Raw genomic sequence first — 57,671 nt, forward strand, 5'->3', positions numbered from 1 at the left:
TGGATGCTTTGAGTTTGTTCAGACTTTCATCGTACTTCCCTTGATAGATGGGTTTCACCTGAATGTCGGGATGGCTAGCGTTAAAATCGGAAGCGAGTTGGTTAATGGCTTTCTCCCCAGCGCCAGACATGGAATGCCACCACGTCAATTGTGTTGTTTCAGCTGCGGCCGCTTCTGCTTGTGCTCCACTTGCCGGGCTACTTGTTTCAGCTTTTGTTCCGCAAGCGGAAATGACCAACATGAGTGCAGCCAGCATTAATGCGAATGTTCCTCTTTTTTTCAAACGAAATCGCTCTCCTTTTATATGGCTCGCGTACAATAAAATCTTGGGGATGACGCGGTGTGGCCGTTACGGTTACGAATCGTTCTTTTGATCGCTCTTATCCACGGATTTTTCTCATTCCCCCTCTCAAAGGGGAAAATCCGGGGATAAAGGCGAACGCTTTGCTTCTTCAGAATCGATTTCGTCCCCTCCACTACTACCGTCGTTCATTTCAACATTTTATTTGAAGCACGAGCCTCATTTTATTCGCTCCTGGTATCCAAACCGTGGACCTTGTAAGAAGATACATGGTTTAATTCAAAACCTCTAAATTAAAATCTTTAGATCAAAACCTTCAGAGTTTCCACTTCAATTCAATTAAATAGTTGTAAAACTTTCTCTCCCTACCCCTTCAGCGCGCCTGCGGCCATTCCGCGGACAAGCTGTTTCAACCCGAAGATCAATAACAGTAAGGATGGTAGAATGACCATGGCTGTTCCGGCAAATACAAGATTCCACGCTGTGGATTCCTGGAACTCCAGCATCGAGATTCCGATCTGTGCGGTTCTCATTTCCGGTGTGTTTGTCACCAGCAGCGGCCAGAGATACGAATTGTACATGCTAAGGAATGAATAGATTGCCAGTGTTCCAAGTGCCGGTCGGGACAAAGGCAAGACATGCGATATGAAATAGCGAATATGACCACAACCGTCGATCCTCGCCGCCTCGAACAATTCCTTGGGTAGCTGCATAAAGAACTGTCTTAGCAGGAATGTACCAAACGCCGTTGCCAGAAACGGCACGGTAAGCCCCTGGTAACTATCTAGCCAGCCCCAACTGCGAACCGTCAGGTAGTTGGGGATCATCGTCACTTCCCATGGAATCATCATCGTTGCGACAAACATGCTGAAGATGACGTTTTTGCCTTTGAACTGCATTTTTGCAAAAGCATAGGCTGCCATACTCGCTGTAATCAATTGACCAAGCGTTGTCAGTCCTGCGACAAGAAAGGTATTGCCGATAAATCGACCGATCGGAACAATATCAAATACTTCGCTAAAGTTGGACAGATCGATTGAATTTGGAATGATATGCGGCGGATAAGCACTCGCATCTTCCGGCGTCATCACGGCCATGAAAAAGGTGTACATCACCGGATACAGCACAAGCGCTGCACAGATCGTCAGTAATACATACAACAGCGTTTTGGTCCATGTCGCACTCATTGGTAATGCACTTTCCTTTCTACCCATTTGAACTGGATCAGGGTCAGCAACATAATCACCACGAACAGGATCAGTGCCTGTGCACTACCTGTACCAAAGCGGAAATTAACGAAGGCTTCCTGATAGATGGAATATACAAAAACATTTGTACTGTCCATCGGACCACCCCGGGTTAGAATGTTGATCTGACCGAACGATTGAAAAGCGCCAATGATCGATACGACCGTAACAAAGAATAACGTTGGTGACAGTAGCGGCATCGAGATTTTGCGAAACGTCAGCAAGGGTCCTGCGCCGTCAATCTTGGCACTCTCGTAGATCTCATCCGGGATGCCTGCCAAACCACTGGATAGAATAATGTAGTTGAATCCAAGGTTCATCCAGATCGTCATGATGGAGATCGAAATCAATGCCCAATCCGGGCTGGTGAGCCAGGGAATTGGATCGATGCCTACTTTGCCAAGCAGATAATTCAGCATGCCCAGGGTCGGGTGGAATAGAAACTTCCAGATCACCGCTGACGAACCGACGGATAACACCACGGGCAGAGAGAATACAAATTGGAACACACGCATTCCCTTGAACCGGTTGTGGGTCAGTGCAGCCAGAATCAGAGCAGCCAGCATGCCCGTAGGCACTGTAAACAGTACAAATAGTAATGTCACTTTCATCCCTTGCATAAACAGTCCTGATTGGAACACAGCCTTGAAGTTATCCAGTCCTACATAAGCCGCAATCTGCCCCGTCGGATCTGTGGAATGCAGACTCAGGTACACGGACTTAAACATCGGGTAAAACAGAAACACTGCAAACAAAAGCAGCGATGGTGCCAGGAAACCATAGGCCAGCAGATTCTCCCGCATTCGCTGCACACGCAGCGAGGCTGTCCGGCGCTCACTCGTACCGGATACGCGCCGTTTGGCGGCGGGCAAGCTGATCCGGTTATCAAGCTCACTCATCGGATTTTCTTCCCCCTTGTTTCACGCATTCAGTGTGTGTGAAATGTTAGATCAACTTCAGCACCACGTTATCTAGTGTAAGAGTCGAATGTCACAGCAAAATTCATTCTGAATCAACGTAACGTTAATCATGGACAAGGGACTTTACGGAAATGTGTATCCACTCGAAAGCGGTATCCAAACCGGATTTCATGACAAAAAACCGCAAGAACTCCACTGTTTGGAGATATCCCTGCGGTTTGATGTGTAAATGGAATATAAACGTTTGCTTATTAATAAAAGCGACTCATTTTACAATAATCTGTAAATCTTCCAAACGAGGTAAAGCGATTAACCGTTCGAGTTAACGATTAAGATGATATGGCACCGTGGTGACAATCACGTCTTTGTAATTGATCAGATAAGCCCGGATCATGAAGCTGGTCTGGTTGTGCAGTACATTTTGCCACCAGTGCTTGGTGATGAATTGTGGAATCAATATGGTGATGTGATCAGTCTCAGCCGTTTTCCACTCTACTGTATCAATAAATTTCTTCAGCGGCCCCATAATGCTACGGTATCTAGATTTAATCACGACCAGACGAACACCTGGATTCCATTCTTCCCACTTCTGCTCCATCTTGCGTATCGCCTCATCATCGAAGCCAATGTACAGCGCGACCACATGATCAGACATCGTCTGGGCGTAACTGATCGTATTCATAACGACCCGGGTAATGCCCGCAACAGGAATGACTATCGTATTGCCTTTTTTGGCTGGCTTATCGACCTGAATATCAATCCGCAGCTCATCTGCAATGTTGCAATAATGACGGTGAATACGCATGAACACATAAACAACGAGCGGCAAAAAGATAAAGATGACCCATGTCTGTGTGAACTTGGTGAAAATAAAGATCAGGGTAATCGATAATGTGGTCAGCATACCGACGGTATTGACCAGCAACTTCATCTGCCAGCCAGACGGCTTGACTTTGATCCAGCGAATCATCATACCGAGCTGTGACAGGGTAAATGGAATGAACACCCCTACCGCATAGAGCGGAATCAGGCTTTCCGTATTCCCTTTGAACCCAACCACCAGCAGCGCAGACATCACACTGAGGAAAATGATCCCGTTTGAGAAACCAAGGCGGTCTCCTCTGACCATAAATGCATGCGGCATGTATTTATCCTTTGCCATCATGAAGGATAACAGCGGAAAAGCCGAATAAGCTGTGTTGGCTGCGAGGAACAGGATCAGTGCCGTTACACCCTGGATGATAAAATACATCGTGCCCCTGCCAAACGTCGCTTCAGCAATCTGGGAAATGACCGTTGCTTTGGGATCAGGCCTCACTCCGTACCCATAAGCCAGTAAGGTGATACCGATGAACATGGCTCCCAATATACAACCCATGAGCAGTAATGTACCCGCGGCATTTTTCTCAGCAGGCTGCTTGAAGTTCGGGATTGCGTTACTTACCGCTTCCACGCCAGTCAAGGCCGAACAACCAGAGCTGAATGCTTTTAATAACAGAAACATACTCACATGGGATAGACTAGTTCCGAATTCTGGTGCAGCTGCTTCCATCCCCCCGGCAAGAAATTTGATTCCGCCCGAGATAATAAGAACCGCAATCGAAAAGATAAACAGATAAATGGGGATCGCCAGCACAGACGCTGACTCCGTCACTCCCCGCAAATTCATAATGGTTAGAAAAACAATCATAATCAGAGCAATCACAACACTGTAGTCATGCAGCATAGGAAAAGCCGACGTAATCGCATCCGTCCCTGCCGACGAACTTACCGCAACGGTCAAAATATAATCGACCAGCAGAGATCCTCCGGCAATCAGACTGGATGTTGTACCCAGGTTATCCTTGGCTACGATATAAGCGCCGCCCCCTGTTGGATAAGCAAATATCGTCTGGCGATAGGAAAAAATTAAAATGACGAGTAATCCCAGCACGGCGATAGAAATCGGAACGGAGTACCACAGGGCGGCGAATCCGGCCGCAACGAGCACCAGCAAAATCTGTTCCGTACCGTAGGCAACGGACGATAGGGCATCCGAGGACAGGATGGCGAGCGCCTTCCATTTCCCCAATTTTTCTCCATCCAGTTCAGCCGATTTCATGGGCTTGCCTATTAAGATTCTCTTCATTTTGCCAAGCATGATCATAACTTCCTTCCGTCTCTCATCTGTGAAGCATTGTTATTATGCAAAATCGCAGAGCCGTTGACAATACGTCATTTCACCCGAATTTCGCCAGCGCGTGATAATGCATTCTACGATTCAATAATCGATAACAAAGCCATTCTTGTTCAGCAATTTGAACTTTTTTGAACCAAAATGACGATTGTTCGTCAAAAAAAAGGAAATGGCCTTTGGTTCAATGAACCCAAGACCACTTCCTTGATCTATGCGTTGACTATAAAACAATACAGCTTTCCTTAACTGCCCAGAATTCCGGGACGAGGAGTAACACCAAACGCTTGTGCCAGTGTGGTCAGCTGCTCATCCGTAATTCTCTGCCGGATCTCGTGACCGGCAACCAGCATAAACACCTGGGCTGCCTTCTCAATCGTCTCAATCAGACCAAATGCCTCGTCAATCGTTGTTCCTGTTCCAAAGATGCCATGTTGCGGCCAGATGACCGCGTGGTATTCTTTCATTTTCTCAGCCGTTTCGCGTCCAATCTCGTTTGATCCAGGAATCATCCATGGAATAATGCCGATCCCATCCGGGAATACAACCACACACTCCGTGCACATCTGCCACAGCGTTTTCGTGAATTTTGCCTCATCCAATTCGTGGATAAACGTCATAGCCAATACATGAGTGGCATGGTTGTGCATGACAACCCGGTGGTTCGGGTCCAATTTCAAACGTTCGATATGGCTCATGAAATGTGTAGGCAACTCACTTGTTGGATTCGCTCCCGACTTCAATCCCCAGAGCACTTCCAGCTCCTGTCCATCCTGCGATACACGCAGCAATCCTAGATTGCTCTCGGGATCAGCGAGTACATTTTTGAAATATTTGCCCGATGCGGTCACGATAAAATACTTGCCTGCCAGCTCATGCACCGAAAATGCCGGTTTGATCTTGCGAATCACATGATGGATATCGATATATTGAGCAACTTCCTCTTCCTCCAGCAGATAGCTGACATTACCGCCATTGCGCTCATCCCAGCCATTTTTCCACATATGTTGTGTAATCTCAGCCATCTCACGGACAAATGGGATATGGAAACCTGCAGCCTGCGTTGTTTCATTGCTAAGGGTCACGTTCATGATCAATCTCTCCTTATATTGAAAATCAAATGGCTTGCCACGTACATAGTAAGTTCTTTATTTCACATTCATTATACCTTTGTTTATCTTTGGTAGTCAATAATAAACACAGATATATTCTTTTATTTATTTTTGTTTAGTTTTGTTTATTTGAAAATAAAACAAAAAAATACCCCACCGGCGCCCGGCGGGGTCAGTCACACATCTATTTAACACGAGAAGGGGTTTACAAGACTTATCTTACCTCTGCTACCTTAATAGAAGCTGAAAGCGAAATAAAAAAAGCATGAAAACATATATCTCCTTGGGACAGAAGATTCAGTTCCTCCTTTTCATTCAGTACATATATCTCTCTGTCCAAACGCTTTTGTGGATTCTAACATATGCTATTCTAGCTTTTCTCAGGAAAAGATATTCATAAAAAAAGGAGATGGACCTATGGCAGTCCTTTCTACAGGCCCGATCGAGAACAACCTCTCCTGTGGTAGCAGGCCTACACAACAGGTCACCATCAAAATGGTCAACACCGATTCCATCAATACGTCCAATGTACTCATTGAAGGTTATTTCCTGAATGGAACGAGAACCTTATATGTGCTGCAATCCGTTAATCTGACCCCCGGGCAAGTCTTCTCTCAAACCTACTATGCCAACCTGGATGGATACGAATATGTATTCACAACGGGTGGAGGCGCAGCTGCATTAACTGAAATTTCAGTGTGGGGAAAAGACAGCACCGGGCAAATCGTCACCGCACATCGTATTGTTTCGAATGAACTAGTTCTATAAAAAAGAGGAAACCAGATGCCCTCAATCCCTGTCCTTCATTGGTCGGGGGTTTCTTATTTTCGCAGCACATACGATGGATGCTTCTTTCCTGTTGGTTCATAACGTTCATCACCTGTATACTCAAATCCCAGCTTGATCAAGATGTGACGTGACACTTCATTATCCGGATGATGCCCGGCAAACAGTGCCTTCGCCTTCATTTCGTCAAAGGCATACGTAATCACCGCACGCGCTGCTTCCTGGGCATACCCTTTGCCCCAGTGATCCCGGGTTAGATGGAATCCCAGTTCATACATATCCTCTTCTGGAGAATACGGACGCAGGCCACAACAACCGACAAACACCTCCGACTCTTTCTCAAAAAGGGGCCAATATTGCACACCCGCTTCCTTCTGCCTTTGAATCTCCTGTGTCAATCGTGCCTCTACCTCATCCTCGCTCAGAAATCCCTTGCTGCTAATCCACTTGGCAACCTCATGATCGCCCCACAATGCAAACGCCAGCGCACGATCTCCTTCGTTCCAAGTCGCACATTCCAACCGTTCCGTTTCAAATAAGATTGTTCTATTCATCATCCACTAACCTCCTGTATGCCAACACCAATCTGCGTGCCGCCTATACCTTAAATTAATCGAATGACCGTCAGGATAAACAACATTTATAATCTGTGTACATGTTCATCCCTTGTAATAACACTTATAATTGCTTAGCCAATTTCTCAAATTGATTGATGTGAGGCTTGATCTCTTTCTCTACACTTTTTATAAAAGAGCTGAATTGCTTGGAAATATACTCTTCTCCAACACCAATATGTTTATATACTTTTCCCTTTTTATATGTAAATGAGAATATATAACCACTCTTCAAATCATTCCAAATGTCTCCGGCATACCCTAAGATTTCAAATCTCAATTTCGAATCTTTGTAAAGAAACGAATATGGCGGATCATATTCCCCATTTCGTACATCATAGCCTGCAATCCACTGATCTTTTGCAAATGTCCCTGTTTGGATTCGCGATTCCAGCATATATCCAGTCAAAGCTATTTCGTTAACATGAAGTTTACCTTTACCATCTTTCTTGTCATTCTTCCAGTTCCCATCATACTTGGACTCTGTAATACTGTCCTCTCCGCGTGTTATAACTTTATATACGCCGTGTCCCGAACGTTTTCCCTGTGCCCAGCTTCCTTTGTAGGTTTTGGTTTTCCCCCAGGTCATGGTTCCATTCCCGTGAGGTTTTCCATTTTTGGTCTCTCCATAATATGTAGCCCCATTGCCATACTCCAGAGTAGTCTTTTCATTCGCCGCCTGAGCAACATGTGGTGACAGGATTGCAGACAATCCTAAGGTTATCCCCAAAATACAGATGAACATCTTTCTAAACATCAAATCTCCCTTTCTCTCGCTGTATAAGAAATTCATTCTTATAACAACCTATTAATCAAATAATAAGACTCTAGTATAATATCACTTTCAATCCAGAAGGTTCCACATAAAAAAAAGAAAAACCCCTGCCGACAAGATGTCCGACAGAGGCCGTTCCAATTCAGTTCACACCAATTACAAATCTGCTACGGCGAATTGAATTGTTCCGGAAGCTGCGCCTCCAAGGTTAGCTAACAAGGCAAACACCAGAACTCCACCTGAAGAAATGGTAAGGCTGCTGTTTACAGGAACAACGTAAGTGACTACTGGTGCATTAACACGTGTGATCACGAGAGATACCGGAAAAGGTCCAAAGTTGTTCACTGTAGCGCTGGCATTTGTGCCTCCAGCCAAATTTTCGTAGTAGGACTTGCCTACTCCGGCAGGAAGGTTGTAATTTTGTATCGGTAAAAGGATGGCCATTGAAATCACCTCCTTTTTGCTTTGATACGGTATTCTATGCTTGAAATCTATTAAAGCAACGGTGAATTACCAGGGTCATAATGTCCAATTTTGATAGACTTCATAGATTGATAGACGAATGTACGCAAAAAAGCCCCACCGGACCATCCGGTGGAGCCAATTAAGCTTACTTTAGTTTAATTACGCATACAGCATGAAAAAGTTCAGTTCATGGCCCTGCTGCTTGAGATAGTTATACAGCTGCGAACGGTGATGGAATACATGCGTTACGGTTTCAATCTGCCATTGAACCTGCAAGTGACCATGTTCCATATAAAAAGCTTTTGTTGAACGATTCAAAAAGTCGTCTTCGCTCAATCCTTTGATATAAGCTTTGTAGGATTCGAAATTGCTCCATAATGTTGCTTCAAGCTTCTCGATATCCTCAATCCCCGACAGGCTATTCTCCACCAGCCCAACCTCAGCTTCACCTTTTTCCTGCATAATGGCAAGATCCGATGCCGTGATTTGGATAAAGTGATGCACTAGCTCCACCAATGAACGCATATTCTCCTGTGGACGATACGACCAATCCTCCGAACGGATCAAGCGAATTAACGAAGCCCCCGTCCGTACGCCTGTTTCCAATTCATTTAACAAGTGATCCCGAATCTGCAATGTTCCATTCATATATGATGTCTCCCTTATCTTTTATTCTCACGACTTCAGTATAACCGAAGGTGCTGCAGATCTATTGTACAAATCGGACAACATTCTGCCATGCTCCCTGGCTGCCGTCAACGGAGTCTCTCCATAAAACTTGCGAAATTGCCGAATTAGATGGGCTTGGTCAAAAAATCCATGATTCTGGGCAAGCATTGCCCAGTCTGCCGTGTCCCCTTGATGAATATCACTCAACACACGATGAAAACGAACCACCTCACTGAATCGTTTGGGACTGATTCCGACCCACTCCGAGAACTTGCGATGCAGCTGCCGCTCACTGATCACTTCACGCATCGCCAGCTCTTGGACACTCATACGTCCCCCATCCATAAAGATGCGGTGCAGCACGTTTTTCATCACATTGTTCTCCGATGTGCTTGCCTGCACGGTAAACGGACTCAAGTACGCATTCATAACCTCTACTCGCTCTGCAAAATGATTCGTTTCGGCCATCCGTTCCTGAAGCCCGTTCAGCTTCTCCGGCCAACATTCCTGAAGTGCAATTCGCTTATCCGTAAACCACTCCAGAGGCATGCCATGGAAGACATGCGCTCCACCCGGGAAGAACCGGACACCAAAGGTGTAGTCTCCAGCAGGGGAGCCATCATCGGCTGGCTCAGGTACAGCGAACGGATGTGTATAATTGCCACAGTAAGCATAGGAGTACTTTGAACAGACCGGGTCGTATGTAATCAGCATGTCCGTGCAACCATCCGGTAATACCCGGGCAGGTACCGTCATCATCGATCGCTCTGGACCTTCTCTCTTAGCAACATCCGCATGTCTGTTCGGAAGAGATCCTGATTCCCAATAACAGGCCACATAAGCCATCAGACCAGCAGCAGGTACTTTCTCAACATAATAACTGTTAGGGTACGTTCCATTCATCTGAATAGGCTTAAACAACGGGTGCAAACTGTGATCCACAATTCCATCCTCCGGTCACTAGAGTTGGTTACACATTATGTATTCATCTATCATACCATCAACCGCAGAAATGAAGAAAAAAAAGTGCCCTACCGGAGGACAATCCGATAGGGCCAGTCACACATCTATTTAACACGAGAAGGGGTTTACAAGACTTATCTTACCTTCCCAACCTTAATGGAAACTGAAATTGGGATGAAAAGAACATCAATTTTTCTTATAGTGCGTGTTCAAAAAGACCGTTTTTGACAACCTCTTAAAGTGTCTTGATCAGTATGGACGCAATTAACACGGATGCTGTTGTGACCGTTGTGAATCCACCTACCAGCATTGGCGTTAAAATCTCATCGAGGATGGCTTTGCGTTCATTTTCATCACGTCCAACTGAACGGCTTACTTCCTCACAGATAATGTAGTCCCCCGGAAAACCGAATAGTGCAGTCAGTGCCACAGGCAGACCTTTGAGCGGGTCCCATTTGAACAGCTTGGAGCCAACAAATCCACCGATCAGCACCCCAATCACACCGATTGCGATAATGAACAACACTGGAATAATGGAACTAACCACCGCATCGAAAGTGATCGACTCCATACTTGTCATAACGACTACGATCAGACCTATCATGGCAATTCCCGATGTACTTGCTTTATCCAGAATACGAGATGGGAACAGTCCGATCAGATGTCCGAGGACCCCCAGCAACAGAGCCCAGATACTGTAGCTAAGTCCGGTTACATTACCTAGATAAATGGAGAGACTACCCATAATGAACAAGAGCAACAGCAGAATAGGTGCGGTCTGGAATCGCTGTGGAAGGAATGTTTTGGCATTCGCTTCTTTAATGTTCACATGGCCTTCCCCTGCAACCTTGTTCTCAAAAGCGCCCTGCTTCTGCAGTTTCAGCGCATATCTGCGCAACATATTGGTTGCAATCGGCATCCCCACGAGGGAATGAATACCCAGAATAACAGCCGGAATTGTAATCAGATGACCCAGATTCATCTCCTGCAACTTCGTGGTTGTGATCAGATATGAGATAATGCCACCGACAACCGGACTTGATCCCGCAACAGCCGTAGGATAACCATAGAACGGTGATACGATTAACAGGATAAGACCTGTCGCCGTGAGTGATGCGAACAATGAGATCAGTATAGCTTTATATTGGGAACGTATTAATTTCAGCGGTATTAATGTCCCCATGTGTACAATCAGCGGAGCCACCATGAGAGCCCCGAACGCCGTCAGAGCAGAGCTGGATACCACTCCTTTAGGAAATAACCCCGCCCAGTTCAGCAGCAAATATCCGATCAGAATAACAAGCAAGGAAGGAATTCGCGCTTTGGACCAGATCGAAACCAGTTCCCCTATAGCTAAAATAACAAGCAATACTGTGGCGATATATATCGGTTGACTAAACATGGTGACTTCTCCCCATTCTCTATGTTGTCAGTGCAGTTCAGTACACGTAGAACCATCGTTCTTATTTCAAGCGTTCACCTGATAAATAGACCTGTTCGATATTCTCTGTGTTTTCGAGCAGTCCAATATCCGTCAACGGATTCACATTCAGTACCAGCAGATCAGCAGCTTTGCCAGGTTCAATCGTACCGATCTCCGCTTCCATCTGCATCGCTCTCGCCGCATCTCTTGTTGCGGCTACAATCGCTTCCATCGGCGTAAATCCAACATCTTCAACAAGCAATCGAAGTTCTAGTGCATTCCCGCCATGCTCAACAGGTGCACATGTGCAGAAGTCTGTCCCTACTGCAATGGTTACGCCTGCCTTACGCGCGATAATCATGTTCTCAATATGCTCCTGATATACACTTTTGGCTTTGCGGATGCCAAATTCGGGAACACCGTATTTATGCCCTTCTTTGATGATCCGATGTACAATGGCCAGCGTTGGAACCAGAACCGCCTTTTGATCCAGCATCATGCCAATGCCTTCTTCATCAATGTAGATCCCGTGTTCAATGGTGCGTACGCCCGCTTCCAACGCATTTTTGATCCCCTGTACACCTTGCGCATGTGCAGCCACATAAGACTGTACCGCTTCCGCTTCATACACGATCGCCTTCAGCTCATCCATGCGGAATTGCGACCAGCGAGGGTCATCTTTCTCCGAAAGTACCCCGCCTGTGGAGCACACTTTAATGAAATCCGCCCCTTCACGGAACTGCGTGCGTGTTGCCTTAATGACTTCCGGAACCCCGTCACACACGGTGAAGATATTCAGTTCCGTTGGAATCATATGGATATCTGCATGTCCACCCGTCTGAGAGAGCATATGACGGGAAGTTTTAATCCGCGGCCCCTTCACCACACCTTCCTTGATCAGATCGCGAATGTATACAGCAACATGGCTACCGACATCCCTGACGGTTGTGAATCCTGCGTTGATCAGCTTCGGCAGATCCTGAAGTGCTCTCCCCATCTGGAGTTCATTGGCCTCCAGCGCCACCGCAGCCATATTTAGATTTTTGGCCCCGTGTACATGGACATGGGCATCGATTAATCCGGGCATCACCGTTTTGCCTGTTACATCAACAAGCTCGGCATGTTCCGGAATTGGAACGGTTGCTTTTGCACCCGCAGCTATGAATTTCCCGTTCTCAACCAGGACCACACTATCGGAAACAGGCTCTCCACCTTGTCCATCAATCAACAATGCACCTACAAAAGCAGTAATTTGACTCATCTGTACTCCACCTCATTTTCAGACTTGGTTGTAAGTTCAACTAAAGAATATTTACACTGACCACTCCGATGACAGAATAACCTTCCGATCGCTGTTATCCCCAGATTTTTTTTAATTCCCTTCTCCAAAGGGAAAATCCGGGGATAAAGGCGAACGCTTTGCTTCTTCACGTTATTTCTGTCCTCTCCGTTCTCGTGTAAAAAGTTAAGTTGAACTTAAATATTACGTATATCTGTTCGATTTACAGCTCTACTGTTGTACTACGATGAAATTGTATCGTGTTAAAGTTAATGACATTATATAAGTTGCAAATGTATAATGTCATTGTTGATAGCAACAGCATTCTAATATTAATTATGGTGATATACACAATACAAAATATAAATCACACAGCATAGTGAAGATCATGTTATATATGTAAGCATTCTGCCATGTGAACACAAAAGGAGTACGTTTGCTATGATTCATGAAGCGGTTCGCTCATTTATGGTTCAAGTCTTTGGGTCTGTTCCGTACGGAATTTGGATCAAGGATGAATATGATTTCCAGTGGAATAACTGGCTACGTGAAGGAGAGTTACCTGAATATACAGATCAAGAACAGATTGAGTCATCCTGGAAGATTCTCAGGTACACGTTTGTTTTTTTGTCTAACATCAACATTCGTGTGGTTATCGATACCCAGAAACAACTTACCCTGCTACAGAGTGAACGTCTGGAGTCTTTGATTCGGGAAGGACTGCTGAAGCAGCAGATTGAGAAGGAACGTGCACACAATGATCGATGGTTGACCGGACTGCGGGAGCTGACCTGTTCCCTGGAGCTGAACGATTTGTTACTCAAAATCATGGAGAATGCGCTCCATGTCATCCCCTCCCTTTCCTGCGGACTGTTCATGATGGTTGATCCGGACTCTGGCAAGATGATTCCTAGAGCCAAAGTCGGTTTTCAGGATAGTGTGTATCAATATCAGGGCGAGCTGGATGAGGGCATTACGGGAAAAGTATACGAGGAAGGCATTGGCCGAATGTATAGCACACCGGATGATGCCTTTAAAGATATGGGCAATGTTAGTCAGGAGAATGCGGATATCATTGTAAGTTCACTGCCTGACGGTATTATGGCAAAAGGACTTATCGCCGTTCCCGTGACAATGAACACCCACAAAATCGGTGTAATGCTGGTATACCAATTTGAACAAAACAGACGATTTGCCCCACATGATCTGAACGTGATGCAGGGATTTGCGGATCAGGCAGCCATTGCCATCTCCAACGCCACCATGTATTCAGAACTGCTGGAAACGAACCGATATCTCGTTAGCCGTAATGAAATTCATAATCAATTCACGGCGCTTTCCATTGAACATGTGAGCCTCGGACATATCATTGAGACGGTTGGGTCAATGCTGAAACTTCCCACCTATTATGTGGACATGGCGAGAAATGACTGGTACCCGCTCATCCCGGAAAGTGTCTTGCTAAGTGAGCTCGATATCTATACCGCTCTGGACAGTCAGTATAACCCCATCACCTTATCCGGTGGAACGGATCATAGCGATTATTACCTCTATCCCATTGTGAACGGATCTCTGGTGCTTGGCTGTTTTGCCATCCAATTAGATCATCCGTTAGGTCAGTTGGATCATGTGATTTTGGAACAAGGCGGAGCTATTGTGATGCTGGAGATGGTGAATACCTACTCACTCACCGAGATGTCCTATCGGAAAAACCATGATTTCTTCAGCGATCTCGTGCAATATAGAGAACCACAGCAGTTGGAGGCACGACTTTCCAGCTTTCAGTTGCCAGCCCATCAGTCCTTGTTCGTCACTCAATTGCAGCTCTATGGGGAACATCCCGACATGAAAACAACTGAAAATTGGGTGCGCAAGTTGATCGGATTTATCGAAAAGGAGCTGGGCACCCGCGAACATCTATTGTTCAGTGCACATCACAAAATTACGATTTTGGCTGCGGCATCCGAGCCCAAGGTCAGACACTGGATCATCAGCAGGCTGGAAACGGCTGTGGAGAAATGGACCACCTCCAAGACTCCTGCCCTATCTATCGGCATCGGTGGACTGTATCAAGGGCTTGAGTATGTGTCCAAAAGCAATGACGAGGCTACACGCTCGTTGTCCTTTCTGCTGAAACAAAACAAAGCGGGCCTGATGCTCTACGAAGAAATCGGGATCAATCGGCTGTTTCTGAACCAGGAACCTTCCGATATCGAGAACTACATTCACGAAATTCTGTCCCCTCTTCAACAGCAAAAATCAGGAGAGCTTGAACTCACACTCAAAACCTACATTGCCGCGAATCGATCTGTGCAAGCCACAGCCGAACGTCTGCATATTCATACCAATACGTTGTACCTGCGCCTGCGCAAAATAGAGGAGATTCTAGGTGTTGATCTGAACGATTCCGAGGGTTGGATGAAGGTGTATCTGGCATGTCATTTAAGTGAAGTGTACTCTGTTGCTCCTACCGTAAGTGGAGCACTAAAATTGTAACTCCATCAATTCAGTCCGTGCAGTTTGCGAAAACGCTCTGGACTCATGCCTGTATGCCTTTTGAACATCGCACAGAAATAACTGGCATTCTCGTAACCCACCCGATCAGCCACTTCATATATTCGAAGCTCTCTCTCACTGAACATGAGTTGTTTGCTCCGATTGATCCGTTCTTGGTTCACGTAAAATACAGGTCTGGTGTGGAGTGCCCTCTGAAACAGCCTGCACAAATATTGGGGAGATACCACAGCCACATCGGCCAGTTCTTTCAGCGAAAGCGAACGATCCAGATGCTCTGTGATATAACGCAGCACAGGCTTCAAGCGCTCCAGTTCATCATTATAATTGGCGGATGCGATGAGCAGTGGCTTCAGATCCAGCAGCAGGGCATATAATTGTTTGGAACACTCCACATCGTAATCTGCGTAATCCGTATCACCGCCATTCTCTCCTCTAACCAGAAGTTGCTCCAGGCCACGTAGCAGCGTTGCTGTCCTGAGTCTGCATACGCGTGAACCGGTTATCCCCGCATAAGATAATAACTGGCTAGCCTCTCTCCCCTGAAACGAGACCCAAGCCAGTTCCCAACGGTCACTGATGGGCATATATCGATGCGGAACATCGGGATACAGAAAGAAAACGTCACCCGGTCCGACGATATACTCGTCCTCTTGTATAATCAGTCTCCCCTGACCATGAATAATCTGGTGGATCTGATAATCCGGGAATCCCTCTGGACGCTCAGTTTCATATTGGTGTTCCCAGTAACCAACCGTGGTCATATAGATCGGCAGGCGAGCAGCTTCTTCTGTTTTACCAAAAAAAATCCGGGTATCCATCCAGTACACCACTTTCTTCATCGTTAGTTTCATATTGTGATATATATGGGCAATATTCTTTATTCTCTAAGTCATCATTCAATTCTATAATGACAATATTATAACATTTCAGAAGGAGTTGCTGTTATGCGAAAGAAACTGGTACACACCCCTCCGGCAAATGGATACCCGGAATGGAACAATAATCCCGAGACTTTTCAAGTAAACCGTCTACCCGCACATGCTTCTATGGTAGCGTTTCCATCTATAACAGAAGCATTGTCCAATGATTCCAGCGCATCGCCATGGTACGAATCACTGAATGGTCAGTGGAAGTTTGCCTTTGCGGAGACACCGGAGCAACGGATTACATCCTTTTATGAGAACAACTATGATGCCAGTGACTGGGACGAGATCGCTGTTCCTTCCAACTGGCAGCTACAAGGGTACGATTATCCCCACTATACAAATATGACGTATCCGTGGGTCGAGCGTGAGCCTGAATTGAAGCCACCATTTGCACCAACAACTTATAACCCGGTGGGTTCGTACATCCGCACGTTTACTGTTCCTGCTGACTGGAAAGACCGTCCTGTCCTGCTGCACTTCGAGGGTGTTGAATCTGCCTTTTATGTATGGGTCAACGGGGAACTCGTCGGTTATAGTGAAGACACGTTCACACCCGCAGAATTTGATATCACTTCGTATCTAACGAAAGGTGAGAACAAGCTCGCTGTGGAGGTATATCGCTGGTGTGATGCGAGCTGGCTGGAGAATCAGGATTTCTGGCGGTTAAGCGGCATCTTCCGTGGTGTATACCTGCATTCACCTTCACCGGTTCAGATCGCCGATTTCTTTGTTCGTACTGAACTGGATGACGCGTATCAGGATGCGGAGCTACTGCTGGATTTGAAATTATTTAATCATAATGACGCGCAGACCCCTGCCGGATTGTCCGTTCAGGCGCAGCTCTATGATGCACAACAGCAGACAGTGCTGAAGCAACCACTTACTGCGGCCGTTACTTTCCAGGGCGAGGATGAACTTTCATTCCAGTTGTCAGCAGAGGTTATGAAGCCGCTACTATGGAGCGCTGAGTCCCCTAACCTGTATACACTTGTGCTGTCCATTCAGGACGAATCAGGCGAAACACTGGAAGCAGTCCGTAGCCGGATCGGATTCCGCAAGTTTGAACTGAAGGACGGCCTGATGCAAATCAATGGCAAACGCATTGTATTTAAAGGCGTCAATCGTCATGAATTTTCCCCGGATAAGGGTCGAGCCATTGGACGGGAAGACATGATCCGTGACATCGAGTTGATGAAGTCCTATAACGTTAACGCGGTGCGTACATCCCATTATCCGAATCAGTCTCTCTGGTACGAACTGTGTGATGAATATGGCCTTTATGTCATTGACGAAACGAATCTGGAAACTCACGGCACCTGGGAATATGGGCAAAAGGAAATGAACGAGAACAATATTCCCGCGGGCAAGCCGGAATGGCGTAATAACGTAATAGATCGCTGTAACTCGATGTTCCAGCGGGACAAAAACCATGCGTCCGTTATTATCTGGTCTCTGGGTAATGAGTCCTTCGGTGGCGATAACTTCATCGCCATGTACGATTATCTGAAACAAGTCGATCCAACTCGTCTCGTTCATTATGAAGGCACCTTCCATTATCGCCCTTCTGATTCGGCAAGTGATATTGAATCGACAATGTATATCAGTCCACAAGATGTGGAGCAATACGCGCGCATGAAGGGTCCGAAGAAACCTTATATTATCTGCGAATACAGCCATGCCATGGGTAACTCCTGTGGAGGTTTGCATCTGTATTGGGATTTGTTCGATAAATATGATGTGTTGCAGGGTGCATTCATCTGGGACTGGGTTGATCAGTCCATTCGTACCACTACGGCAGACGGTGTAGAATATTTTGCTTATGGTGGCGATTTCGGTGAATCTCCTCATGATGGCAATTTCTGCGGGAACGGACTGATTCTGGCCGATAAGACAATTACACCGAAGCTGGAAGAAGTGAAGAAATGTTATCAGAACGTTCGTATGGAAACCGTTGATGTCAAAGACGGCCTGCTGCGCATCAAAAACCAGTTCCTGTTCACGGATCTGAGCGAATATTCGCTCGTATGGACAGTAACTCACGATGGCAAATCTGTAGAGAACGGTACGTTGGATATCGCGGTACCTCCTGGCGAATCGGTTGAAGTCCGAATCCCTTATACGCAATCTTCCGATCTGTTCCAGGAAGCGGTGCTGACTGTATCTCTGGTTACCAAAGTGGCAACCAAATGGGCAGGAGTAGGTCATGAGATTGCCTGGGATCAGTTCGTGGTATCTCCGAGATTGCGTCCAATCCAACCGATACGTCAAGGACAAGACAATGCACCGCAGGTACAGGATCTGCAAGATGAATTGAAAGTGGCTACAGGCCAAGTCACGTTGAGCTTCAATCCAGCCACTGGCGCGTTAACATCCTATCAGATTAACAATCAGGAGCAATTGCTCGCACCTGTTCGGCCCAATTTCTGGAGAGCCATGACAGACAATGATATGGGGAACCGCCTGAATGAGCGTTCTGCCTTCTGGAGAGATGCTCACGCTACCAGCAGATTAATTCGCTTTGAGCACCATGCAGACGAACAAGGTTTTCTTGTAACGACCGATTATACGTGGGATCAACATCCGGGATGTACGCTGTCCATCACATACCGAATTGATGCGGATGGTGTATTAGAAATCAGTCAAACTCTTATTCCAGGCGTAGGCTTACCTGATCTACCGGAATTCGGTATGTTACTGCAACTGAATAACCGCTTGGATACAATCTCTTGGTACGGCAGAGGGCCACACGACAACTACGCAGACCGTCTAACCAGTGCACGTCTCGGTTATTACACAGGTGCGGTTCGAGATCAATTTGTTCCATATCTAAAACCACAAGAGTGTGGTAACAAAACGGATGTACGCTTTGCTGGAATTACGTCAGCGGATGGTCAGCTTGGCCTTCATGTAGAAGCCACCATACCATTTGAAATTAATGCGTTACCGTGGACACCGGAGGAACTGGAAGCAAACGACCATGTGTACAAATTACCTCAGAGCACACAGACTGTCGCTCGCATCAATTACAAACAAATGGGTGTTGGCGGAGATGACAGCTGGAGCGCACGTACCCATGTCGAATACACCTTGCCAGCCAACCGCGCGTATCACTTCACCTTTACGGTAAGACCTGTATAACATCAAGCAAGCACTGCTGGCAGCATGCCGGCAGTGCTTTTTTTGTTGGGGCAGTGAGTAGTGGGAGTTTAAACTTTGTCATGGGAACATTATAATGAATGAGGTGCAAAAAAGATTCGTACCAGCTATTACTCTATTACGAGGTGAGACTTTGCAATATCTGTTTACCACTCTCTTCATTTTTGGCTTGATCGCTTTCTTGGGATTTGTTGTTGGGATGATCTTATCTATTCGGAAAGGCAATAGGTTGCCGATCAGATATATTTTTCTAACGACGGCCTGTTTTGCAATTGCTTTAATAGGTTTGTATGGGATGCTGACTTTATCTTCGAACTCTACTCAGCCCGAAATAGATCATACCCCTTCACCCCAGATTAAACTTTCTGGCCTTCACATGACTACCGATGAATTTAAAAACAAGTTTAATGGCGCCGTGGGCAAATACCGACTGAATGGTTTGAGTATTACCCGCTTGAATATAAAAGACTCTCCCGAGCAGGGCACTGGCACTTTCGAGTATGTATTCAATGACGAGTTGCGTTTGGTTGGTTCAGTGAATACAGATGAGAGCATACAGGAAGTCAGGCTGTCCGCAACTGGTGATACGCGTACACCAACAGGTGGAATTTTTTTGACTGCTATCGCCACACTCATTCTCACAACCAATAGTGATTACACGTATAACCATGCACAAGATGTCATCCAGGATATCGGTCTATTGGATCGTGATGTGAATCAGTCCGATTTTGATGGGGCGACAGTTCGAAATGGATTGGAATATCGCTTCAACATTCAAGATTATGATCACTCCACTTTTGAAATAACTGTTGCGAAATAAGATGCGATTGTGCAAAAAGGCCGCTCCATGAAGGAACGGCCTAACCTGTGGTATGTACTTTTTTTGGATAATTTAGTAGTCACAGTCTCTGATCTAACATTTTCCTATTTATTGATTAGTAAGCCAAAAAATTAAAGTAATCACTATACAAAAAAGCGATACAGGGTACAGTATCCATTTACTGATCTTATCTTTGTAAGTGACAATCCAACAAACAATGCATACCCAGGCGATTAATAGTTGCCATAAGTCCAATGATGAACACCTCCCGCATGCGAGAGTTACTCAAAAGTTACAATCTCGCTTTGATTGTTCCAACTCATTTTAAAGGTAATCGGGTCTTTCGTTTTCTCCGCCTCAGTAACCGTTCCCGACATACTGAATGGTACCCCTTGTTCTTCAAGCGCTTTCCCCTGTTGTTCTATATTATTGCCGGTAAGGTCAAACACAAAATCCTTTATACGCTTTTCATCACCTATATAAGTAATACTATAGTTCCCTGTTGATCTCTGTAGAGAAACATCCCAGTTATCGCTCTTTCCGTGTATTATATCATCCGCACCACAAGCTGAGACAATAGATAAAAGTACTATAACACAAAGAATCAATGGCAGTCTAAATAATTTCATAATATCCCTCCTTTTAGTAATATACCCAAAAATGTGAGTTATGATATTTTCTACTCATCCCGAGCATCTGCCTAATATAATGCGTCTTACCTTTGTATCACATGATTAACGATTTTCTGAGCATCGTATTTAACCCATCCCAACAGTGCTGAACCCCGTGATGTTTGCCAAGGTAGCCCTACAAAGTACAGTCCAGCAACCGGTGATACGCCTCTCTCGTGTATAATTACACCTTGGGCATCAAAAGCAGTATTGATATCGATCCAACTATCATTTCGCTTAAACCCAGTCGCCCAGATAATATTGTCTATTCGTGTCTCACTACCATCCTCATATAGGATGCGGTCATCTATTGCATTAATGGCACGTGGGCGCAGGTTAACTTTTCCCTGGGTCATCAATTCTTTTAACTCATAGCCATATACGTACTCAGGCTGATTTCTCAACCATTTTCCAACCATACGATCTACACTTGCACGTAATATTCCGAGCTTTTCAAAATACCAGAATATACTTCGTCTCATAATATGCAAAGGCTTAAAGGTAATATCTCGAGCTATGGATATGTATACGGTTTGTTTATCATCTGATGTCAACTCTACGGCGATTTGGGCACCTGAATTCCCTCCGCCTACAACTACTGTTGTTCCAAGAAGCAATTGAGAGATATTTTTATATTCTGATGAGTGAAGCTGAATCACATGCTCGGATAATGCTTTCGCAAAATGAGGAACATTTTTGGTCTGGAAAGGCCCCGTGGCAACGATAATATTGCGCGCTTCAATCGTTCCATCATTGGTTTCAGCATAGTACACCTCATCTTGCTTCGAGAGACGGGAGATTTTACAGTTTAACTTTATTGGAAGCTCCATTTGTTTAGCATAGTTTTCAAAATAATCTGCAATTTCATCTTTGCTTGGCAGGCTATTTTCATTTCCACTAAGCGGCATTCCCGGCAACCCATCATACATTCGTGGGGTAAAAAGACGCAAGGAATCGTACCGTTTACGCCAAGATTCCCCGATAGATGAGGCAGCATCAACGATTAAAAAGGTTAACCCCGACTGTTGAAGATAGTAACCTGCTGCCAAGCCTGCTTGCCCAGCTCCGATAACCAATACATCGTACATATGTATCATCCCCAATATCGTCTATATATTAATATATGAGTATTTATTCATGTGTTTATTTTACTTAACAACTATCTGTTTAGCAATAGAAAAACATCACTACTCCCTTTTACAAAATTAGCCATTAAAAAGACTCCCTCACGGGAGCCTTTTAATCATTTCAGGCAAGTTTCTTATACCTTCTCATGTATGCTACGTGCTAAGTATGATAGGTTGGTTGAATTCTACCTGGTGTATCTATCGATGTCATCGATCGCAGACTGATGCTCTCTTCTATGATAATCTTCATGCTGACGAACGTCGTTCTTTAATTTTGCTAAGAATCCCCATCCCATAAAGGCAAGTATAAGCACAGTAATCAGTGCATAAGCAAAGTTATATAGATTCATAAAAAAGTTGATAAATATTGCAGCGAGCATCAAGCCCAGTATCCATAATGTCCACTTTGTACTCTTTCTCAAATCATTTCCTCCTCAAGTCGTTACTTATAAGCTCTCTATGTATCACAGTACATACGAAACCATAGGAACGAGGTTTCAATCTCAGGGCTTCAAATCTACATTTAGAGCGAATTACCGAATCTTTAATTAACATCAGTTCCAAGAGAAAGATCCAATATGCCCGACATCCCTTGCGCAGAAGAGGTACTTACATAATACGAACCCATCGACAATGCTTTGTCACTATAATATGTATGCTCTTTCCCATCTGCTGGAACACTGCCAGACGTTATCGCGGTTCCACTAGTAGATCCTTCATTGATCGTAAATGTAAAGTGTTTCGAACCCGTGTTTTTAAAACTCACTTTCACATAACTAAATCCTGCCCGAATATCAAACCGATGCGTATTTGTAGTACCTGCGAAATTCTCATTATTAATTACTGTGAATGTAGTTAATGGAGTATCACCAGCTTCATTTACTACTTTTACAAATTTTCGTTCGGAATTAAAAGTGAAATTATAAATAAAGATGATAACAGCAGCAGACACCAAACCTGCCACTATCATTTTTCTAATATGTTTCATGATATATGACCTCCATATCTCTTGATACTAACTTTGATTATATAAATACTCAACAACACAAAAACCACTCCTTAATAATTTCTAAGAAGTGGTTTTTGTATTATTTATAATTTGTAACAGTGACTGCTTCACAAATTCTTGTCACATCGTAACGAGAATTCACTCTGCCAGGCACATGATGCTTTAAAGGTTTTTACACCTTTATTACATCATGCCGCCCATTCCACCCATACCGCCCATATCAGGCATTCCGCCACCAGCACCTGCTGGTTCTGGTTTGTCAGCGATAACTGCTTCAGTAGTCAGGAACATAGCTGCTACGGAAGCCGCGTTTTGCAATGCATAACGAGTTACTTTCGCAGGGTCAACGATACCAGCTTCGATCATGTTAACCCACTCGCCAGTTGCAGCGTTGAAGCCGATGCCTGTTTGTTCTTTTTTCAGACGTTCCACGATTACGGAACCTTCTTCGCCAGCGTTAGCTGCGATTGTGCGGATTGGTGCTTCCAGAGCACGCAGGACGATGTTTACGCCTGTTTGCTCGTCACCGGACAGAGCTACAGCCGCAACCGCGCTATATACGTTCATGAGCGCTGTACCACCACCGGATACGATACCTTCTTCAACCGCTGCGCGAGTTGCGTTCAGGGCATCTTCGATGCGAAGTTTGCGTTCTTTCAATTCTGTTTCAGTAGCCGCACCAACTTTGATTACTGCTACACCGCCGGACAATTTAGCCAGACGCTCTTGCAGTTTCTCTTTGTCGAACTCGGAAGTTGTTTCTTCCAATTGTGTACGGATTTGGCTAACACGTGCATCGATATCGGATTTGTTACCAGCACCGTCAACGATGATTGTGTTTTCTTTTGTTACGCGGATTTGACGAGCTGTACCCAGTTGTTCCACAACAGCGGATTTCAGGTCCAGACCCAGTTCTTCCGTGATCAATTGGCCACCAGTGAGGGCAGCGATGTCTTGCAGCATTGCTTTACGACGGTCACCGAATCCTGGAGCTTTAACAGCTACAGCATTGAATGTACCACGCAATTTGTTCACAACCAGCATAGCCAGTGCTTCGCCTTCGATATCTTCAGCGATCAATACCAGCGGTTTGCCTTGTTGAACGATTTTCTCAAGCAATGGCAAGATATCTTGCGTGCTGGAGATTTTTTTGTCTGTGATCAAGATGTACGGATTGTCCAAAACAGCTTCCATTTTGTCCGTATCTGTGATCATGTAAGGAGAGATGTATCCACGGTCGAATTGCATACCTTCAACCACTTCAAGTTCTGTAGCGAATCCTTTGGATTCTTCTACTGTGATTACGCCATCTTTACCTACTTTTTCCATAGCTTCAGCGATCAGTTCGCCTACTTCTTCGTCAGCTGCAGAGATTGCTGCAACTTGTGCGATGGATTGTTTGGAATCGATTGGTTTGGAGATGGATTGCAATTCAGCAACCGCAGCTTTAACCGCTTTGTCGATCCCTTTACGGATACCGATTGGGCTAGCGCCTGCAGTTACGTTTTTCAGGCCTTCTGTGATCAGCGCTTGCGCCAATACAGTTGCTGTTGTAGTACCGTCACCGGCAACATCGTTGGTTTTTGTTGCTACTTCTTTAACCAGTTGTGCACCCATGTTCTCGAATGCATCTTCCAGTTCGATTTCTTTAGCAATGGTTACACCATCGTTAGTGATGAGTGGGCTTCCGAATTTTTTCTCCAGAACCACGTTACGGCCTTTAGGACCGAGTGTTACTTTTACTGCATTAGCCAATGCGTCCACACCACGAAGCATGGAGCGACGAGCGTCTTCACTGAATTTAATGTCTTTAGCCATGTTAAGAAAACCTCCCTAGTTTTTGTTGGAAAATGGTCGTGCTATATGGTTCGGTTATCCGATTAAATTTGAATTAGTCGAGAATCGCGTGAATATCGCTTTCTTTCATAATCAAATATTCTTTACCTTCGAATTTGATTTCTGTACCGGCATATTTGGAGAAAATAACGCGATCTCCTTCTTTCACTTCCAGAGCTACACGTACGCCGTCTTTCAATACTCCAGCACCAACTGCAATGATTCTACCCTCTTGCGGTTTTTCTTTGGCGGAGTCCGGGAGTACGATCCCGAAAGAAGTTGTTTGTTCTTGCTCCAGTGGTTCTACCAATACGCGTTCACCTAAAGGTCTGATCATGAAAAATAGCCTCCTTTTGAAATTATATAACGTTACATTGTAGGTTGTAGCCATATGTATTAGCACTCGACAGTGTTCAGTGCTAACAACCAACTTTATGATACTCAACTTGAAGCATGATTTCAAGTCCTTTTGACGAATTCCTGCGAGAATTTACGTTGAATTTACATAATCATAGCCAAATTACACCCGCTGTGCCTGGTTCTATGTTGCAATTTACTAATCTTATTCTACGAAATTGTTTAACCCTTCTGCAACGTTAACAGACAGTCCCTTCCCCATTGTATCCATTGTTGAACATAATATGCCTGCTTGTCCTGTCGTGTTGTCGGCAGTCTACAGAAATAGCCCGGATAAGAACATACCGTCTTTTCCGGGCACATTACAGCTTATCCTCATTCAGCCCGCATGTTTCTTATCCTCGGCACGAACGTAGCGGGATTCGATCTCTTCATCGGCTGCAAGCTGCTTGCGATATACGATTGCGGATAATAACACACTGATCTCATATAACAAGAGCAAGGGAATCATCACCAGAAGGTCGGAAATAAAGTCTGGAGGTGTAATGACCACTGCAATGAAGATCAGAACAAAGTAAGAGACTCTGCGCATCTTGCGAAGACGAATTGGATTCAGAATCCGCAGTCCTGTCAGAAACATAATAAGTAAAGGAAGTTCAAATAACAGGGACACAGGCAGCACAATGCCAAACAGGAAGCTGAAATACTGTTTCATCCCATAGGTCTCCACAAGCCCCATCTTCTCCGTTATCGCTGTTGTGAAGGCAAGTGCCATCGGAAAAATAACATAATACGAGAAAGCCATACCTGTCAGAAATAAAAGAAACACATAGGGCACATACTTCAGCGTCGCTTTTCGTTCGCGCGGCTTTAGCCCTGGACTAACAAACTTCCAGATCTGATACACCGTAAACGGCAGTGTAATAATAAGTGAGAACAACCCTGCAATCTTCATATAGATGCCAATCCCGTCCCAGAACGAGAAGGCATGTAATACAAAACCTTTGGCCGACTCTGCCTTGGTCAGATATTGGTATACCGGGTCCGCCACAAAAAATCCTGCAATCAGTCCCAGCACAAAAATACTTAATACGTAGATCAGCCGCTTCCGCAGCTCGCTCAGATGTTCCGTAATCGACATTTCTTCCATTTGCTGCGTCATGCCTGCCCCCCATTATTGCCAGCTTAAAATACAAAACCCTTCCGGCAGGAAGGGATTTCTCTTTCATTGCCGTCAAGATTATTCCGGCAGGCGTTTATCAGCAGGCTTGTCTGCAGGTGTGCTCTCAGCCGCCAGCGGTTTCGCCTTCTCCTGCTCTTTGCGATTGGACGAGTCATCCTCAGAGATAATCTCGCGAGCGCCCTCTTTGAATTCACGGAAGGTACGCCCAACTGCACGTCCCAGTTCCGGAAGTTTGTTGGGTCCAAACAACAACAATGCAATCACGGCCAGCAAAATAAAGCCCGTTGGTCCAATGGAACTAAACATTGATATTCCTCCTCGTCTCAAGCTTCGAAGATGCGCATACTCGGCCAGATGTTCATAGATGTCTCTGCTGCGTTCTTAATTTAAGCCCATCATACCATAGATGTAACCACTTACATAACCCGCAAAATTCACAAATAAGATAAGAGATGTCACTAGAACAATCTAACACCGGTTCATGGCTAATCGGATATCTTGCCCCAGAGTCCGTGCTCGATTATTGCTTGAACTGACCCGTAACCATCAGCAGCGCTTCCGGAAGCTGATCCATAATGGCCGCCAGATGTTCATGCACACCCTTTGGTGTACCTGGCAGATTAACAATCAGCGTGCGTCCACGAATGCCACATACCCCGCGGAACAGCATTGCAGAACGGTTTTTGCTCATTACACTGTACCGCATGGCCTCCGCCATCCCGGGAACTTCCCGCTCAATTACGCGCCGGGTCGCTTCCGGAGTAATATCACGAATGGCCAGCTCCGTGCCACCGGTAGTCAGCACCAGATCGGCGTGAAAATAATCCGTCATCTCAATCAAAGCCGCAATAATCTCATCGGGTTCATCCGGAACGATACGGTACTCCACGATTTGACCACCCAGCTCTTCTTCCACCAGCTCCCGAATGACTTGTGCACTCGTATCCTCACGTTCCCCGCGGGCTCCTTTGTCACTGGCTGTCAGGATTGCTGTTCTCCACACCATAAAGATCACCCTTCTCCTCTTTGAAAATAAATATTGCCTATCGGCTGTAATCACCGTTTTTGCCACCACTCTTGGAATTCAACATGGTTGGACCGATAATCATATCTTTTTGCATGGCCTTGCACATGTCATAGACCGTCAGTGCTGCAGCTGAGGCAGCCGTGAGCGCCTCCATCTCAACACCCGTTTTGCCTTCGGTTTTGACAGTAACTTCAATGTGTAATTCATCCACTCCGTTATCATGAAAACGAATATCCACACCCGTCAGTGCCAGCGGATGGCACATCGGAATCCAGTCCGACGTTTTCTTCGCGCCTTGAATCCCGGCAATCTGAGCCACAGCCAGAACATCACCTTTGCCGATTCGGCCCTCCCGAATCGCTTCCAGTGTATCTGGATTCATCGTCACTTTCGTTACAGCCACAGCCGTACGTACGGTAATTTCCTTACCTGAGATATCAACCATCCGGGCCCGTCCCTGTTCATTAAAATGGGTCAGTTTACCACCGGAAGCCTGGCGGTTGTTCACTTCTGAACTCAATCACATCACAACCCTTTATTCGATATGTAATATACCTTCGGTTGTTATCAACAGATCAATCCGCAGATCGAGCAGGTCCATCGGGATCTCCTCCTGTAACTGACCCGGCAACACCATCGCAGCCATCAATGGTTTCTTGCCCGTCATCACACATGTTGCTGCAAGCGTCTCGGCAAAACGATCATAATAACCGCCACCATAACCAATACGCCCGCCGTGGAGATCATAACCAAGCCCCGGTACCAATACGAGATCGATATCCGGCCAATCATCAGGCGTCAGGACTTCACAGGAATCCTTAGGTTCGGGTATCCCCCATATGCCTGGCTCCAGATCCTGTTCTCCGGTCACTCGCCGTAGCTCCATTCGGGGTGGATTCGCCAACACTTTAGGTGCAAACATCACATCTCCATGATTCCAGCCCTCTTGAAACAGAAAAGCTGTGGACGCTTCGCTTCCATAGGACAAATAACTGAATATAACGAGTGGTTTGTTCACAACCTTGCTCTTGGCCTGTCTAAGGCGCTCCAGCTCCCGCTTCACTCCAGCGTTAATCTTAGTCATCGCCTGCTGATGCATGTTTGCATCCATCAGATCACGGCTCTGTCTTAGTCTGGATCGAAGCTGACTTTTCAGTTCCGCATGATCCTGCATATCCTTGAATAACCTCCTGTTGATAGGGAAGGTAGAAAAAAGCTCTCATTAAAAATGATTTATATGTTATGACCAGTTGTCATCTTGTTGAAATGGTTAAAATGATTCATTTTCTGCAAAATCCTCATGTAATAACATGCCTTCTTTCAGTTTATCATTGATTGATCAAAAAGACTACATACCCCATGCGTTCCCAATCGGTGCAATTGCTCTGTATTTCATGTAAACTGGGATATAGTTGTCATATCAAGAACTGGACCTATGGAGGAACTTAATTTTATGCTGCTGCAAGTATCCGGAATTATCAAACGTTTTGGTGTCGATCCAATCCTGGACGGCGTGAACTTACAAATATTAGAACGCGAGCGCATCGGCCTCGTTGGTGTAAACGGTGCAGGGAAATCCACTTTGCTCAAAATTGTAGCCGGTGAAATGTCCTATGACGGAGGACAGATTTTCAAGTCCAAAGAAACAACGCTCGGTTACCTCGCTCAGAACAGCGGGCTGCAATCCGACCGTAACATCTGGGAAGAAATGATGAACGTATTCGCTCACCTGACACAGGCTGAAGCCGATTTGCGTCAGATGGAACGCGATATTGCCGATCCTGCCCAGATGGAAGACGAGAAAAAGTATGCTGACCTGCTGGAACGTTATGCGAAACGCTCCGACTGGTTCAAGGACCATGGCGGTTATGAGATGGAAACCCGCATTCGTAGCGTACTGCACGGGATGGGATTCGGCGAATTTTCGCCGGACACTCCCATTGCTACTCTGAGCGGCGGGCAGAAGACACGCCTTGCGCTTGCTCGTATTTTGCTTCAGGCACCTGATCTGCTCATGCTGGACGAGCCTACCAACTATCTCGATATCGCCACCCTTACTTGGTTGGAAGATTATCTGAGAGGTTATTCAGGCGCACTGCTCGTGGTATCCCATGACCGGTACTTCCTTGATCGACTCGTAACAACCATCGTTGAGATCGAACGTCACCGCTCCAAAAAATATACGGGAAATTACAGCCGTTATATGGAGCTCAAAGCTGCCGAATATGAAACTCAGATGAAGCAATATGAGAAACAACAGGGTGAAATCTCCAAGATGGAGGATTTTGTTCAGAAAAACATCGTACGTGCTTCGACAACCAAACGGGCTCAAAGCCGCCGCAAGGCTCTCGACAAAATGGAGCGGCTTGATAAACCGATGGGAGATTTGAAAAAAGCCCATTTTTCCTTCGAAACCGCCGTTATGTCAGGCAAGGAAGTGCTTCGAGTGGATCAGCTGTCTGTCGCTTATGACGAGGCTTCTCCTTTGTTCCGCAATGTATCCTTCGATCTGCGGCGTGGGGAAACGGTTGCTCTGATTGGTCCAAACGGTATTGGTAAATCCACCATGCTGAAGTGTCTTACGGGAAGTTTACGTCCGGTAACCGGGGATATCCAATGGGGAACAAAAGTGCAGATTGGCTATTATGATCAGGAACAGACTGGGCTCAATCCGTCTAACACGGTTCTGGAAGAACTGTGGAGTGCCTATCCCGGGATGGAAGAAGCACGCATTCGGACCGTACTGGGGAACTTTTTGTTCAGCGGTGACGATGTGCTCAAGAAAATCTCCTCCCTCAGCGGCGGTGAGAAGGCACGTGTCTCTCTCTCCAAGTTGATGCTGAAGGAAGCCAACATGCTCATTCTGGATGAGCCTACGAACCATCTCGACCTGTTTGCCAAAGAAGTGCTGGAAGCGGCATTAATGGATTATGAAGGCACCCTGCTGTTCATCTCCCATGACCGGTATTTCCTCAACAAAATGGCTGAACGCATTGTTGAACTTCATCCAGGCGGCACAGAGCAATATCTAGGTAATTACGATGATTATGTGGAGAAAAAACAGGAGCTTGAGGACATCGCACGTGAAGCTGCTGAGGCACGTCAGGCTTCGTCCAAGAACTCTTCCAAATCCGATCTGAACACAGCCACAACCGAAAAATCCGGAGCGGCTTCATTCGAAGCGGAAAAACAGGCGAAGCGTGAAGAGCGCAACCGACAACGCAAGCAGGAAGCTCTGGAACAACAGATTGCGGAGTTGGAAACAAAGATTACCGAACTTGAGTCACAGATGGCTCTGCCTGAAATCTATCAGGATTATATGAAGCTGCAAGAACTCCAGCAACAATCGGAGGAACACAAAGCAGAACTCACCAAAGCATACGAGGACTGGGAAGAACTAGCTATGGAATAGTACGAATAGTACAGACTCAGACCATGGCTTGATCGCGTTCATACAAGTATAGTTGTGCCACCGGCTGATTCCTTATTGGGATCAGCTTTTTGTTTGTTGAGGATGCGTATTGAAGCTAGGCACCTTATGTTCTTTATGTTCCTTGAGATTGAACTCTAACATACGGAGGTTAGGGGAGCTGTTTTGACTTTTGTCAAATTTACTCGAATGAAGAGAAATATTTTTATCCCCCTGTCCCTCACACTTATCCACAAGAAAGCAAGATAGCAAGCACATTAATAAGCTTAATTATACAGCGGTAGAATAGCCTTTTGCACACAAAAACCATATTTATCCACCAAGTTATCCACTTTATCCACAACTTTGTGGATAGTAAGGAGTCATTCTATCCCCTAAACCCTTTTCGTTTCGAAAACTATGCTGGTTTGGCTTTGGGATAGTTACCCACAAATTACACTGGATATGTGGATAACTATAGTCACACCTTGACAAATGCATCCTTCCACTCCTCAATGTACCTCCATAATAAGACAAAAGCAGACCTTTGTCGTTCAAGGCCTGCCCGTCATTTATTTACTATATGCCATGCATATTTACAACGAATTGCAATTGCTACTATTGCCGCTGTAGATGCGATCTGGCAATAGATGTTTTACGCATGTGCTTCTTGTTCATGAGGTTCGGAAGACTCGGCCTTCAGCCCAGCAGCATTACAAGCCGCTACATAAGCCAAACCGGCAGCCATGACGATATCATTATGTGTTGCTGTTCCCCGGAACTCACGTCCTGCACGCTCCACGGTAACTACAGCTTCTGCACTTGCACCCTCTCCACCACTCAAGGCATGCATCTCCATATCAACAAATGCAATATCATCGGAAATGCTCTGACCAATCGCACGGATGGTTGCATCCACGGGTCCACCGCCAACAGCGGAGTAAGATTGTTCTCCAGCGCTTGTGCGAATGCGAACGGCGGCCATTCGATCCGTCATGCTGCCGGCCGTCACCTGCAATTCAACCAGTTCATAGTCCTGTGCAGGAATATTCATGGTCTGGCTAACCATCTGTAATAACTGATCGTCACTAACCACTTTTTGCTGGTCTGCGGTTTCTTTGAACACCTCATACAATTGCTCCATCTGTTGCTCATCCGGCTCAAAACCGTATTTGCGAACCCGATCCTTCAGGGCGTGACGACCGGAGTGTTTGCCCAAAATAATCATGCTGCGCGGAATACCCAGCGCTTCCGGGTCCATAATTTCATAGGTGCTCCGATTCTTCAGCAGACCATCCTGATGGATGCCGGATTCATGCTGGAATGCATTACGTCCCACCACTGGTTTGTTGTACGCAATCGGGAAGTGCATCGCACGGCTAATCTGACGTGAAGTCTCATACAGCTGATTCAGCTTAATGTTCGTCGTTGCACCAATTGCGTCTCCCCGAGTCTCCAGCGCCATAATCAGCTCTTCCAGTGCACAGTTCCCTGTCCGTTCTCCGATACCATTAATGGTCACTTCAATCTGAGAAGCACCATTGGCAATCGCAGCCAAGCTATTGGCTACGGCCAGGCCCAGATCATTGTGACAGTGAGCACTATAACGAACCTGATCGCCACCTCTTGCACCCTCACGCACCCGGCGGAACATCTCGCCATACTCATGTGGCAGGGCATATCCGACCGTATCCGGCAGATTAATAATGGTCGCTCCAGCTTCAATGGCGACTTCAACCATTTCAATCAGATCGTCCATCTTGGTACGGGCAGCGTCCATCGCTGTGAACTCTACGATGTCCGTGAACTGGCGTGCATAAGATACCATCTCACGAGCGGTAGCCACCACTTCACTGCGCGGACGGCGTAGTTGATGCTCAATATGAATATCCGAAGAAGAGATAAACAGGTGAATTCGGCGACGTGCTGCATCCGCTGTTGCTTGAACTGCTGCATCGATATCACCTTTGACCGCACGCGCGAATCCACAGATCTCCACGTTCTGCAACTGTCTCGAAATCGCCTGAACCGCCGCGAACTCACCTGGACTGGAGATCGGGAATCCAGGCTCAATGACGTCGATACCCAGAGAAGCCAGTTGGTGTGCCAGTTCAATCTTTTGCTCGGGCTGCAGACTTGCTCCCGGTGCCTGTTCTCCATCACGCAGCGTTGTATCAAAAATTTCAATCATGCGTTTGTTATTAGTTGTTGTCATATCCATCAACCTCCATCAAATTTTTATAAATATTTTCGTTACGATCCACGTGCCACAGAACACCCGCTGATCGCCGTCCCTGTTGTTATATGTTTTGTTTGTAAACGCGTATGTTGTTTGTAGCTTAGTCCTTGGTGATCAGTAATACCTGTTGAATGTTTCGTGCCTATACTTGTTGTTCAATGTTCGTTACTCGTTCGTTGTATATCCGCTTACCCTCATGACAGAGTGTACGTCGACTTACACCCTGATCCTCTGACTTTTCAATCCCCATATGGTTCTTCCCATGCCCACCCTGCTGCCGGCAGCAAACACAAATAACCCGCCATCTCATATAAGAGACGGCGGGTTATTATCCCCTCCGCGGTACCACTCTCGCTTGATGGGCCAGGCTTGCGCCGGACTCCATCCACCTCGTCGTCTCCGATCCGCTGGATGTACGTACACGCACGACACCACTGGAATTCGGAGAAACACCCTATAACGGGGGTTAACCGTTGCTGTGTAACACATGTTGTTGTCCATCAGGACAACTGGGCGATTGATATCATCCCAAGCTTCCACAGCTCCGTTCCCGGGCGAGATTCGAATGATTCCAGCCACTGCGTCGCACCACCCCGCAGCTCTCTGAGCGCTTTGTCATTCTACTGCTCCCGTTCATCACATTTATAATATGACCTAACTTCATTCAGCCTTATTTTGAAAATCAAAAAAACCTGCCACCTCATGCAATAATGCAAGAGACGACAGGCTGTTCACCTTCGCGGTACCACTCTTGTTGACTTCCTTCCTGTTCATTCAAGACAACCCCTGAATGCTTTCGCATATCCGGATCACTTGAAGCAGCCTGAAAGCCCCCTCAGTTATCGTCAGTTGATCCTTGTAATAACGGTCCTACCGACAACGGCCCATTCACGGAGGCAACCCGTAACCATGTACTTTGGGCCATGATCGGCCTTCGGATTCTCCCAGGGAGTCACCGTGTTCCATCGTTCCGCTTCCAGGTGAGTTTCAGGTTTCCTTCGACTGCGTTGCACCATACCGCAGCTCTCTAAGACCGGGAATGACCTTACTATTCCTGTTCATCGCGTTTATCAGTTCAGGAATCTGAATTCCTGTTTAAATTTGTAACTAAATATACATTCTTTACATCCCTGCTGTCAACTCTTAATCTCAAACTGCCTGTTTATATAAACTATAAGTGCGTGTTCAAAAAGATCGGTTTTCAGTACCGAGAAGATGGGATGAAGCTAGAAATGGAGTAGCGGAGCGTAGTCAAAACTACGTGAGCAACGGACATTTCGGCTGAATCCCATATTCGATGCTGGTGATGCCGCTAGGCATCATTCGTAATCAAAAGCGGGCTTTTTGAACAACCTCTATAAGGACTGAACGGACCATTCCTCCAGAGAAAGTCCCGGATCTGCCTTCGCATCAAATTCAGCAATTTCTCCCCGCTGCCATTTCAGATACGCAGCCGCTCCAATCATGGCCGCATTATCTGTACAATACTCCATTGGCGGGATCAACAGTTCAAGCCCTTCCTTCGTGCATCGCTCCTGTAATGCCGAGCGTAACCCCCGGTTAGCTGCAACACCACCGCATAATAACAGTTGACGTGAACCATATTCACGAACTGCTCTAACGGCTTTCTCCACCAACACTTCAACAACAGCTTCCTGGAAACCACGTGCAACCGCAGACGGCTCCAAGGTTTCTCCGCGCATTTTGGCCTGGTTGAGCACATTCAGTACAGCAGACTTCAGACCACTGAGACTGAAATCGTACGAACCTGCTTCCAGCCATACCCGTGGTAATGGCACTACATCCTCCGCTTCAGACGCCATCCGGTCCACATGCGGGCCTCCCGGATAAGGACAACCCAGTGCACGTGCTACTTTGTCATACGCTTCGCCTACGGCATCATCACGTGTACGACCAATCAGTTTGAACTTACCCTCGGATTCCATATGCACGAGTTCTGTATGTCCACCAGATACGACCAGTGCCATCGCTGGATATTGCAGTTCATGAGTAAGTCGGTTGGCATAGATATGCCCGGCAATATGATGTGTGCCAATGAGCGGTTTGCCCAGTGCCATCGCCATCGTTTTGGCCGCAACGATACCCACCAGCAGTGCTCCGACCAGCCCCGGACCTTGCGTCACGGCGATTGCACTTAGATCACGTGGACGAATGCCGGACTGTTCGATCGCCTGTTCCAGCATCAACGTAATAACTTCAACGTGTTTGCGTGAAGCCACTTCAGGTACAACGCCGCCAAATGCCTTATGGGTCTCGATCTGACTTGAGATCAGATTGGACAGCACTTCCCGTCCATCTTTGACTACTGCTACCGATGTTTCATCACAGCTTGTCTCCACCGCCAAAATGTAGGATGGTGCAGAATTTATTTTTTCATTAATTTCGTTCATGAATCCAGTACGCTTCCTTCCTCTTCGCCGCTCCGGCCTGCAGACGGCAAGTTCGCCCACATAATCATCGCATCTTCCCCATTATCGGAGTAATATCCTTTACGAAGACCCGCCGATTCAAACCCTTTTTTCTGATATAAACGCTGAGCAATGCTGTTCGAGACTCTGACCTCCAGCGTCATTCGTTCCATCCCGAGATAAGCCGCTGTGCTCATTAATTCATCCAGTAACTTTTCGCCAAGCTTGCGTCCACGGTACGCGCCTCTGACTGCAATATTGGTAATATGGGCTTCATCCATGATTGTCCACATACCTGCATAGCCAATGGCCTTTCCATCTAATTCCATCACCATATATTTAGCAAAATGATTGTGTGTCAATTCATTTTGAAATGCTTCTTCCGTCCAGGGCAGGGTAAAGGCCTCATGTTCAATCTCCATCACATCGGGAATATCCGCGAGTGTCATGAACCTGAACTGAAGCGTTGCTTCCTGCTTATTATTCGCCACATTGTCCATCTGCTTCCCCTCCCCTTTAGCCTTTGCGCAGCAGATTGGCTTCTGCTTCAGACAGCTGGGTGTAGTTCGGCACCAGCGCATGCACGTCATCACGCTGACCTGCAAGCAGCGCGGCGGCGCCAAGGCGCCCAACCCAGCGGCCTTCCAGCTCATAAGGTACGAGCTGGAGCGCCGTTCCTGCGGGGCAGCGAAGCTCCGCCGCTGCCCCAGCATGAGGGCCCGTCTCGCCGACGATCCAGACGGCTGCGGGCCGCTCTTCCGGCGCCGCCTCCGCCATGCGGGCGGCGAGGGCTTCCAGCCATCCGTCCATCTTGCGGATGGCATCAGGCGCCAGACGCCGGGGCGCATCGCTCCCGGCGGAGGCAAACAGCGCGGTGCACGCTTGACCGCGCCGTGCATCCACAAGCGGAACGATCCAGTGGACAGGGGCAGCACCTGTGCTGCCCTGGTCCGCGGATGGCGTTCCGCCAGCCCCTGCTGCGGCATCCTCTGCCGCAGCTTCCGCCTTGGCGGCAAGGCCGCTGTGCCAGCCGCCCCAGGCGATGGCCTGAAGGCTGGACACCCCGGCTACGGGGATGTCCCACGCCCAGGCCAGTGTCTTCGCCGCGGTCACCGCAATGCGGATGCCCGTGTACGAGCCTGGGCCAACGCCAACGGCAATGCCGTCCAGTTGGCCAGGCTGTGTGTTGCTGGCGGCCAGCAGCTGCTCCATCACCGGTACGACGTGTACCGAATGGTTACGCTCAGCCCGTTCATTGCGTTCTTCCAGAAGCGCATGATCTTCCATCATCGCAGCTGCCATCACTGCGGTCGATGTATCCAACGCCAAAAACCGCTGACGCGGCTCTTTTTGTAAATCTTCCATCATCATTTGACCCCATTCTGTCTGAACTGTCGGCACATGGCTGCATAAGTCTCGCCGTACCCATCCAGTGTAATCGTTCGATCCTCCAGGCCCGTTGTTTCAATCTGCACATGCAAATGCTCTTGCGGCAGCAATTCGGGAATGATACTCGACCACTCCACCAGACTGACTCCGGCTCCATAGAAGTATTCATCAAGTCCAAGCTCATCCGCTTCTTCCAGCGATATGCGATATACATCCATGTGATATAAAGGCAAACGCCCTTCGTACTCCTTGATTAGCGTGAATGTGGGACTGCTTACCACATCACGTACACCCAAATGCCAAGCAAATTTCTGTGAAAATGCCGTTTTTCCCGCGCCCAGATCACCATCCAAAGCAATCACCATGCCGGCGTTTGCCTGTCTGGCGAGTGCGGAAGCGAGTGCTTCTGTATCTGCAATGCCATGGGATTGATACACCCACTGCTCGTGCGTCTGATTCAATATTCGCCCCACCTTTGGCGGTCCAGCCGCCTGAGTTCACTTTGAACCTTATTATATCGGTCCCTTTCTTCCCCCGCAACATCCAAGGAGGCAAGCGGAAATATAACATGCATTATTAGACGTGTCTCAAAACTTGCTTCCTTCGAAGTTTCAGACTCCTATTAGGAAAAACCAAAAACCGGCACCTCTCGGTACCGGCCGTGTTATGCATATATTTCTGCGTTTATTCATTCTCTAATTCCTCTATAACGATATGCTACTTGTATCTACTCCTCCAAGCGATCCACACGAACCGTCTGGGTATTTCCCGGTCTGCTGCCAACCTGAACGGTTGCCATACCATTGGCTTCATCCACATTCTCGATCCAGACTGGATCTCCCTCCAGCGTAACGGCAATGGTATCCTTCGAATCATAGATCGCTTTGGCGCGCTTTGCATCCATCATCTTATTCATACTCCCCTTCCGGATCATCATGTGATTCTCGAACCATGCTATCTGTTGTACTTTCACCAATATAACCGTTATCTTCCGTAACCTGTCCCCCGCCTAACCCTTCATTCACCATCCGGTCAATGTCGAGCATGAACGACTCCCGATCAAGGGGCAATTCTTCTGAAGTGACCGCTTCCCAGTTTACAGCTGTAGCAGGTGTATAGAATTCTTCAGCACTTTCGGCTTTGGCAAGAGGATACGGAGAAAATGCATGCTTGTGTGCTTCTTCCTCATCACGTCTGTTCTTCAATAGTGCACCTCCCGGCATATGTGCTGCGAGAATAACTACTTTACTTATCCCATGCTCATCTTCCTGTTGGAATCCGAAGCATGTTTCTGTTATCATCCCCGAGTCTCGCCGAACCATACGAATTCGTTCGTCTACAAGACGATTATCCCTCGCGCCAGATGCCCATACTATTAAATATAAATCCGTGTTCAAAAAGTCCGGAGATTCGTAATCAAAAGCGGAAATTTTTGAACAACCTTTTGAAAGGAGCCGATCTATGCATACCGTCTGGAAAGGCGCAATCAGTTTTGGCCTTGTGCATGTCCCTGTCAAAATGTTCTCGGCTACCGAAGACAAAGACATCTCGATGCGCTATATCCATAAAGTCTGCGGCAGCCCGCTCGCTTATGTTCGTCAATGTCCCTCCTGTGAAGTGGACGTGAAGTGGGAAGAGATCACCAAAGGTTATGAATATGAAAAAGGAAAGTTTGTACTCTTCGAGAAAGATGAATTGGAAGCGTTAAATGATTCCACCAGCAAAACCATTACCATACTGGATTTTGTCGACTTGACTGAGATTGATCCGATCTATTTCCAGAAAACATATTACCTATCGCCCGATCAGGCTGGTGGAAATGCCTACCAGCTCTTGATGAACGCCATGCGGGATACCGGCAAAATTGGCATCGCCAAAATCTCCATTCGCTCGAAAAGCAGTCTGGCTGCAATACGTGTGCTGGAAGATTGCCTCTCCATGGAGACGATTTTCTATCCGGACGAGATTCGTCCTGTCTCCCAGGTGCCCAACTTGCCGGAAGTGCAGAACGTGAATGAAAAGGAACTCACGATGGCAAAGTTGCTGATTGATCAATTGTCCACGCCTTTTGAACCCGGTAAATACACCGATGACTATCGCAGCAAACTACTGGACCTTATCCAGCACAAAGTGGCGGGCGAGGAAATCAAAATTGCTCCAGCCAAACCTGAAGCTAATGTGATGGATTTGATGGCTGCCTTGCAGGCAAGTATCGAGGCCGTGAAGCCTATTCCGGCTGACCCTGGGACAACAACGGCCAAGCCTAAGAAACGTGCACCGCGAAAAACGCCTGCTCAAGCGGTTGCCGGAGGAGAATCCGATACACCTGCTGCACCAGCCAAAAGAAAAAAGGCGACACCCAAACCAAAAGTTTGAATGTCGCTAAGGCAAGACCGATATCGTTATATGCGTGTGTAATGCGTTCAACTCAAGTCCGGCTTTACAGTCGGATTTTTTTGTTTTACAGAACTATTGAAGCAGTTCTTGTCAATAAAACTACAGTTATAATCGCAAAATACGATTGACGAAAGCTGATTTATATTTTATATTAACTTATGAAAAGTAACTTATTTATGAATATACAGTCACACTGTAATTCGGCTTCAACAGTATGCAATTAAATAATCCGTTTTCAACGCATATACACAATTAAACGAGCCCCCATATTATCTATTATCAGGAGGAAACAATCATGAATACAACATATCAAATCCCTGCCACAACCCATCTGGGTGAAGTGAGTCTGCGAATTATGAACCTAGACCGTTCAATTAAGTTCTATACCGAAGTGGTTGGATTAAAATTACTGAAGCGTAGTGGCAAAGTGGCCACGTTGACAGCCGACGGAAAACAGTCCCTGCTGCGATTGGAAGAGCTCACGGATGGAATTACCCTGCCGGAACGCTCACACGCTGGCTTGTATCATTTCGCCATCCTGCTGCCTGACCGCAAGTCCCTGGGTCTTGCTCTTCGTAATCTGGCTGCATCCGGTATCGATATCGGCCAAGGCGATCACTTAGTCAGCGAAGCCTTCTATATCTCCGATCCCGATCAGAACGGGATTGAGATCTATGCGGACCGTGCACGTGATACCTGGAAACGGGATAGCGACAATAACTACGTGATGGCAAGTGATCCTGTTGATGTGGAAAGCCTGTTTGCCATCTCGGAGAATGAACCTTGGCAGGGTCTGCCTACTGGCACCGTTATTGGTCATGTACATTTCCACGTCCGCAGCCTGGAAGAAGCTCGCAACTATTACACTGGCATACTCGGTTTTGATATCGTGGGTAACTTCGCCAACATGTCAGCACTATTTGTATCCGCAGGTGGCTATCATCATCATCTGGGACTTAATATCTGGGCGGGAGTGAACGCACCTGTTAATCCAGATAACGCTACAGGAATTGACTACTTCACCATTGTGTACGCCACACAGGAACAATTGGATCAGGCACTTGAGCAATTGCGTCAATCCGGTGCAGTCGTTACCCAAGTGGAGGGTACCTGGTTTACGGTAGACCCACAAAATATTCGTATACGTCTGACAACTGCGAACTGATTTTGTTTAGGCGTTACAATATGTTTGCTTAACCTCATTTTAATAAGCCCGGGTAACTGATTTCTCTACATCCCAGAGAGATCAGTTACCCGGGCTTTTTGAGTTGGCTTTTATAAAACTGGCACAATTGGTGCATTCTAACCAATACATAGACAAGATATGTTAAGGAGATACCTCATGATCGAAAAGGGACGTTTGACAGTTAGACAGCTCGCTTCACTCATGTTCCTGTGCACCATTGGGGAGCAGATTCTGGTCTTCCCTTCCATGATCACATCCTACGCTCATCAGGATGCCTGGTTATCAGCCTTATTGGGAGTCGCAGGGGGCTTGGGAATACTCTTCATTATGCTAGTTGCCTACAAACTGCATCCCCGGTTAAATCTGATTCAAAATGCTCTTCGAACACTGGGACCCTGGATCGGAACCTTGTTTGGCTCTTTTTATCTCTTTTATTTCCTGATCAGTACCTCAACGTTCATTAGGGAGATTGGCGATTTTATGTCTACTCAGATCTTGCCGGAATCTCCATTACTGATTCTGCATTTGGTTTTTATGTGTGCGCTTGTCTGGGGGCTTCTGTCGGGTCTGGAGAGCATTGGTAAAACTGCTGAGGTCTTTCTTCCTCTGATCGTGTTGTTTCTGCTTATTCTGACGGTGTGTCTAATCCCCCATGTACGTTTGGCCAACATCCAACCTGTGCTGGCACAAGGGTTTCTTGATCCATTCAAAGGTTTTGTTGCTGTACTCACCTATCCCTACTGTGAGCTATGCATCTTCATGATGTTTTTTCCCTACACTAAAAATGAACCCCATCTGAAGAAGGACATCCTGTTAGCAGGGATGATTGGCGGATTGTTACTCACACTGACGCTAAGTATGTGTCTGCTCGTCATGGGACCATGGATGACCCAGCATCACTGGTTCGCTTCATTCAACCTTTCACAGAAGATCAATATCGGAAACTTTATGCAACGCATCGAAGCTTTCATAGCATCGGTCTGGATTATTGCAGTTTTCTTCAAAGCCGCTCTGTTCTTCTACGGTTTTGTCCTGGGCCTCGCTCATCTGTTTCGCTTGTCCAGTCACCGTTCTCTGATCCTGCCGGGTGCCATGCTTATTCTCGCCATGTCTATTCTAATCTCTCCAAACGAGAACTTTTATCTCAAGGTCGTTATTCCCTATTGGATTGATTGGGATCTGACCTGTGGTATAGCACTTCCATTACTGCTCATTCTGGTGCATCATATGAAGTCCCGCTTCAAAAAATATAGTAAAATTCCCAATTAACCTGAGCTAATTGGTGTACGAGAGAGGAGTTCCCCATGTTCAAACCGCTGATTCCGTTCGAACCCATATCCAGAGATACTTTGCCCACAGGGCCGCAATGGATTGCCCAGGTCAAGTGGGATGGAGTCCGCATGCTTGCCTATGAGGATGGGCATGAGCTGCGCCTGGTGAATCGCAGATTACATGATCGAACCGCACAGTATCCCGAACTGGTAACACCACGCAATCTGTGTTCAGGCTCCTCCTATATCCTGGATGGAGAAGTTATTGCACTGGACCCGGATACCGGAAAACCTTCGTTTTATCACGTTCTGCGGCGGGATCGGATGAGCAGACCCGAAGGTATCGCCCAAGCCATACATCAGATTCCGGTCACATATATGGTATTTGATATCCTGTTCTATGAGGGGAAATGGGTGACGGATCAGCCTTTGGCAGATCGACAGCGCCTGTTGCACGAGGTGCTTAACACCGCTCCCCATGTTCAGGAGGTCACCAATACACTTGATGCCGCTTCCCTGCTTACGGTCATGAGACAACATCAGATGGAAGGCATTGTCTGCAAAGATCTCACCAGCAGTTATGGCATACAGGGCAAGGACCAGCGCTGGCAGAAGGTCAAAATCATGCATGACGTATATGCCATGATCGGGGGAGTCACGTACCGGAGCGGTATTGTGAATGCCGTCGCGGTCGGTGTATATGATGGGCCTGATTTTGTCTATATTGGTCATGTCGGGACTGGCAAATTGAACGCCAATACGTGGCGGGAACTCACACATCAAGTCGAGCCTCTGATCAGGCAGGACAGACCCTTCCATAATGTACCCGAGCGCAGTGCAGAGACCACCTGGGTGGAACCGCGCATAGGAGTCAAAGTGCAATATATGGAGCTGACTCATCATAACACTCTACGCCATCCCAGTATCCAGACCTTCGCAGATGTAACCCGCGAGGATTGCCTGGCGAACCAACTTCTTCCATGATGAAGAGTTCTCTGCACTCGTGTTTCGGCCCATGTTTCAATAATTCATTAAGCACATAGGAGGTGTTCCACATGGCCCCCAAGATCCAGGGAACCATCATAATAGAAGGCACAGAGCTGACGGTCACCAACCCGGACAAGCTCTTATGGCCGGATGCAGGTGTCACCAAAGCCATCTATCTGCAAAAGCTGGCCGCTCTGGCTCCTTATCTGCTCACGTATACGAGCAATCGACTTCTCACCACAATAAGGTATCCCCACGGCGCTGGAGGGACATTTTTCTATCAAAAGAATGCCCCTGAGCCTGTACCAGATTATGTGCGGACTGAAGTTCACGACGGCATCCGCTATGTAGTCATGAATGGACTTCCCGAATTGTTATGGCTTGGCAATCTGGCTGCACTTGAATTTCATCCTTCTCTGCATACTGTGGGAAGCCATCTGCCCAGTGAATGGATGATTGATCTGGACCCCTCTCAGGAACATGAACCCCGGATCATGCAAGCTGCACTCATCGTTGGCGAAACCCTGACTTCCCTTGGTCTGAGGTCCATTCCCAAAACTTCGGGCGCAACAGGAGTTCAAATCATCGTTCCCATTGTGCAGGGAGTAACCTTTGATGAATTGAGAGAGGTTGGTTATTTTGTAGGCAAATATGTCACTCAGAAGCACCCGGATCTGTTCACACTGGAACGACTCAAAAAGGACCGTGGAGACCGCATTTATTTTGACTATCTCCAGCATTATGGAGGCAAGACCCTTGCCGCTCCCTATACACCACGTGCCAAATCCGGCGCCACTGTCTCTACACCCCTTACTTGGGATGAGGTTAGAAGCAACGTCTCCATCCAGGATTACCATCTGATGAACATTATTGAACGCTTGAACCAAACCGGTGATTTAATCGCAGCTGTTGAACCCCAACCGGTAGAGCTCATTCTCAAACATTTGAAGAAAAAATAGCCGACTCCCTCATCACAAGGGTGTCGGCTATTATCATTCATGTATATATCAATCGCTAATGGATACCTTTTTTCTTGAAACGTCCGCCCTTCACGTCATGAATGTTACCGATAGCCACAAAGGCTTGCGGGTCCCAATCTTCAACGATGGTCTTCAGCTTCGCTTCTTCTAAACGGGTAATCACGACAAAAATGATCTTTTTCTCGTCCCCGCTGAATCCGCCCTCTCCATCCAGGAAAGTTACACCACGACCAAGACGGTCTGTCAGGGCTGAACCGATATCACGATATTTCTCACTAATGATCCATACCGATTTGGACTGGTCAAGTCCTTCATTCACAATATCAATCATCTTCATCGCAATATAATATGCAATCATGGAATACAGGGCATTCGGCCAGCCGAATACAAATCCTGCACCTGCGAAAATAAACACGTTAATGAACAATACGATCTGTCCTACAGACAAAGGTGACTTCTCACTAAGCAAGATCGCCACAATCTCCGTACCATCCAGTGAACCGCCAGACCGAATGACAAGTCCAACACCCACACCCAGGATCAATCCGCCAAATACAGCTCCGAGCAAAGGCTCCCCTGGTGTTAATGCAGGCACATGGTGCAATAATGATGTCCCGATGGACATGACCACGATCCCCAGCAGCGTGGATAACGCAAATGTTTTACCAATCTGCTTGTAACCCAGAATCAGGAAAGGCAAGTTAAGCAAGGTCAGGAACACTCCGAGTGGCAGATGTGTAAGTTCTGACACCATAATTGAAATCCCCGTAATCCCACCATCAATAACACCATTCGGTACGAGAAACACTTCAAGCGATACAGCCATTAGTGCAGCACCGATCAGAATCATCACAATACGTTGCAGCAGCTTTAATGTAAACACCGAGCTTTTGACCCCGCGGTCAGCTTGCTTGGCTGTTAGTTCTTTCACCGTTACATTGGACATGGTATCCCCCCCGTTAAATCAGTGTGTGAATCCATTTTATAAATCATTTAAATACTCAGGGTGAATCTACATATGGAGAACAGCAAACTGCGTTCTATATGTACCCTGGCTATACAGCGCAAGCATCTAAAGGCGATATAAAATGGATTCAAAATGTTATTCATCCCGGTTTGCACTTTCAAAAGAGAGCAAAAGGGAGCCTGTTTTCCCGCAGACTCCCCTCCTTCGCCAAGACATGATTTATATATCTATTATATCATAAAAGATCAAATTTGCGCAAAATACTTAGCAAAAAGAAGATAAATTCACAAAAAGTGAACTTATCTTCAGAAATCTGCCCTAAATCGGCTAAAGAAGCGGTGAAAGCATCCGAGAAAGCATTTCTGCGCCTTTTTGCCGTCGTGAACGCTTCTGAAATACCTCCCCATCGATCTGACTGCATTCCCCGAGATCACGTTCAAAGTCAGTGATCAAACGACGAATCGGAGAGGACTCGAACAGGACAGCCGTTAACTCAAAATTGCAAAAAAAACTGCGCATATCCATATTGGCCGTGCCTACCGTTGCAAGCAACTCATCCACAATCATCACTTTGGCATGTACAAAACCTTTGCGATATTGGAAAAACTCAACACCTGCTCGCAGAAGTTCCTCTACATATGAAAGGGATGCCAAATGAACAAGCTTTGAATCGGATTGATACGGAATGATAATTTTCACATCAACGCCACTGACAGCAGCTGTTTTGAGTGCCTCATACAGGGCAGGATCAGGAATAAAATAAGGTGTGGTAATATAAATCCGCTCACAGGCTACCGAAATGGCCCCAAAACACATTTCCTGAATGGCATCCCAGTCCTGATCCGGCCCACTGGCCAGAATCTGAATTCGTTCTTCCCCGCTACAGATATGTGGTGGAAATAATTCCGCAAGCTGGGGTTCGGTAATTCGCTCACCGGAAGCTAATTTCCAGTCGTTCAGGAACGTACTTTGTAGGAAGTACACGGCATCTCCCTCGATCTGCACATGTGTATCCCGCCAGAAACCCACCTCTGGATATTGTCCAAGGTAATCATCGCCTACATTAATGCCACCCACGAAGCCAACCTGTCCATCCACAACAACAATTTTACGGTGATTCCGGTAGTTGACTCTTCGGTCAATCGTTGCAATCAGTGGCGGTAGAAAATAATGAAACTCCACACCTGCATCTTGCAGTTTGCGGATAAAACTCCAGCTCATCTTGTGACTGCCGAGACCGTCACAAATAAACCGAACCTTCACGCCCTCCTGTGCCTTGCGAATCATGACATCCTGAAACTTCGTACTGATCACATCATCACGGAAAATGTAAAATTCCACATGCAGATGGTGCTTTGCTTTTTCCATTTCCCTCAGCATTGCCGCAAACGCCTCTTCACCATTTGTGAGCACCGTACTGTGGTTACAACCTGTAATCGGGCTCTCCGACAGATGGGATAACAGGTTAAACAATCGATGCTGGTGGCTGAAACGATCGCCAGGCATCTGTTCGACATCTCCAATGATGTGGGCTTGTTCCCAGATCGTTTCCTTCATTTCACGGAAGATGCGCGATCCACCCTTGCGGAGTTTTTTTCGTTTGTTATAGTCCTGCGCCACGAAATAGTACACCACAAAACCGATCAAAGGCACGCAGAACAAAATAAACAGCCAAGCCACAGCTTTAGCCGGATTACGAAATTCCAGTAAAAGAATTGTGGCTGCCTGGAAAATAAATACGAGTAATATAATGACCAGCCAGAACATTCGGCTTCCTCCTCAAGCGGCAAGCTTCATGACCTTGCCTTTCTCTCACCTACACATCTTTGACGATTATGTATACAGCTAATCATAGATACCCAATGTACCCCCTATTCGTAACGTTTACTTAGATAAAACTTTACATAAGCAGACGGAATACTTGATTCTGGAAATTCAAATTTCTACTTCGTTCATTGTATATTCTGACTGTGTTACCTTCTACATATCAGTTTAATGATGGAACAGATTCGCATTGTGACGCCAATCTGCTCATTCCACCTTCCAGACTCTTCCTCATTTCTTTGTCTGGAGGTGGTCTTCTTACGTAAAATTAGATATAATAATCGTTAAAAACTTATTACCTAAAGGAGAAGAGCAGTGAATGGAAAGTGAGAGGTATGCGTTAAATTTAGTATTGGTTGCTTTTTTGATAGGACTTTCGGCGTTTTTTGTCGCAGTGGAATTCGCTCTGGTACGGGTTCGTCCGAGCCGGATCGATCAAATGATTGCAGAAGGAAACAAGCGTGCGCTGGCTGTTAAACAAGCCGTTGCCAATCTGGACGGATATTTGTCTGCCTGCCAGCTTGGAATCACGATCACATCTCTGGGACTGGGCTGGCTGGGTGAACCAACGGTAGAGAAGATTCTCCACCCTGTGTTTGAAAGCTTGCAAATTCCTGAGGCGGTTTCTTCATTCTTATCGTTTGTAATCGCGTTTGCTTCCATCACGTATCTGCATGTTGTGGTTGGTGAACTCGCTCCAAAAACGATTGCAATCCGGAAAGCCGAGACTGTTGCACTGCTGACATCTACACCTATCATCTGGTTTAACCGAATTATGTATCCTTTTATCTGGCTGTTAAACGGCTCAGCGAACCAACTGGTGAAACTGTTCGGAATCAAACCTGCTTCTGAACATGAAGATGCACACTCCGAAGAAGAGTTGCAGATCATCATTAATGAAAGCTTTGAAAGTGGTAAAATCAACCAAGCCGAATTCGGTTATGTAAGCCGGATCTTTGCTTTTGATGAGATGTTAGCCAAAGAAATCATGGTACCCCGGACCGATATGGTCTGCCTTTATGTGAATAGAACAAACGAGGAAAACCTGGAGATCATTCGTGAAGAACAATATACACGTTTTCCAGTAGTGAATGAGAGTAAAGACGATATCATCGGTATCATTAATACGAAACAATTCTTCCTGGAACTTTACGGAAACGATGAACCTGTTGATCTATCCTCCCTGATTCAGCCTGTATCGGCTGTTCACGAAACAACTCCTGTGAAGGACTTGCTCAAGAAAATGCAGAAGGATGGCGTACATATCGCCGTACTTGTCGACGAATATGGAGGAACTTCCGGAATTGTAACCATCGAGGATGTGCTTGAGCAGATTGTTGGTGAGATTCGCGACGAGTTCGACGCAGACGAAGTGGAAGATATTCAAGTCATCAATGAGAACTATGTCATTATGGATGGCAAAGTTTCCTTATCAAAGGTGAACGACATGTTTATGTCCAGCCTGGATGCAGATGAGTGGGACACCATTGGTGGATGGCTCTACAGCCATCGTCCCGAGATGAACGAACAGGAAGAATATGAGTTCGAGAATCTAATCTTTGTTTTGCTGGAAAAAGACAAAAATCGGTTCTACAAAGTGGCCGTTGTTCCCAAGGAACCACTGACCATGTCTGACTACACCGAAGAAGACGAGAAAAGGCCTAATTTGGCTAAATAAAGCAAATTTGTAAAAAAAGAGCACTTGCCTACATCGGTAAGTGCTCTTCTTACTTATATCTCGCCCTATCCGTCACTTCTCCAAGTTATCATTCAACCCAAGAATGGAACTCCCATTTTTAGTTTGATTTTAATACCCACTTCGCAATATCATCGATAATGGCTTTGGAGACATTAGATGGCTCAGCGTACTCTTGACCGATCGAAAGTCCATCATAGCTGGATAAAAGATGATTTACCTTTGGATAGCTATTGTACGTTACATTGGAATGACCTTGGAGAGACGATTTCCAGGTTTGGAATTGATTCATAGACACTTGCACATCGTTTTCGCCTTGTATAACAAGCATAGGTGTATTTTGTGTTTTAGCCAGTTCCGCAGGCACATAATCTCTCTGCTCAAACCACCAATAAGCAGGTTGAAGTGGAAACGCCTCAGGAAGATGATCTACAGAATATTTTGGATCTTTAACCATCGCAGCCACATTTTTATAAAAATCAGCTTGCCCTTGAATGACATCCGTGTCTAAACCAAGCTGCTTCATCCGCTCTACTAATTCGTCCTGCTGCTCGGTAAGCACATCCGCAAAGCTACTACTTGGTGCAGCAAGTAGAATACTTCCTGCAATATCATGTTGTTTATCCTCAGCAATGATTAATGGCATTGCAAACCCGCCTTGACTATGTCCAGCTACAAAAATCGCTGTAGAATCAATATGTGCATTCTTTTTAAGCAATTCCAATGCATCGTTTACCTGATCTACGCTCTCTTGTTTTAATGTGAATTTAGGCTGTGAAGCCACCTTATAGGTATGCTCATACGTGACTTTATCGTATCTTAATACAGCAACTCCTTGTGAAGCTAAACCTACCGCAAGATCGCGAAACGGCTTTGCACCACCAATGGCAGCATCTTGATTGCTAGGCCCAGATCCGTGTACCAGAATGACAACCGGGAAAGGTCCCTCTCCCTTGGGCAAAGTTAATGTCCCTGGCAAAGCTAAATCACCCTGACCAACCGTAATGTCTTGTTCTGTATAGGTAGATGGGTCGTCGTAGCTTGGTTTTTGATACACATCTGGCGTAGCGGCGGCAATATGCAAATCATCCACAAGTCCGTTATGATTCATTCTGACCGTAATATTTAAACGAGTTAGCTCTGTTTTGAACGTATAGGTAACATTGCGATGCACTGTATTATTTTCTACATGCTTAGCTATGGCTTCACTTGTAATATTGCCATTTTGTCCTTCTAAAGCTCCCCATAGCTGACTCAACAACGTGGGTGACAACACTCCACTCACAGAGGTATGAACATACTTGGCAGCCTCCTTGCCATCGCCCTCACTAATAAGTGAAATGAATATATCCTCAGGTGCTGCCTTCAGCGTCTCGGAAAGAAATGCCCCATCCATATAGGTAGTTCCTTTCGTTAACTGAACAGGATTGTCTAAGGATATGGCTTGCCCATTCACCATCGCCTGTTTCTCTCCTACCTTAACTACAATCGTAAGCTCACTTTTTCGTATTGTGATTTCTCCTGTCTTTTGTTGCCAAGATACCTCTGCCCCATTCTTTTCTGCAATCTCACGAATAGGAACAAGATTTTCACTACCAGCGGATTTTTCAGCAGCTTCTGAGATGGATGTCACCGGAAGGATGAGACCTACGAAAGTAAGAGAAAGTAATAGCTTTTTCCAATTGTTCATTGTAATAACTCCTCCTAATAATTAATATCATCTATTATATGCATAGCATTATGAGCATTTATTGGCTCAGGACTATGCTTATAACAACAATAGCAATGATGAATAACAACAGGACCCAAGATAGTGGACGAGCGAAGTTAATTGTCCAGCCTATTCCATAACGCTTTTCTATGGTTAAAGAAGGATCATTGGCATTGAAGTAAATAAACCCAAGCTTCCAATAATCATCGTCATTCACAGGCTGCTCCTTAGATCGTTCATGATCCTCTTGTTGATTACGAATTTTCCCACCGCCTTGTCTGCCTGTGAGAGACAGCCATACAACACCTAACACGATCACCACAGGAGTGATGAAGCTAATAGCTGTTAACAAGACCAGATTAGGGACGAACATATTGATCTGAATGAAGGCAAATAAGATGGTAAGAAGTAAGCCTGTTACAAGCGTAAATAGGGACCATTTACGGCGGAATTGAATATTTTCAGTAGCAAATTGGCCCGGATTAGACGTAGTAAGCTGTTGTTTGCTTGATTTAATACTCCAGTTAACCAATATCATAAGTGCAATGATTCCTAGCTGCACAAGATTAATAGCCAGTACCGAGAGGTAAGTTTTAGGCACACTGGAAGTGACATGGCCCTGAAGATCATATTTTATTGGGATGACGTTAGGTAGTGCCTTATAATTCAGGATCGAAATAATCGCAATGGCTACAATAATAGCCATGTGAATGAGAAACCAATAGTTGGAATAGGTGAGTTTATTTTGGCGGAAGGTGGTATCGATTTTAACTCTTTGAGGTGCTTCTACAGTTGTAAGTGTTCCTTTTATCTTTTTCATCTTGAAATGAAATAAGATGTGTAGCGCTGCCCAGTACACAATAAATATCATTGTGCTAACACCGGTAATCATTGCGGTAGCATCTTCATTAGCAGATCGGAGAAAATACAGACAGACAAGTATAATCATCCCGTTTCCGATCAGACTTACTGTAGCAAACGTACTTCTTAGCTTACGTAAGATGGGTGTGTAATAATTATATTGACTTACCGTAACCCCAAAGCTAATGGTTTCCCTTGTCAGATATGGTGTAAAGGATAGAAGTAAGGCTAATGGAGCAAAGATTAAAATGATAGGTAATATACTAAATAGCTGCATACATAACACACTCCCTTGATTCCATTATTCTTTGTTGTGACCCATCTTCACATCATCATACATTTGGTCTAACACTGCAGATAATTCTTCTTTAGTCATTCCACGACAGATCGCTTCCGCAATAATCGGTCTTAATTCTCTTTGCTGCTTTTTCAAAAAATCATCCGTTAAACCAGGCATTCCATCAGGGTTCACTACAACTCCCTTTTGTCTATGAACCAGAATGTATCCATCTTGCTTGAGTAGTGTATAAGCCTTGTTGACGGTGTGAAGGTTAACACCGATATCTGCGGCCAAATTCCGAACCGAAGGTAACGCCTCACCTAGCTGTAACTCACCACTAGCAATACCTTCAATAATTTGATAAACAAGTTGCGAATAGATGGGAAGTTCGGATTGCATATCCAGTTGAATAATCAAGGGTTCACCTTCTTTTGTTGTCTGTTATATATCAAGTATAACAGGTATAACATGAGTGAGCAATATGTATGAAAAAAAGCCGCCTACCAATGGCGAGGGCAAACTTACCCGACCCTTCACCATTGATATGCGGCTTATCCTGTTGAGCTTATCGATGTGATTCAAGAACAAACATTAGTAGTGGCACATGACAGCGTTGTATTTCAAATTCCATTTAAGTTTCAGTCTTATCTTCGACAATCCGATAATGGATTTTGCGAACTATAATTTTCAGAATCATATATAGGGGAATCACGATGATCATACCCAAGATATTTCCCAGGTCAGCACCCACGAGCAAAAGGATAACGGTAGTCAGTGGATGAATATCGAGCTGTTTGCCATAGACATACGGTGAGATCAGGTTATCCTGAATTTGCTGTGCGATTACAATGATGACCAGTGACCAGATCGCCATCGAAGGTGATTCGATAAACGCAACAATGACAACCGGAATAGCTGCCAGCAAAGCACCCACATAAGGGATGAAGTTCAGAATAATGGATACAACCGTCAAGAGAAGTGCATATGGCAACCCAAGAAAGAGAAAACCGATGTACATCAGAATCCCCAAGGCTACATTAACAATAACCCGGCCAACAATATAGTTACTTAGTGCTTCATCAATCTCATGGACGGTTTCTTCCCCATCCTTCCGATAATGTCTTGGCAACAATAAGGTCAGATTCGTTCCAAACTTGCTGCCTTCCTTGAGCATGTAATACAACATGATCGGGAACGTTGCCAGAATAATAACCAGATTGGATACCACGGAGAATAACCCGGAGACATAATTGGTTACCTGAGTGATCCCTTGACTCAGAACATCGGATAATCGTGAGAATAGATTGGAATCATCAGGCAGGTATCTGGATACAACATTGCTCTTTTCAAGTGCATTCAACTGATCGCTGAGTGAAGTAACCAACGCTGGAGCATTCTCTAGGAAATTCATCAATTGTTCACGCAGGGAAGGCCATACAAGCACACTAAAACCTGCAAGTATTAGTGCAATTACGACATAAATAATCAGAACTGATAATGCACGTTTGATCTTATGCCTTTCCATATAATCGACAAGCGGGCGCAGCAGATAATAGAAGAAACCAGCAATCAGCAGCGGAATGATGATGATGTGAATCAGTGAGGTCAGGGGGCTGAAAATAAAGTTCACTTTTTCCCCCAGATACACGATGAGCAGCAGCAGAATAATCGCTGTACATATGCGGTAGAACTTGTTATTTATCAAGAAACGTGATCCCTCCATGCGCTGCTCTGCCAAAGTGACTGCGGCGTTCATATGTATATCTAGTCATTTACTTATGATACTAAGTACCCTTAAATGACAGTCATGCCACAGGCGATGCTGAATATACACTTATTTTCTTTCCAAAACAAACATTGGAGCAAAAAAAAGAAGCAGGCGTTAGCCTGCCACATCTCTTTTGCTGAATACAACCCAGGAAATCACCATGAAAATAACGTAATACACCGCCAGAACTGCAATGGAGAAACCCAGTGTCATTCCTGCACTTGGACCACCCATTAGCGCAAAATCTGCCCCGGAGGTCATGTATTTGCTAAGATCCATGTTGTTGAATAGAACATACTTGGCCCACTCATAACGGACCGGATTGAATATGAGTGAGAAGATACTCTGTGAGAACATAATGAACAGAGATAATCCAATCGCAAGTGCACCTGAACGAAATACGGAGGACACCATAAAGGCAATCGCAAGCGTAATGAACAGATCAACGTACAAATATCCCCATAACGTCAGAGCATTCGTAGCCGGACTACCGCTTCCTCCCGGAGCATCATGCGAGAAAAGGATATAAGACGTTAGCATGGCCATCGCGATGATCAGCAATGTACTGACAATACTGAAGCCAACGACGGTCAGATATTTGGAAGCAAGAACTTTGCTTCGTGACCATGGACGGATCAGCAACAGCTTAATGGTTCCCCAGGTAAATTCGCCCGCAACCGATTCCGCTGCAATCACGACACAAAAGATCGTGTTCAGGAAAAACGTAATCTGGATGGTCGTTACAGCCGCTTCCCAGTACAAAACTTCATTGGACCCCATGCCTTCTCGCAGTAACACTGGCATTAATAGCGAGATCAGCGCCAGAATCGATAACATGATCCAGGTACGGGGACGACGGAAAATTTTCATATTCTCGTTCAATATCAGATTACCAAAACTACCCAATGCCTCCACCCCCAGTGACTTGCAAAAATTGTTCTTCCAGGGTGTGAGTCACGTTACGAATACCGTATACCTGAAACCCTTCGCTAACTAGCTTGGCATTGATATCCGGAATCTGCTCACGAGACACTCGCACCACCAGGACATTGCCCTGTACGATAGCACCCTGAATCAGATCCGCAGCGCGGTCAGCATCATTCAGCTCAAAAGCAACTTCGATTAATGCATCCGAACCGGCTTCAGCCCGAAGGTTTCTTACATCAATCAACTTGCCGTTCTGGATGATGGCTACGGTATCACACATCAGCTCCATCTCCGACAATAAATGACTGGATACAAAGACCGTAATGCCTTCCTCTTGGGTGAGCTGACGCAAATAATCTCTCAGTTCCCGTATACCCTGTGGGTCCAAACCATTGGTCGGCTCATCCAGTACAAGCAGCTTCGGTTTATGTAATATCGCTTGCGCGACCCCCAGACGCTGGCGCATGCCAAGTGAATAGGTTTTGACCTTATCGTGAATACGGGCTGTGAGCCCCACACGCTCAATTGTTTCCGCAATACGTTCCTTCGTAACTCCCGGCGACATGCGGGCAAAGTGAACGAGATTTTGGTACCCGGTCAGAAACTTGTACATTTCCGGATTTTCCACAATAGCTCCTACCTGGGCTACCGCCTGCTCAAATTCATTTTTCACACTGTGTCCCGAGATGAAAATATCACCTTTACTGATGGACATCAGTCCAACCATCATTCGAATCGTCGTTGTTTTTCCCGCGCCATTAGGTCCTAAAAAACCAAAAACCTGCCCCGGAGAAATATCCAGAGTCAGGTCGCTGACCAATGATCGGGAGGATATGATCTTGCTGACGCCCTGAATCCGGACGACCGGCTCCTGCTGCATTCAATCCCCTCCTTCATGGACGAGCACATCATTCATGCCCGTTTCTCATATGCACATAGTGTATCATAATCTTTAGTATATTGTCCCGCAAACTGGGATTTCCCCTGACGTTTCGCTTCAACTACACACGCTTCACAGCATCCAAGCGGCATTTCACTCCGGTAGAATCCGGTGCGAAATACGTGATTGCCTCCATTGCCCTCTTCCTTCATTTCGACAGAGCTTCTAGTGACCGACACAATCATCCCACAACTGACACAGTAAAAGCGGCCCGTTTCGATCAATGATATTCCTTCCCCTCACAAGGAGCTTAGAAGTCCTTGTTATTTGTCGTTAGACGCTGAAAATTGATACATTTTGTATCTATCTCGTAATTTACTTGACACCGTGACTAATGTCAAGGCTTTAAAGCTATAAAAACAAGCAAAACACAAAAAAAGCTCCAAAAATGCGACAAAAGTCTCGCATTTATGGAGCCTCATGTTAGGTAAATGATACAATTCGGTTCAATGTATGGGTTAATACTATTTCCTGATCAGTCACTATTGTCGACCTGCGGGGTATCCTCGTTTTTCTGATTTGGATAATACCAAAGTAAGGTCCACTCATCGCCATCCTCTACCAGATAACAGGTCTGCACAATATCGAATTGGCCAAAGGTACCTGAGTACTTCTGGGTGACCCGGATTCTGTAGGCTTCAGAAAATGGCTTAACGCCATCGATCACGGTTACATCGAACTCGCGCTCCGGCTTTTCCATCTCCAGCTCAAACGTTTCCACGCCAAAGTGCTGCATAAATATATGTGCTCTGTTCTGTACGTAAGCACTCTTGGGAAACCGCTCTTTCATCAGGGGATTAAAGAGTTCCCATGAACTGCCAAAGTCACCCGTCTGCTCATATTTGTAAAACTCTTCGGCAACAGCAGCAGCTTCATCCGATGTATCTGCCTGAAACAGATACGGAATGGTTCTGGCAATCAACCACAGCAATAATACAATGATCGCGATGAAGCCGATCTTTTTGAGCAAAGCATTCCGGTTCCTTCTTCGCAGCATGTCCAGTCCTCCTTGTCCTACTCCATACTTATGATGGATAGCAGACAAGTAGAAGTTGAACGATACATCTAATTTCCTGGGAAATCACTCGCTGTGAATGGAAGTACGCTTTCCCTTTCTGATCCTTCGGATCATTGACTGAAGTCCTGCATATATGGCAATCCCACAGCATCCGCCGAGCAAGTCTACTCCAACATCACGTATCGAGCTTGTCCGGTCCGGGCTGAACTGCTGAATATACTCATCAATGGAGGCTATAACAAACACTACAACCAGAGCAGAAACGATACTGGTCACAAGGGATGTTCTTCTGTACCGCAGCCCGCCGTACACAAGCACGGCGAGCACAGCGTATACAAATAAGTGAGCACTCTTGCGAAAGACGAACTCTGCAAAATCATACGGCCGCTGCTTCAGCGAATACTCATACTCCCCGTAAGTGAATTGCACATCAGGAAGTGTAAAACCGATGTGCAATTTTTGAGACCATTTATGAAGCCAAGGCTGAATGTCTTGCTGTTGAGAGGATTGCGTGGACATGGACCAGATAACCAGAATCCAGATCACAATCAACAGCAGAGCAATGAGAAATCCGTATGTTCTTCGTACATGCTTTTGTCTCGTGCGCCCGGAGCCCTCCTCCATCATTTTAATCTTCACCACTTTCATATCTCTCTCGTTATTCTATTGATCCAACATACATGCCTCTGCCATTTGTACCTACATATACCTGACCATAGATTTGACGGTCTGCCGCCATAATTTGCGGTTCATTGCCCAGCCCGATTCCATTACCTAAAGGACCTATATTGTTCCAGGTTACCCCCATATCATCGGAACGGAAGAATCCATTCACGTTATTTACGTTGCCATATACATAGACAGCCGGAACCAATCTGCCGGGCTGAGCTTTACCAAAGGCAAATAATTTGGAATTCTGCACACCCTGGATCTTGGAAAATGTATTTCCCGAGTTCGTTGATGCATATAATCCATCGGTTCCCAGACTCACCCATACATTATTCGCCACGCCAGGTGCAGCCTCGACTTTAATGAAGCTTGTATTGATATCCGTATTAATCGGAAGGCGAACCGTATTCGCTTTGGACCAGTTGGCACCTGCATCCGTAGACCGATACAGATAACCAGCAGCATACATATAAAATTTATATCCATTGATGCGATCCGCAGCCAGTGGATGATTATAGGCAAAGACCATATTCCCCCCGATGGCCTGAAAAGGGGCACCATTCATATTTTGCCATGTTGCACCACGATTCGTGCTTCTGACCGGATTACCGGTCTGGGGGTAATAAACAATTACATTTGGATTAATGGCTGAATAGGCGACCCTCCCCAGTTTGGAGCCAGCCGGAACATTCATTGGAGTTACTGTAACTCCGTTATTGGAAGAGACAAATAAACGTGTGGTGGTACCATACCAGTCACTGCTTCCCAGAAATATCATGTAATTCGGATTTGCCTCGTGATAGTCAATACTCACAATTTCTCGCATACCTGCGAGCGGGATTTTGTTAAGAGGAACATCGGTTACATTTTCATGTCTAAATCCGACTTGATCCGTTAAACCACTAAAAAATGAAACACCCTGAGGTGGTGTGGATGCCGTGAGTGCGACGACTTCTTCATGACCATCGGTAATGGCTTCCCAAGTACTCGCTGTATTACCAGTCAATCCAGTGGTACCATTGATATTTTCCGTCTTGTACACGCCAAACCAGTCTGTAGCGTATACGGTGCCCGGATTATGCGGATCAAACTTGATACTGGATGTGGCTGAGAAAAACATGTTGGGTGTCCACCAGGACGGTTTGGATACCAGCGTTTTGCTCACTGTTGTCCAACTCTGTCCGCCATTAACGGAACGATACAGTGGCAGATTATCTCCGCCTGTTCGAACGGCTGCCAGGATGTGATTATCATTATTGGGATCAATCGTGATTCCATAATAAGATGAGTAACTGGAGCTGGGTGTTATATTCGTCCACTGCACACCATTGAACTTGTAGACCCCCTGATTATCCGTGGTCACATAC

54 protein-coding genes and 1 other annotated feature (2 of these 55 cut by a window edge) are annotated in these 57,671 nt (G+C 46.0%); of the genes, 11 read left to right on the forward strand and 43 right to left on the reverse strand.

Features of this window, described 5'->3' with window-relative positions:
• From MHI01_RS11810 to rhaD, 5 genes are all read right to left on the reverse strand, one after another.
• On the reverse strand, positions 1-283 hold the 5' end (the start) of the coding sequence (locus MHI01_RS11810) for an ABC transporter substrate-binding protein (protein WP_340983185.1). 1,076 nt of this gene lie to the left of the window's left edge; the window shows 283 of its 1,359 coding nt (coding positions 1-283); it begins with the start codon at positions 281-283; the stop codon falls past the left edge of the window.
• Between the two features lie 383 nt (positions 284-666).
• On the reverse strand, positions 667-1,488 hold the full coding sequence (locus MHI01_RS11815) for a carbohydrate ABC transporter permease (protein WP_036669010.1): 822 nt from the start codon (positions 1,486-1,488) through the stop codon (positions 667-669).
• Complete coding sequence (locus MHI01_RS11820; protein WP_074093958.1) at positions 1,485-2,447, reverse strand: carbohydrate ABC transporter permease; 963 nt, start codon at positions 2,445-2,447, stop codon at positions 1,485-1,487. The genes MHI01_RS11815 and MHI01_RS11820 overlap by 4 nt, the downstream gene beginning before the upstream one ends.
• A 343-nt stretch (positions 2,448-2,790) precedes the next feature.
• Positions 2,791-4,608 carry an APC family permease gene (locus MHI01_RS11825; RefSeq protein ID WP_340983186.1) on the reverse strand — a complete coding sequence of 606 codons (1,818 nt, stop codon included), beginning with the start codon at positions 4,606-4,608 and terminating at the stop codon, positions 2,791-2,793.
• Between the two features lie 278 nt (positions 4,609-4,886).
• Positions 4,887-5,732, reverse strand: a complete 846-nt coding sequence (rhaD, locus tag MHI01_RS11830; RefSeq protein ID WP_339197694.1) for a rhamnulose-1-phosphate aldolase — start codon at positions 5,730-5,732, stop codon at positions 4,887-4,889.
• Positions 5,733-6,170: 438 nt separating this feature from the next.
• On the opposite strand from rhaD, the gene MHI01_RS11835 reads away from it, so the two are divergent.
• On the forward strand, positions 6,171-6,521 hold the full coding sequence (locus MHI01_RS11835) for a hypothetical protein (RefSeq protein ID WP_340983187.1): 351 nt from the start codon (positions 6,171-6,173) through the stop codon (positions 6,519-6,521).
• 53 nt (positions 6,522-6,574) lie between these two features.
• On the opposite strand, the gene MHI01_RS11840 is transcribed toward MHI01_RS11835, so the two are convergent.
• From MHI01_RS11840 to MHI01_RS11870, 7 genes are all read right to left on the reverse strand, one after another.
• Positions 6,575-7,093 carry a GNAT family N-acetyltransferase gene (locus MHI01_RS11840; RefSeq protein ID WP_164783422.1) on the reverse strand — a complete coding sequence of 173 codons (519 nt, stop codon included), beginning with the start codon at positions 7,091-7,093 and terminating at the stop codon, positions 6,575-6,577.
• Between the two features lie 124 nt (positions 7,094-7,217).
• On the reverse strand, positions 7,218-7,883 hold the full coding sequence (locus MHI01_RS11845) for a hypothetical protein (RefSeq protein WP_340983188.1): 666 nt from the start codon (positions 7,881-7,883) through the stop codon (positions 7,218-7,220).
• A gap of 201 nt (positions 7,884-8,084) precedes the next feature.
• Positions 8,085-8,372: a hypothetical protein gene (locus MHI01_RS11850; protein ID WP_036668993.1), complete on the reverse strand. Its 288-nt coding sequence runs from the start codon at positions 8,370-8,372 to the stop codon at positions 8,085-8,087.
• Positions 8,373-8,552: 180 nt separating this feature from the next.
• Positions 8,553-9,041, reverse strand: coding sequence for a DinB family protein (locus MHI01_RS11855; RefSeq protein ID WP_036668991.1), 489 nt, complete (start codon positions 9,039-9,041; stop codon positions 8,553-8,555).
• Positions 9,042-9,068: 27 nt separating this feature from the next.
• Positions 9,069-10,004 carry a helix-turn-helix domain-containing protein gene (locus MHI01_RS11860; protein ID WP_340983189.1) on the reverse strand — a complete coding sequence of 312 codons (936 nt, stop codon included), beginning with the start codon at positions 10,002-10,004 and terminating at the stop codon, positions 9,069-9,071.
• Between the two features lie 256 nt (positions 10,005-10,260).
• Positions 10,261-11,427 (reverse strand): hypothetical protein, encoded by a 1,167-nt coding sequence (locus tag MHI01_RS11865; RefSeq protein WP_036668987.1) that lies wholly within the window; start codon positions 11,425-11,427, stop codon positions 10,261-10,263.
• A gap of 61 nt (positions 11,428-11,488) precedes the next feature.
• Positions 11,489-12,709: a metal-dependent hydrolase family protein gene (locus tag MHI01_RS11870; RefSeq protein ID WP_076319088.1), complete on the reverse strand. Its 1,221-nt coding sequence runs from the start codon at positions 12,707-12,709 to the stop codon at positions 11,489-11,491.
• Between the two features lie 459 nt (positions 12,710-13,168).
• Between MHI01_RS11870 and MHI01_RS11875 the strand changes: the two genes are divergently transcribed.
• Positions 13,169-15,223 (forward strand): helix-turn-helix domain-containing protein, encoded by a 2,055-nt coding sequence (locus MHI01_RS11875; RefSeq protein WP_340983190.1) that lies wholly within the window; start codon positions 13,169-13,171, stop codon positions 15,221-15,223.
• Positions 15,224-15,228: 5 nt separating this feature from the next.
• On the opposite strand, the gene MHI01_RS11880 is transcribed toward MHI01_RS11875, so the two are convergent.
• Positions 15,229-16,095: a helix-turn-helix transcriptional regulator gene (locus MHI01_RS11880; RefSeq protein WP_340983191.1), complete on the reverse strand. Its 867-nt coding sequence runs from the start codon at positions 16,093-16,095 to the stop codon at positions 15,229-15,231.
• 93 nt (positions 16,096-16,188) lie between these two features.
• On the opposite strand from MHI01_RS11880, the gene MHI01_RS11885 reads away from it, so the two are divergent.
• A complete protein-coding gene (locus tag MHI01_RS11885; RefSeq protein WP_340983192.1) occupies positions 16,189-19,308 on the forward strand; it encodes a glycoside hydrolase family 2 TIM barrel-domain containing protein in 3,120 nt (1,039 codons plus the stop codon).
• Between the two features lie 94 nt (positions 19,309-19,402).
• Complete coding sequence (locus MHI01_RS11890; protein ID WP_340983193.1) at positions 19,403-20,146, forward strand: hypothetical protein; 744 nt, start codon at positions 19,403-19,405, stop codon at positions 20,144-20,146.
• 281 nt (positions 20,147-20,427) lie between these two features.
• Here the strand turns inward: MHI01_RS11890 and MHI01_RS11895 are convergent, their stop codons facing one another.
• From MHI01_RS11895 to MHI01_RS11945, 11 genes are all read right to left on the reverse strand, one after another.
• Complete coding sequence (locus tag MHI01_RS11895; protein WP_127551707.1) at positions 20,428-20,775, reverse strand: hypothetical protein; 348 nt, start codon at positions 20,773-20,775, stop codon at positions 20,428-20,430.
• Positions 20,776-20,861: 86 nt separating this feature from the next.
• Positions 20,862-21,914, reverse strand: coding sequence for a flavin-containing monooxygenase (locus MHI01_RS11900; RefSeq protein WP_340983194.1), 1,053 nt, complete (start codon positions 21,912-21,914; stop codon positions 20,862-20,864).
• Positions 21,915-22,129: 215 nt separating this feature from the next.
• Entirely contained in the window at positions 22,130-22,366 is a 237-nt protein-coding gene (locus tag MHI01_RS11905; RefSeq protein ID WP_340983195.1) for a hypothetical protein, read from the reverse strand.
• A gap of 122 nt (positions 22,367-22,488) precedes the next feature.
• Entirely contained in the window at positions 22,489-22,932 is a 444-nt protein-coding gene (locus MHI01_RS11910) for a hypothetical protein (protein ID WP_340902758.1), read from the reverse strand.
• Positions 22,933-23,136: 204 nt separating this feature from the next.
• Complete coding sequence (groL, locus tag MHI01_RS11915; RefSeq protein WP_036611259.1) at positions 23,137-24,771, reverse strand: chaperonin GroEL; 1,635 nt, start codon at positions 24,769-24,771, stop codon at positions 23,137-23,139.
• A 73-nt stretch (positions 24,772-24,844) separates the two neighbouring features.
• Positions 24,845-25,126: a co-chaperone GroES gene (gene groES / locus MHI01_RS11920; protein WP_017690077.1), complete on the reverse strand. Its 282-nt coding sequence runs from the start codon at positions 25,124-25,126 to the stop codon at positions 24,845-24,847.
• 399 nt (positions 25,127-25,525) lie between these two features.
• Positions 25,526-26,308 carry a twin-arginine translocase subunit TatC gene (gene tatC / locus MHI01_RS11925; RefSeq protein ID WP_017690078.1) on the reverse strand — a complete coding sequence of 261 codons (783 nt, stop codon included), beginning with the start codon at positions 26,306-26,308 and terminating at the stop codon, positions 25,526-25,528.
• 78 nt (positions 26,309-26,386) lie between these two features.
• Entirely contained in the window at positions 26,387-26,635 is a 249-nt protein-coding gene (gene tatA / locus MHI01_RS11930) for a twin-arginine translocase TatA/TatE family subunit (RefSeq protein WP_036668966.1), read from the reverse strand.
• A 214-nt stretch (positions 26,636-26,849) separates the two neighbouring features.
• On the reverse strand, positions 26,850-27,335 hold the full coding sequence (locus MHI01_RS11935) for a MogA/MoaB family molybdenum cofactor biosynthesis protein (protein ID WP_017690080.1): 486 nt from the start codon (positions 27,333-27,335) through the stop codon (positions 26,850-26,852).
• 37 nt (positions 27,336-27,372) lie between these two features.
• Complete coding sequence (moaC, locus tag MHI01_RS11940) at positions 27,373-27,876, reverse strand: cyclic pyranopterin monophosphate synthase MoaC (protein WP_282615746.1); 504 nt, start codon at positions 27,874-27,876, stop codon at positions 27,373-27,375.
• Between the two features lie 15 nt (positions 27,877-27,891).
• A complete protein-coding gene (locus tag MHI01_RS11945) occupies positions 27,892-28,530 on the reverse strand; it encodes a 5-formyltetrahydrofolate cyclo-ligase (protein WP_076327290.1) in 639 nt (212 codons plus the stop codon).
• Positions 28,531-28,809: 279 nt separating this feature from the next.
• Between MHI01_RS11945 and MHI01_RS11950 the strand changes: the two genes are divergently transcribed.
• On the forward strand, positions 28,810-30,768 hold the full coding sequence (locus tag MHI01_RS11950; protein ID WP_076327291.1) for an ABC-F family ATP-binding cassette domain-containing protein: 1,959 nt from the start codon (positions 28,810-28,812) through the stop codon (positions 30,766-30,768).
• 652 nt (positions 30,769-31,420) lie between these two features.
• Here the strand turns inward: MHI01_RS11950 and MHI01_RS11955 are convergent.
• The 7 genes from MHI01_RS11955 to MHI01_RS11985 form a co-directional block, all read right to left on the reverse strand.
• A complete protein-coding gene (locus tag MHI01_RS11955) occupies positions 31,421-32,980 on the reverse strand; it encodes a 2-isopropylmalate synthase (RefSeq protein WP_076327292.1) in 1,560 nt (519 codons plus the stop codon).
• A gap of 334 nt (positions 32,981-33,314) precedes the next feature.
• Positions 33,315-33,650 (reverse strand) — a binding site (T-box leader).
• A gap of 709 nt (positions 33,651-34,359) precedes the next feature.
• On the reverse strand, positions 34,360-35,415 hold the full coding sequence (tsaD, locus tag MHI01_RS11960; protein WP_340983196.1) for a tRNA (adenosine(37)-N6)-threonylcarbamoyltransferase complex transferase subunit TsaD: 1,056 nt from the start codon (positions 35,413-35,415) through the stop codon (positions 34,360-34,362).
• Entirely contained in the window at positions 35,412-35,933 is a 522-nt protein-coding gene (gene rimI, locus MHI01_RS11965; protein WP_076251466.1) for a ribosomal protein S18-alanine N-acetyltransferase, read from the reverse strand. The genes tsaD and rimI overlap by 4 nt, the downstream gene beginning before the upstream one ends.
• 16 nt (positions 35,934-35,949) lie before the next feature.
• Entirely contained in the window at positions 35,950-36,798 is an 849-nt protein-coding gene (tsaB, locus tag MHI01_RS11970; protein WP_445744923.1) for a tRNA (adenosine(37)-N6)-threonylcarbamoyltransferase complex dimerization subunit type 1 TsaB, read from the reverse strand.
• Positions 36,799-36,800: 2 nt separating this feature from the next.
• Positions 36,801-37,283 carry a tRNA (adenosine(37)-N6)-threonylcarbamoyltransferase complex ATPase subunit type 1 TsaE gene (tsaE, locus tag MHI01_RS11975; protein ID WP_017690089.1) on the reverse strand — a complete coding sequence of 161 codons (483 nt, stop codon included), beginning with the start codon at positions 37,281-37,283 and terminating at the stop codon, positions 36,801-36,803.
• Positions 37,284-37,549: 266 nt separating this feature from the next.
• The gene (locus MHI01_RS11980) at positions 37,550-37,726 is read right to left on the reverse strand and encodes an H-type small acid-soluble spore protein (protein ID WP_026081228.1); all 177 of its coding nucleotides are present in this window, start codon (positions 37,724-37,726) and stop codon (positions 37,550-37,552) included.
• A 4-nt stretch (positions 37,727-37,730) separates the two neighbouring features.
• Complete coding sequence (locus tag MHI01_RS11985) at positions 37,731-38,123, reverse strand: hypothetical protein (protein WP_218034884.1); 393 nt, start codon at positions 38,121-38,123, stop codon at positions 37,731-37,733.
• A gap of 160 nt (positions 38,124-38,283) precedes the next feature.
• On the opposite strand from MHI01_RS11985, the gene ku reads away from it, so the two are divergent.
• The 5 genes from ku to ligD all read left to right on the forward strand — a co-directional run bounded on the left by ku (position 38,284) and on the right by ligD (position 43,622).
• Positions 38,284-39,198: a non-homologous end joining protein Ku gene (ku, locus tag MHI01_RS11990; protein WP_017690092.1), complete on the forward strand. Its 915-nt coding sequence runs from the start codon at positions 38,284-38,286 to the stop codon at positions 39,196-39,198.
• 316 nt (positions 39,199-39,514) lie between these two features.
• A complete protein-coding gene (locus tag MHI01_RS11995; RefSeq protein ID WP_036668950.1) occupies positions 39,515-40,384 on the forward strand; it encodes a VOC family protein in 870 nt (289 codons plus the stop codon).
• Positions 40,385-40,561: 177 nt separating this feature from the next.
• Complete coding sequence (locus tag MHI01_RS12000; protein ID WP_340983198.1) at positions 40,562-41,674, forward strand: GerAB/ArcD/ProY family transporter; 1,113 nt, start codon at positions 40,562-40,564, stop codon at positions 41,672-41,674.
• Positions 41,675-41,709: 35 nt separating this feature from the next.
• Positions 41,710-42,660, forward strand: coding sequence for an ATP-dependent DNA ligase (locus tag MHI01_RS12005; RefSeq protein WP_340983199.1), 951 nt, complete (start codon positions 41,710-41,712; stop codon positions 42,658-42,660).
• Between the two features lie 71 nt (positions 42,661-42,731).
• Entirely contained in the window at positions 42,732-43,622 is an 891-nt protein-coding gene (gene ligD, locus MHI01_RS12010) for a non-homologous end-joining DNA ligase (RefSeq protein WP_340983200.1), read from the forward strand.
• A 55-nt stretch (positions 43,623-43,677) separates the two neighbouring features.
• On the opposite strand, the gene MHI01_RS12015 is transcribed toward ligD, so the two are convergent.
• Positions 43,678-44,589 carry a YitT family protein gene (locus MHI01_RS12015; RefSeq protein ID WP_036668942.1) on the reverse strand — a complete coding sequence of 304 codons (912 nt, stop codon included), beginning with the start codon at positions 44,587-44,589 and terminating at the stop codon, positions 43,678-43,680.
• Positions 44,590-44,937: 348 nt separating this feature from the next.
• Positions 44,938-46,377, reverse strand: a complete 1,440-nt coding sequence (gene cls, locus MHI01_RS12020) for a cardiolipin synthase (RefSeq protein WP_036668941.1) — start codon at positions 46,375-46,377, stop codon at positions 44,938-44,940.
• A 376-nt stretch (positions 46,378-46,753) separates the two neighbouring features.
• On the opposite strand from cls, the gene MHI01_RS12025 reads away from it, so the two are divergent.
• Positions 46,754-48,112, forward strand: a complete 1,359-nt coding sequence (locus MHI01_RS12025; protein ID WP_282319109.1) for a hemolysin family protein — start codon at positions 46,754-46,756, stop codon at positions 48,110-48,112.
• A gap of 118 nt (positions 48,113-48,230) precedes the next feature.
• On the opposite strand, the gene MHI01_RS12030 is transcribed toward MHI01_RS12025, so the two are convergent.
• The 10 genes from MHI01_RS12030 to MHI01_RS12075 all read right to left on the reverse strand — a co-directional run.
• On the reverse strand, positions 48,231-49,820 hold the full coding sequence (locus tag MHI01_RS12030; RefSeq protein ID WP_338707994.1) for an alpha/beta hydrolase family protein: 1,590 nt from the start codon (positions 49,818-49,820) through the stop codon (positions 48,231-48,233).
• Between the two features lie 58 nt (positions 49,821-49,878).
• A complete protein-coding gene (locus tag MHI01_RS12035; RefSeq protein WP_340983201.1) occupies positions 49,879-50,979 on the reverse strand; it encodes a DUF1648 domain-containing protein in 1,101 nt (366 codons plus the stop codon).
• A 24-nt stretch (positions 50,980-51,003) separates the two neighbouring features.
• A complete protein-coding gene (locus MHI01_RS12040; protein ID WP_036611299.1) occupies positions 51,004-51,399 on the reverse strand; it encodes a GntR family transcriptional regulator in 396 nt (131 codons plus the stop codon).
• Positions 51,400-51,613: 214 nt separating this feature from the next.
• Positions 51,614-52,687, reverse strand: a complete 1,074-nt coding sequence (locus MHI01_RS12045; protein WP_340983202.1) for an AI-2E family transporter — start codon at positions 52,685-52,687, stop codon at positions 51,614-51,616.
• A gap of 177 nt (positions 52,688-52,864) precedes the next feature.
• Positions 52,865-53,656, reverse strand: a complete 792-nt coding sequence (locus MHI01_RS12050) for an ABC transporter permease (RefSeq protein ID WP_036611300.1) — start codon at positions 53,654-53,656, stop codon at positions 52,865-52,867.
• Positions 53,649-54,557 carry an ABC transporter ATP-binding protein gene (locus MHI01_RS12055; RefSeq protein WP_036668930.1) on the reverse strand — a complete coding sequence of 303 codons (909 nt, stop codon included), beginning with the start codon at positions 54,555-54,557 and terminating at the stop codon, positions 53,649-53,651. Before MHI01_RS12055 ends, MHI01_RS12050 begins: the two co-directional genes overlap by 8 nt.
• A gap of 32 nt (positions 54,558-54,589) precedes the next feature.
• On the reverse strand, positions 54,590-54,796 hold the full coding sequence (locus MHI01_RS12060) for a hypothetical protein (RefSeq protein WP_152683015.1): 207 nt from the start codon (positions 54,794-54,796) through the stop codon (positions 54,590-54,592).
• A 296-nt stretch (positions 54,797-55,092) separates the two neighbouring features.
• Positions 55,093-55,614 (reverse strand): hypothetical protein, encoded by a 522-nt coding sequence (locus tag MHI01_RS12065; protein WP_340983203.1) that lies wholly within the window; start codon positions 55,612-55,614, stop codon positions 55,093-55,095.
• 84 nt (positions 55,615-55,698) lie between these two features.
• Positions 55,699-56,283 (reverse strand): VanZ family protein, encoded by a 585-nt coding sequence (locus tag MHI01_RS12070; protein WP_340983204.1) that lies wholly within the window; start codon positions 56,281-56,283, stop codon positions 55,699-55,701.
• Between the two features lie 10 nt (positions 56,284-56,293).
• On the reverse strand, positions 56,294-57,671 hold the 3' portion of the coding sequence (locus tag MHI01_RS12075) for a WD40/YVTN/BNR-like repeat-containing protein (RefSeq protein ID WP_340983205.1). Its footprint extends 782 nt past the window's final position; 1,378 of the gene's 2,160 nt are visible here — the last part of the coding sequence; the start codon falls outside the window, past its right edge; it ends in the stop codon at positions 56,294-56,296.

It is taken from the genome of Paenibacillus sp. FSL M7-0656 (genome assembly GCF_038003225.1).
In the GTDB taxonomy this organism is placed as follows: Bacteria; Bacillota; Bacilli; order Paenibacillales; family Paenibacillaceae; genus Paenibacillus; species Paenibacillus amylolyticus.

Bases quoted from the DNA above. Each gene is read 5' to 3' on its own strand.
- MHI01_RS11815 (WP_036669010.1), bottom strand. From the start codon at position 1,488: ATGAGTGCGACATGGACCAAAACGCTGTTGTATGTATTACTGACGATC.
- MHI01_RS11820 (WP_074093958.1), bottom strand. From the start codon at position 2,447: ATGAGTGAGCTTGATAACCGGATCAGCTTGCCCGCCGCCAAACGGCGC.
- MHI01_RS11825 (WP_340983186.1), bottom strand. From the start codon at position 4,608: ATGCTTGGCAAAATGAAGAGAATCTTAATAGGCAAGCCCATGAAATCG.
- rhaD (WP_339197694.1), bottom strand. From the start codon at position 5,732: ATGAACGTGACCCTTAGCAATGAAACAACGCAGGCTGCAGGTTTCCAT.
- MHI01_RS11835 (WP_340983187.1), top strand. From the start codon at position 6,171: ATGGCAGTCCTTTCTACAGGCCCGATCGAGAACAACCTCTCCTGTGGT.
- MHI01_RS11840 (WP_164783422.1), bottom strand. From the start codon at position 7,093: ATGAATAGAACAATCTTATTTGAAACGGAACGGTTGGAATGTGCGACT.
- MHI01_RS11850 (WP_036668993.1), bottom strand. From the start codon at position 8,372: ATGGCCATCCTTTTACCGATACAAAATTACAACCTTCCTGCCGGAGTA.
- MHI01_RS11855 (WP_036668991.1), bottom strand. From the start codon at position 9,041: ATGAATGGAACATTGCAGATTCGGGATCACTTGTTAAATGAATTGGAA.
- MHI01_RS11865 (WP_036668987.1), bottom strand. From the start codon at position 11,427: ATGTTTAGTCAACCGATATATATCGCCACAGTATTGCTTGTTATTTTA.
- MHI01_RS11870 (WP_076319088.1), bottom strand. From the start codon at position 12,709: ATGAGTCAAATTACTGCTTTTGTAGGTGCATTGTTGATTGATGGACAA.
- MHI01_RS11875 (WP_340983190.1), top strand. From the start codon at position 13,169: ATGATTCATGAAGCGGTTCGCTCATTTATGGTTCAAGTCTTTGGGTCT.
- MHI01_RS11880 (WP_340983191.1), bottom strand. From the start codon at position 16,095: ATGAAACTAACGATGAAGAAAGTGGTGTACTGGATGGATACCCGGATT.
- MHI01_RS11885 (WP_340983192.1), top strand. From the start codon at position 16,189: ATGCGAAAGAAACTGGTACACACCCCTCCGGCAAATGGATACCCGGAA.
- MHI01_RS11890 (WP_340983193.1), top strand. From the start codon at position 19,403: ATGAATGAGGTGCAAAAAAGATTCGTACCAGCTATTACTCTATTACGA.
- MHI01_RS11895 (WP_127551707.1), bottom strand. From the start codon at position 20,775: ATGAAATTATTTAGACTGCCATTGATTCTTTGTGTTATAGTACTTTTA.
- MHI01_RS11900 (WP_340983194.1), bottom strand. From the start codon at position 21,914: ATGATACATATGTACGATGTATTGGTTATCGGAGCTGGGCAAGCAGGC.
- MHI01_RS11910 (WP_340902758.1), bottom strand. From the start codon at position 22,932: ATGAAACATATTAGAAAAATGATAGTGGCAGGTTTGGTGTCTGCTGCT.
- groL (WP_036611259.1), bottom strand. From the start codon at position 24,771: ATGGCTAAAGACATTAAATTCAGTGAAGACGCTCGTCGCTCCATGCTT.
- groES (WP_017690077.1), bottom strand. From the start codon at position 25,126: ATGATCAGACCTTTAGGTGAACGCGTATTGGTAGAACCACTGGAGCAA.
- tatC (WP_017690078.1), bottom strand. From the start codon at position 26,308: ATGACGCAGCAAATGGAAGAAATGTCGATTACGGAACATCTGAGCGAG.
- tatA (WP_036668966.1), bottom strand. From the start codon at position 26,635: ATGTTTAGTTCCATTGGACCAACGGGCTTTATTTTGCTGGCCGTGATT.
- MHI01_RS11935 (WP_017690080.1), bottom strand. From the start codon at position 27,335: ATGGTGTGGAGAACAGCAATCCTGACAGCCAGTGACAAAGGAGCCCGC.
- MHI01_RS11945 (WP_076327290.1), bottom strand. From the start codon at position 28,530: ATGCAGGATCATGCGGAACTGAAAAGTCAGCTTCGATCCAGACTAAGA.
- MHI01_RS11950 (WP_076327291.1), top strand. From the start codon at position 28,810: ATGCTGCTGCAAGTATCCGGAATTATCAAACGTTTTGGTGTCGATCCA.
- MHI01_RS11955 (WP_076327292.1), bottom strand. From the start codon at position 32,980: ATGACAACAACTAATAACAAACGCATGATTGAAATTTTTGATACAACG.
- tsaD (WP_340983196.1), bottom strand. From the start codon at position 35,415: ATGAACGAAATTAATGAAAAAATAAATTCTGCACCATCCTACATTTTG.
- rimI (WP_076251466.1), bottom strand. From the start codon at position 35,933: ATGGACAATGTGGCGAATAATAAGCAGGAAGCAACGCTTCAGTTCAGG.
- tsaB (WP_445744923.1), bottom strand. From the start codon at position 36,798: ATGGAAGATTTACAAAAAGAGCCGCGTCAGCGGTTTTTGGCGTTGGAT.
- MHI01_RS11980 (WP_026081228.1), bottom strand. From the start codon at position 37,726: ATGGATGCAAAGCGCGCCAAAGCGATCTATGATTCGAAGGATACCATT.
- MHI01_RS11985 (WP_218034884.1), bottom strand. From the start codon at position 38,123: ATGATAACAGAAACATGCTTCGGATTCCAACAGGAAGATGAGCATGGG.
- ku (WP_017690092.1), top strand. From the start codon at position 38,284: ATGCATACCGTCTGGAAAGGCGCAATCAGTTTTGGCCTTGTGCATGTC.
- MHI01_RS11995 (WP_036668950.1), top strand. From the start codon at position 39,515: ATGAATACAACATATCAAATCCCTGCCACAACCCATCTGGGTGAAGTG.
- MHI01_RS12000 (WP_340983198.1), top strand. From the start codon at position 40,562: ATGATCGAAAAGGGACGTTTGACAGTTAGACAGCTCGCTTCACTCATG.
- MHI01_RS12005 (WP_340983199.1), top strand. From the start codon at position 41,710: ATGTTCAAACCGCTGATTCCGTTCGAACCCATATCCAGAGATACTTTG.
- ligD (WP_340983200.1), top strand. From the start codon at position 42,732: ATGGCCCCCAAGATCCAGGGAACCATCATAATAGAAGGCACAGAGCTG.
- MHI01_RS12015 (WP_036668942.1), bottom strand. From the start codon at position 44,589: ATGTCCAATGTAACGGTGAAAGAACTAACAGCCAAGCAAGCTGACCGC.
- cls (WP_036668941.1), bottom strand. From the start codon at position 46,377: ATGTTCTGGCTGGTCATTATATTACTCGTATTTATTTTCCAGGCAGCC.
- MHI01_RS12025 (WP_282319109.1), top strand. From the start codon at position 46,754: ATGGAAAGTGAGAGGTATGCGTTAAATTTAGTATTGGTTGCTTTTTTG.
- MHI01_RS12030 (WP_338707994.1), bottom strand. From the start codon at position 49,820: ATGAACAATTGGAAAAAGCTATTACTTTCTCTTACTTTCGTAGGTCTC.
- MHI01_RS12035 (WP_340983201.1), bottom strand. From the start codon at position 50,979: ATGCAGCTATTTAGTATATTACCTATCATTTTAATCTTTGCTCCATTA.
- MHI01_RS12055 (WP_036668930.1), bottom strand. From the start codon at position 54,557: ATGCAGCAGGAGCCGGTCGTCCGGATTCAGGGCGTCAGCAAGATCATA.
- MHI01_RS12065 (WP_340983203.1), bottom strand. From the start codon at position 55,614: ATGCTGCGAAGAAGGAACCGGAATGCTTTGCTCAAAAAGATCGGCTTC.
- MHI01_RS12070 (WP_340983204.1), bottom strand. From the start codon at position 56,283: ATGAAAGTGGTGAAGATTAAAATGATGGAGGAGGGCTCCGGGCGCACG.